This window comes from Streptomyces sp. NPDC054841, from assembly GCF_053611045.1.
Window position 1 is genome coordinate 1 of sequence record NZ_JBSGZO010000001.1, and the last position, 55,998, is coordinate 55,998.

Sequence of the window (55,998 nt, forward strand, 5' to 3'; positions counted from 1 at the left end):
ATACGGACCGGCCCGAGGGGGGGGCTTCCACCATAACCCTTCGTAAGTGCCAACGCGCGCCACGCCATGCCACAACTACTCTCCGAATTCACCGGACTGCGGTGCGGAGGCGGAAACGCAGGCGAAACACGGGCTCTCAGCGGATTCGGTGCCGTACCCCACACGGGGGACCCGGGGCGCCGGGCGCGCGATTGACGCCCCGGCCGGCGGCATCCGGGCCTGGCCGGGGCGGCGTCCGCGTCAGGCCGCGGTGCCCTTCGGGTGCTCCGTGGCAGTGCCCTTCGGGTGCTCCGTGGCAGTGCCCTTCGGGTGCTCCGTGGCAGTGCCCTTCGGGTGCTCCTTGTTCGCCAGGATCTGGCTCATGAAGTCGTCACCCCACTGGCCCAGCGGCACCAGCGCCGCGTTCAGCGCCTCACCGAGCTCCGTCAGTGAGTACTCGACGCGGGGCGGCACCTCCCGGTACACCTCGCGGTGCACGATCCCGTCCGCCTCCAGCTCGCGCAGCTGCTGGATCAGCACCTTCTCGCTCACCCCGTGCATGTCCCGCTTCAGCTCCCCGAAACGCCGCGCCCTCGCGTCATGCAGGACCCAGAGGATCATCGGCTTCCACTTGCCGCCGACGACGTCCACGGCCGCGTCGAGCCCGCAGGTGTAGGAGAGCTTTCCCTTGGCCACCGTCAACTCCTGGATCTGGCCGGACACTTGTGTTCGCTTACCGATTCGACGGTACTGCATGGAAAATGCGGACAAGATCTGACCTGAATGACTCCTACGGTCGTTCCATGACGACGACGCGCAGCGTGACCTGGACCGAAGCCAACGCCCGCCGGATCGCACGACAGGGCCTCGCCGCCCCCGCGTCCGCGAAGGACGCCTCCCCCGCCACGGTCACCGGCGCCATGCTCGGCGCGCACGCACAGGTGCTCTCCGCCGCCGAGCTGTCCGTGGCGCTGCGGCTCGAGGGCGCCACCCGGGTGGACGTGCGCGAGGCACTGTGGACGGACGGCACGCTGGTGAAGACGTACGGGCCGCGCGGCACCGTGCATCTGCTGCCCACCGCGGACCTGCCGCTGTGGACGGGTGCGCTGTCGGCGATCCCTGCCGGGACGAATCCGATGCCGCCCGGCATCCGGATGACGCACGAGCAGACCGAGGAGGTGCTCGCGGCGATCGGGGCGGCGCTCGCGCACTCCGCGCTGACCGTCGACGAGCTGACCGACGCGATCGTGGAGCGCACGGGCACCTGGGCCGGCGACCGGGTCATGGAGGCCTTCCAGGACAAGTGGCCGCGCTGGCGCCAGGTGACGCACACCGCCGCGCACCGCGGGCTGCTGTGCTTCGGCCCCAACCGCGGCCGCAAGGTCACGTACACCAACCCGCACCGTGCCCTGCCCGGGTTCACCCCGCAGGCCGGCCCGGCCGCGCTCGCCGAGCTGGTACGCCGCTATCTGCACGCCTACGGTCCGGCCGTCCCGCAGCACTTCGCGAAGTGGCTCGCGGCACCCCGGGGCTGGGCGGACGGCCTCTTCGACTCGCTGGCGGCGGAGGGGGCGATCGAGGAGGTGCTGTTCGAGGGCGGGCCGGCCTGGGTGGCGGCCGGCGACACCGGCTTCCCGGACGGTCCTGTGCACGGGGTGCGGCTCCTCTCCTACTTCGACGCGTTCACGATCGCCTCGCAGCCGCGCGAGCTGCTCTTCCCGGGCCGCGCGTACGACCGCGCCCTCGCCGGCGGCCAGGCGGGCAACCGCCCGGTCCTGCTGGTCGACGGCACGGTCGCCGGCGTCTGGCACCAGCGCCGGTCGGGCCGCCGCATCGCGGTCACGGTCGAGCCGATCGGCTCCCAGGCCCTGACCCCCGCCCGCCGGCGCGCCGTGGAGGAGCAGGCCGAGCGGGTGGGAGAGGCGCTGGAGGGAAGCGCGGAGCTGACGGTGGGAGAGGTGACAGTGGGGTTCCACGCCTGAGCGGCGGCGAGGGTGCGGGCCCGCCGGGGCGGCGCGTCAGGCGGCGCGCCGCAACAGCGTGATGCCGTCCCGCTCCGCGACGACCTCGTAGCCGTACGAGCGCTTCGCGGCCTCCAGCTCGGACTGCTGCTGTTCCGCCGGGTAGGGCCAGTGGCCGGTCTTGTACGGCCAGGCCTCCGGCGGGTGGCTGTCGTGGATGATCCACTGGGTGGTGGGGCGGGGCAGCTTCGCCCAGTCGTACTTGTAGAGCCGGCCGCCCACCGGATAGGTCGGGAAGAGGACCACATGGCAGCGTGAAGTGAGCTGCGGGGCCAGCCGGTTGGACGCGGCGACCGTCGCGCCGTCCGGGATTCTCCGCAGCAGTGAGCGTGCGGCTTCGATGTGCGCCGTCGTACGCCAGGTCGCGCGCTGGGCGAGCTGCGCGAGCGGGAACGACGGCAGCAGGACGGCGGTCACGGCGAGGACGGTGACGAGCGAGGCCCGGACGTGCCGGGGGTCCGTCTGCCGGTAGCGGGTGAGCGCGTCGACGAGCCCGGCGAAGACGACCGGCATCAGCACGGCGCTGTAGTGGAAGGCCGTGCCCCAGTGGAAGACGTTCTCCGAGAGCATCCGCCAGGCGAGCGTCGGTACGGCGATGAGCGACAGCGGGGAGCGCAACGCCAGCAGCGCGCTCGGCGCGAAGACGAGGACGAGCGTCATGGCCTTGATGTCGGGCCTGAGCGCGTCGAGCGGGGCGAAGGCGAGCGTGGCGAGCAGCGAGCCATGCCCCTCGACGAGGGCGCCGTGCGCGTATCCGCCGCCCGGGTTGAAGGCGGGCAGCAGCAGTTTGATCTCGATCGCGCTGCCGGCCAGCCCGGCCGCGACGGTCATGAGTCCGAGCCGCCGCGGCCCCTTCCACGCCACGTACGCGCCTAGCGCGGCCAGCGTCAGGCCCAGGTCCTCCTTGATCAGCAGCAGTGGCGCGGCCCAGGCGACGGCGTGTCCCCAGCGCCGTCGCGAGAGAGCTTCGAGGGCGCAGGCGAGCAGCGGCACGGCGAGGGCGACCTCGTGGAAGTCGAAGGCCGCGGCCGAGGTGACGCCCCAGCTCAGTCCGTATCCGCAGGCGATGACGTGCGCGGCTCGGCGGCCGAGCGCCCGGGCGGCCCAGCCGGCCAGCGGTACGACGGCGACGGCGAGGAGCGCGGACTGGGCGAGGAGCAGGGCGAGCGGGGACGGCCAGAGCCGGTAGAGGGGGGCGAGGACGGCGATGAGGGGGTGGAAGTGGTCCCCGAGGAGGATGAAGCCCTCCCCGCGCAACGGGACGACGGGCGGCCTGAGTTGCGCGTAGGCGCGTACGGCCTGCTCGAAGATGCCCAGGTCGTAGCCGGCGGTGCGGAGGAGCTGGTGGCGGCGTACGGCGACGGTGGCGTAGAGGAGGAACAGCCCCGCCGCCCATCCCCAGGAGAGGAGGGCGGCGGAGCGGTCAGCAGGGGCCGGAATCGTCTTCGTCTCCGTACGCGGTACCGCCACACTGCCAATAAATGTCCGCATACGTCCGCATGTTAGAGGGCGTGACCGGTGGTGCTGTCCACATGACCGGGGATCTCCCCCTCGTGGCGGTCACCTGTCGACTTCGTCCCGGTCGGCTCGAACATCAGGATCGAGCCGCCCGGCGACGACGGCTTGTGCTCGGTGCCCTTCGGTACGACGAAGGTGTCACCCTTGTGGAGCTCGACCGTCGTCTCCGTACCGTCGGCGTCGCGCAGCGCGATGTCGAAACGGCCGTCGAGGACGAGGAAGAACTCGTCGGTGTCCTCGTGGACGTGCCATACGTGCTCCCCCGCGGTGTGGGCGACGCGTACGTCGTAATCGTTCATCCGGGCCACGATCCGCGGACTGTAGACGTCGTCGAAGGAGGCCAGCGCTTCGGTGAGATTGACGGGCTCGGTGTCCATGGCCCGAGTGTGCGCGCGGCGCGGGTGAGGTGTCTTGTACGCGCGTGCGGGCGGGTGGGTACGCGCGTGCATCCGTACGCCGGACGGGCTACGTCGCGAGCGCTCCCAGCAGCAGCCCGAGCAGCGCCCCCGAGATCATGAACGGGCCGAACGGAATCGCCGACTTGCGCCCGGCCCTGCGCAGGACGACCAGCCCGAGCCCGTAGACCGACCCCAGCACGAACCCGGCGAAGGCTCCGACGAACAGCACCAGCCAGCCGTACCAGCCGAGCACCACACCGAGTGAGAGAGCGAGTTTCACATCGCCGAAGCCCATGCCGTTCGGGTTGATCAGGAAGAGTACGAAGTACGCGGCCCCGAGGGCGAGCCCGCCGAGCAGCGCCGTCGGCCAGGACCCGGCGGCGCCGGGTACCACCGCGGCACCCCCGAGCAGGACCGCGGCCGCACCGGCGAGCGGCAGCGTCAACTGGTCGGGCAGGCGGTGGACATTGCGGTCGACGAGCGCGAGCAGCACGGCGACGGGTGCGAGCAGCACCCATACGGCGAGCTCGGGCCGCGGTCCGGCCGCCGCCGCGAGCGCGGCGCAGACGAGCGCGGTGACGGCGGGGACGAGGAACGAGGGCCGGTACGGGACGGGCTCGCCGGGGCCGTCCCCCTCCGGGGCACCGGCCACCGGATCCCCGGCGGGCACGGGCGCGGGCGCGGCGACCGGGACCGACAGCGCACAGCTCGCGCACCGTGCGACACCCAGCCAGCCGTGCGCCGGCCCGTTGATCGGATGCCCGGCCGGACACGCGTCCCGCCACCCCTCCTCCGGCTCCACGGACAACCGGTAGGCGGCGCGCGGCACGAGCATTCCGGCGGCGGCCCCCCATACGGCGGCGACAGCGATCAGCGCGACGTACCCATAGTCCACGGCCCGACCCTAGGGCCGTCCGGCCTTCCGGTCATGGGTCCGGGGGCCTACTCTCCTTGCTCCAGGGCCCATAGAGTCGCGACTCCGGCGCGTGGCCGTTCCCCTGCCGGTACGGTCTTGGCCCATGGGCAGATGGCACGACGGCAAGGGCGCGTTGACGATCCCGGGCCGCGACAATCCGGTGGACCTGCTGATAGCCGCCTCGTACCGGGCACGGACCCGCGGCCTGCTGGGCCGTGACGGCATCGACGGCGCGATCATGCTGACCCCCTGCAACAGCGTCCACACCTTCAGGATGCGCTTCACCATCGATGTGGCCTACCTGGACAAGGAGTTGCGCGTCCTCGACGTGCGGACGATGAAGCCGGGGCGGCTGGGCATGCTGCGCCTGCGCTCCCGCCACGTGCTGGAGTCGGAGGCGGGGGCGATGGCGGAGTGGGGCCTGCGGCCGGGCGTGCGGCTGTCGATCGAGACCGGGACCGGGACCGCCGGCTGAGCGGGCCTGATCCCCGAGATGCCCCCTACGGCAGCTTCGCGACCTGCTTGCCGATCAGGACGGCGGGGACCTCGGGTGTCTTCGCGTCGATGAAGTTGGGGGCGTAGAAGGTGGCGACCGTGGCGCCCCTGCGTACGACGTGGAAGACGAGCGGCACCTTGGCCCCGTCCACGGAGCCCGTCACCTGATACGCGAGGGCGTCGTCGCCCGCCTGCGGCGTCGGCAGCTTCTTCACCTCGGTGTAGGTCGAAGCGCCCTCGCCGCCTCGGGTGGTGAAGCCGCCCGCGCAGGCCGCCACGGCGGTGCGTACGGACTTGAGCAGACCGTCCGCGTCGCTCTTCGTGTGGGAGGTGAGGATCTCGGTGAGGACGGTCTGGGTCTCCTTGCCCTCCTCCGTGCTGTCCACGATCGTGCGGTACACGGTGGCGGTGGCGGCCGGCTCGGGTGCCCCGTTGATGATCGCGGCCAGCGGCCGGCACTCCGGCTTCTCCGCCTGCTCGGTGCCGGGAGCCTCACCGCCCTGCATCGGGGTGACCACGTAGTTCGGTACGTCACCGGTCGCCAGCACGGCCTTCGTCAGCTCGGCCTTGGTGAGCGTCTTGCCGCTGCTGGGCGTCGTGGGGGCCGGCGGGGCGGCGGGTTCCGTGGGTTCTGTGGGCGCGGCTTTGGTGGGCGCTTCCGAGCGGGCGGGCTTCTTCGCGTCGCCGTCGTCGTCGCCTTCGCATGCCGTGGCGAGCCCCATCGTCAGGGCGGCGGCTGTCACGGCCATCGCGATGCGCCGTGCCGTACCCGCGGTGCGCGTGGTCATCCCGCCCCCACCTCGATCGTGTCGTTCCCGGCACGCTAACAACGGCGTTCCACAGGGCGCATGGGCCCACGGGCCCATTCCGCGCGGGCCAGGGGTGTCCGGCTACGGCGGACCCGAGCCGAGCAGCGTGAACGCCCCGTAGAGCCCCGAGGCGACGGCGAGCAGCCCGACGGCGAGCACCGCCCACCGCTCCCGCCACCGCGCCAGCGCCACCGCCGCGGGCAGCAGCAGCGGAAAGGCCGGCATGATCAGGCGCGGGCGGGAACCGAAGTACGCGGCACCGATCAGCGAGATGACGACGATCGCGATCGTGTAGACCAGCACGGGCAACGGCTGGCGCTGCTCGACGCACAGCCACACCACCCAGAAGAGCAGCCCGAGCGCGGCGATCAGTCCGATTCCGGCGAGCGGGTTCGGCCCGGTCAGCTGCGCGCCGACGAAGCGGGCGAGCGCGATCCCGCCGTCGATGTTGTTGCCCCAGGCCGCCTGGACCTCGAAGTACGCGGTGGGGCTTCCTTCCCGTACGGCGACGAAGCACACGTACCCGAACCAGCCGAGCGGCGCGAGCAGCACGCCCACGACCATCCGCCACCGCAGCGCTTCCCGGCCGTTCCTGAAGACGCTCACCACCGCGGTGATCCCCAGGGCCGCGACCAGCGCCGCCGCCGAGGGCCTGGTGAGCCCGGCGGCCGCGCACAGCGCTCCGGCGACGATCCAGCGGTCGGTCAGCACGGCGTACAGCGACCACGCGGCGAGCGCGGTGAACAGGGTCTCCGTGTACGCCATCGACTGTACGAACGCGGTCGGGTACACGCCCCACAACACCGCCAGCAGCACCCCGGCCCGCCGCCCGGCGATCCGTGTCCCGACGGCGTAGATCCCCCACGCGGCGGCGAACGCCGCCACCCATCCGATCACCAGCCCCGCCGTCGCCGCAGCGACGGGCAGGACCTCCGAGACGCCCCGTTCCAGCGCGGGCAGCAGCGGGAAGAACGCGAGATCGGAGTGGACGCTCCCGTCGGGGAGGGTCACCTCGTACCCGTATCCGTTCTCCGCGATCCGGACGTACCAGACCGAGTCCCAGCGCCGGTCGAGCCGGTGCAGCGCGTCCTTCCCCTGTACGGCCGCGAGGACCGCGAGGACGGCCATCCCTACCAGCCGTACGGCCGCGTACCCGAGCAGGGCGGGGGTGGCGGCCGGAAGTGGGTGCCGGTGGGGGGTGGGGGGCTGGGACATGCGGTCGATTATGGCCGCTCGCCGCCGAGGCGCCCGGATTGATGGCCCCCCGGGCCTGACGGAAGCGGCAGCGGCCGGGCGACCGCGCGCCGGGGAGCGCGACGCACGCGCCCACCGGCAGATGCCGTGCTCAGTCCCAGGGCACCCGGACCGGCCGGCGATGCCACCACCAGCCGCGGTCCTTCACCGCCGCCCCCGACTTGGTCAGGCGGCCCAGCAACTCCCCGCCGTCCTCCACCGTGTGGGCGCGGAACACGTCGTCGAGTTCGCCGGCGGCGCGGGCGAACGGTTCCCGCAGGGCCGGCGGCGCCGCCGCCAGCCGCTCGGCCAGGTCGTCGCGGGTCCGCAGATCCTCCAGGTACAGCCCCTCGGGGTAGCGGCCCGACGGCCCCCAGTCGGCCTCCACCCGCCGCACCAGTTTCTCCCAGAGCATCAGCACCTCGCGGGCCCGATTGGCCTGGCTCTGCGCGGGCGCGATGCCGTCCGGATCCGTGGCCGCCACAAAGGCCTCGGTGGCGGGGACGGCGATCTTCTCGGTGTAGAAGACCTCGGGGAACAGCTCCACCCGGGCGCCCGGGAGCTGCGGGACGGGTGCCTGGACGGCGTCGACGGTGCAGCCCGGTTCGTCGTCGTCCGACTCGTACACGCGCGCGCGGGTCACCACCCCCTCGGGGGTGGCGGCCCAGTACGCCGAGGGGTTCTGCAGGTCCAGCGCCGGGTACAGCACGGTCGTCCCGGTGGCAGCCGCGAGCCGCAGCGCCGTCGTCGCCTCGTCCGGCGGCTCCGGCACGGCGTCCGAGACCCAGACGTCCCAGGCCAGCGCCAGATCACCGGGCATCACTTCGTACCCGCAGAGCACCGGTGCCTCCCAGTCACGGCCGTCCTGGTCGCCGTCCTGGTCGGCGACGTCGACCGCCGGCACCGGCACCCCCATGACCCGGGCCAGCGCCGCCGCCATCGTGTCCGGTGCGGGCCGGTGCACGGTCAGGAAGTTGTACATCACTTGTAGGTCCCGTCGAACACCTGCTTTGCCTTCTCGATGGCCCCGGGATTGTCCTTGAACTTGGGATCGAACTGGAAGGCCTTGACCTTGGACACATCGCCTCCCGCCTTGGCGATCTCCTTGAGCGCCGCGTACTCGACCCGGTTCATCTCCACCAGCCCGTTGCCGTTGACCGGGAAGGTCCGGCCATTCTCCTCCACCCGGTAGCGACGGCCGTTGATCTCGTAGGTGTTGTTGTCGTCGAGGAGCTTCGCCCTGCCCTCGGCGATCCCCTTGATGTCGTCCTCGACGGCCTTCTCGTTGCCCTTGAGGATGATCGTGTTCTTGTCGTCCACCCTGCCGTGCTTCGCTCCGGCGACCGTGTGACGGTCGTGCGGCGGCTTGAGCTTCTTGCCGGCCGCGGGTCCCTTGACGCCGGGCTGGGTCTCCCACTCCTTGCAGGGGTTGTTGTTGTGCACCAGGGCGTGCGCGGTGCCGATCCCCACGTAGTACGAGTGGAGGCCGTCGACCGCCAGGTCGTACGTGGTCTGCCGCTCGGTGTACCGGGCGACGGACGTGACCCGGAGCGGGGTGCCGCCGGGCAGCCGCAGGGTGTCACCGGCCGCGATGTCGCCCGCCTCCGCCCAGCGTTGCCCGCCGGTGAGCCAGAACGGGTGCGTGTCGGTGGCGGTGACCGGCCCCGCGGGCGTGGTCAGCCGGGTGAAGTCCTTGTCGTCGTGGGTGACGAACGTACGGACCACCGGCCGGACCGTGGTGAGCCCGCTCGCCGGGTCGGTGGCGACGACCTGGTCCCCGATGCGCACCGACTCGATCGGGATGCTCAGCCCACCGGCGAGCAGCACGCGCGTCCCGGGCGGGAAGCTGTGGCTGACCGGACATGTCGTCGGTTTGTCGTCGGGTTTCTTCTCGTCGGGTTTCTTCTGTTTGTCCGGGTCGTACTTCTTCTTGGCGTCTTCGAGCGCCTTCTCCGCGTCCTTGACCCGTTTGCGGTTCTTCAACAGCCCCTTCAGGCCGTCGTACAGATCCCCGCCGTGCTTCTTGAGCTTCTTGATGAGCTCATAGGCCTTCTTCCACTTCCACGGCGCCCCGTACTTCGCGGCGAGCTTGCCCACCGCACCACCGATGAGGCTGAGCAGCACATTGATGAGCGTCTCGGTACAGGCGCCCATGTCGCCCTCGGTGATGCACTTCAGCGCATCGGTGATACCGAGTTCCTCGGCGAGGATCTTCCCGAGCTCCTTGGCGGCTTCCTTCGCCTTGTCCGAGTCGGACTTCTCCGCCGCCTGGGCGTCCTGAAGCTCCTTCAGCGCCTTCTCGTAGTCGAGCTGCTCCTGGGACTTGGGAGCGTCGCCGTTGTCGTCGGAGGCGGGCTGGTTCGTGTCGGCACCGCCGCCGTCCGCCTGGGTGTCACCGCCGTCCCCGCCGCACTCGCCGCCACCGATGCAGGCCACCTGGGCGCTGATCTTCTGCGTCAGCTCCGCACCGATGCCGGTCGCCACGAGCGCACCGACGATCGCCACGACGACCAGGGCCAGGCCCAGGTACTCCACCGCACCCTGGCCCCGATCGCGGTGCCGCCGAAGGCCGAGGAGTCTGGCCTCCGTGCGTGGCACCGCCACTCGTACCCGCCGGCGAACGCGCCGCACAACCCCCGTTGGTGACATACAGGCGAAGCTAACGGGCCGCAGCAGCAACCGTCATGGGCCCGAGGACCCACCTCAGGTCCCAGATTCCCGGGTGTGCCGGGGCCGTTGGCGGGGTGTGCGGGCTTGGGCCTGAGATTGGGGCCGAGGGCCCACGTCACCGGCGGCCTGCGCTCGTACGCTCACGCCGCGCCCGGAGTTCCGACGACAGCGGCAACGGGCGGCGAGCAGCACGGGCTTCGGAGACGAGAGAGGTACGGCCGTGAGCGGTGGCGGGGCATGGCGCGGTGTGAGCGGCGGCGGAAGGCAGACACCACCGGGGCGGCACGGCCCCGACGACTCCGGGCCCTTCTTCGCGCTGATACGCAGCTGGGCGGCCGGTGTTCTCGTCTACTTCGCCTGCGGTCTGCTCTTCGCCAAGCTCCTCCTGGAGCCCCTCGCCAGCTCCGAACGGTTCGAGGTCTTCGGCTGGCGCCTCGCCCTGCTGCATGTGCCCAGTGTCCTCACCACCCTGCTCACGGTGCTCGCCGCCGCCCGTGTGCTGCCCGAACCACAGCGCGAGTCCCGGCCCGTGCAACTGCTCGCCACCCTCACCGTGCCGCTGGCCGGCCTCGCCTACGGCTATGCCGTGTCCTGGGACGTCCTGGCGGCCGAAGGCGTCTTCATGCCCGTCGTCGCTCTTGTCACCGGCGCCGCCATGGGCCTGGCGGTGGACCGTCTGATCGAGGGGCGCGGCACGGGCGACGGTGCGACGGCCTATCCGTACACCTGGCGGGACACCGGGGCCACCGCGCTCGAATACCTCGGTGTGATGGTCGTGGTGGTCGCCGTCGTCCTCGCGGTCTCGGCGGCGGGCGTCGGCGGCAGGATCGGAGACCGTATCCGGTGCGCCGTCACCTCGCTCACGGGTGGTGGCGGCAACTGCGCCGCCGGCCCGGAGAACACCGCGAAGCCCAAGACCGACGCGGACTACGAACCCAAGCTGTGCCAGGTCTCCAGCGTCTCGGACACCGCGGGCGGCAAGGTGAAGATCGGCTGGTTCGAGTGGGGCGAGGAGTACGGATTCCAGCAGAAGGTCGCCCAGGCCAACACGGACGTGAACGGCGACGGAAAGGTCGACGGCAACGACAAGCTCGTCTACATGACGTTCACCGACGCCGCGTCCGCCGGTGTCAACGCCAGCACCCCCGGCGTGAAGCTCGGCAAGCTCGGCAAGGCCGATGTGGACCTCGGTGCCGGCATCAAGGTCACCAACGGCGACACCTGGGTCTTCAAGAGCGAGGAGGACGCCAAGAAGATGCGTGACGACATCGAGGAAATGAAGATGTGGGAGACCTCGATGACGCACAGCGGCGCCTACGGCGGCGGCAACTGGTACGCGGCCAAGAAGTGGGGCGACAAGAAGGAAGCCATCGAGAAGCAGATCGGCGACAAGAAGATCTCGTACTCGACGATCGGTCTCTACGCCCAGGCGGACGGCGGGCTCGGCATCAAGGCGGGCGACGACACCAAGCTCGGCGCCAAGCTGGGCGGCAAGGCCAAGTTCTCCCCCGACGTCACGATCACGAAGGACGACGTCAACGGCAACGAGTCGTACACGTACACCGCCAAGCTGGAGATCGAGGGCAAGGTCAGCGGTGAGGCGGGCCCGCTCGGCGGCACGGCCGGTGCGAAGGACTCGTACACCGGCGCGATCACGGTCACGCGCGACCAGAAGACCGGCAAGCTGGTCCGTATCGACATGACGAAGACGTTCGAGGGCACGTCGACGTCGGACAAGGGCGAGGCCGGTCACGACAACGGCAAGAAGAAGGACGAGAAGCGCGGCGGCAAGGGCGGTGTCACCGACTCCTCGGGTCCCACGGGCATCGAGGTGCAGACGAACTCGATCGTCTTCGGCAAGGAGACCGACTCGGCGACCGAGGGCCAGCGGGCCATCGCGGAGACGTGGCTCGACGGCTCCGGGAACAACACGGCCCCGTTCGAGTACATGTTCGGCGACAACTCGCTTCAGCAGAAGCCCGCGGGGAACGACCCCTTCGAGCAGATGATGTTCCAGGACGGCCTGTCGAGCACCATGAACTACCACGGGGAGACGGACGCCCAGGAGTTCGGCTTCGAGGTGTCGCTGGGTATGAGTCTCGGGTTCTCGATCTCGGACGAGCACAAGAAGGAGACACTGACGGACGCGAAGTTCCTCGGCGCCCCGCAGGGCGACAAGCGCTCCTCCCTGCCCTACAGCTACTGCGCGAAGTAAGGACGAAGGACGATGAAGCACTTCCGCACCGGTGCCCGCTCCCGTGCCCGCTCCGGTTCCCGCTCCGGGTCTCGCTTCCGTGCGCTCGGCGGGGCAACGGCCGCCGCGCTGTCCCTGAGTCTGCTGGCCGGCTGCGGCGGAGGCGACGCCGACGCCGCGGCCCTGCCGGACGGCTGGGGCACCCTCGACACGAAGAGCCTGTCCGTCGGCTACCCGCAGGACAAGGGCTACAAGGAGCAGCCCGCCTCCGAGCGCAGCAAGCACAACGCCGCCGTCGCCCTGAAGGAGGAGGGCGGCCTGCGCACCGGCATGGTGTCCGTCCAGCTGAACTTCGCGACCGGCGTGGACGACGCCGCGGAGGCCGCCACGGCGGCGGGCGCGGTCATCGGCATCGGGGCGACCCGGCAGGACACGTCCGATGTGCGGCTTCAGGGCGAGGAGCCCGCGCGGGAGGCACGGCGCATCAACTACGAGTTCACCTCGAACGGCGAGGAGCGGACCCCGGCGCAGGGCACCCGCATGACGGGTGTGATGGTGGCCGGAGTCGACTCGAAGGGCGTCCCCTTCCTCGTCCGTATCAACGCGGTGAAGGACTCACTGAGCGAGGACGAGCTCGATTCGTTCGTGGAGTCGATCACCGTCAAGTAGCGAAGCCGTCCACGTCGCACCGAACGTCGAACCGACCCGACCCGAACCGACCCGAACCGAACCGAAGCCGACGACATCGAGAGGCACGTGCCATGCAGATCCTCCCCGGCGGCGGGGCCACGTTCCTGCTGCTGCTCGGCCTCTTCTTCGGCGCGTTCGCCGTGCGGTCCGCGCTGCGGCTGCGCCGGGTGATGTGGCTGGTGCGGCACGGCGAGCGCGTCGAGGGCCGGTGCGCGGAGCGCCGTACCGTCGACCGGGGACCGGGGATGGAGCACCGCTACGCCACGGAGTACGTCTTCGCCTTCCGCACCCGAGACGGCCGCGACATCGAGTTCACCGACCACGCCCCGGGCCCGTTCGGCTTCGAGGTCGGTGCCCCGATCCGCGTCTCCTACGACCCGGCCGCCCCGGAGAAGCGGGCGACGGTGGCGGGGCCGGGCTCCTGGGGGCCGGTGCTGATGCCGGTCGCGTTCGCCGGGGGCCTCGGGGTGTTCGCGGCGGGGCTGCTGTACGGATTCGCGGCGCTGCGGGGGTGGGTCTGAGCAGGCGTACTCAACCCCGCGGCGCCGCGCTCGCCGGTTCAGCAGCCGTCCGGTCAGTCGTTGTCCGGTCGGCTGTTGTCCGGTCAGTCGCTGTCCGGATCGGGTACGGGGTCGGTACTGACGGCGCCGAGCATGATGTGCGGGGCGTCCTCGTCGCACTGGCTGACGCTGATCGCCACCCAGCGCTGCCCCCGGGGCGTGTCCACAGGCCCCCACACGTACAGATCGCCGTAGAGGTCGAACGCACAGATCTCGGCGATCAGCGGAGGAACCTCCTCCTCGGGCACCTCGTCCATGAGGTACGCCCGCATGCTCACCTCGCGGTGCGGACCCCATCGCTTCCCCAGCTCGACCGCCAGGGACACGAGATACTCCTCGGACTCCTCCTGCGCGGCGTCCCACTCGGGTCCGGGCACCCCGAAGTAGCCACGGCTCTCCCACAGCGGAACGAGCCGGAAGCCGGCACCGGAGCTGCCGGTCCACCCCTCGTCGTCGCCGCCCGGCTCCCACTCCGTCGGTCCGTCCTCGGGAATGGGCCCGGCGAGCAGCGCGTCGATGGCGGCGACGGCCGCCGCCAAGCTGAACGGACTGCCCGTCGGCCTCGCCGCATCGCCCGCCATCACCGCTCCGCGGGTCCCATCCCTGGCAGAGCACCGTCGTCGAGCAGTTCCTGAAGGTGCTCGCTCATCCAGGACTGCCGGTATGTGCCGTCCGTCAGCCCGACCTCCCGGGCCTCGTCCTTCCCGATCAGCCGCAGCTCCCCGGCCTCCGCCGACTCCGCGGCGCCGAACTCGCCGAGGTCGCCGGGCCAGTCGAACTCCGTGCCGTGATAGATCTCGGGATCGCCGGGAAACAGACCGAGCAGCGACTCCTCGCGACCGACGGTCTTCCAGACGCCCGCCACGACCTGCTCGTCGTCCGTGTGGAAGACAGGGCGCGACACGACGTCCGGGCGCTCCTCCACCACCTTCGGCACGGCCCGGGTGCCGCGCAGCAGACCCAGCGCCGTACCGAAGCGGTTGCGGTCGATGACCAGGGCGAGGTGCCAGCCGCCCTCCTTCGCCGGAATGGCCAGCAGATCGCCGCGCTTCGGCTTCTGGGGCTTCCGCTTGGGCACATCGGCCGTCAGGCTCAGCACCGCCCCTGCCTCCACGTCGTCGAGTTCGACCGCCGACTCCCTGAGAACGGCTGTGATCTCCGCCGCGAGCCCGGCCGGCGTCACCGGCGCGCCGTCCCGAGCCGCCGCGCCCTCCGCCAGCTCGGTCAGGAGGTCCGACGCCGCGACGAACACCGCGTCGTTCAGCTCGCCGGTGCGGGAGGGCCGCCCGCTCTGGTAGCGCCGGTTGCCCTTCAGCTTCGCCTTGAGCGTCAGTGGCACCGGGAGAGGTTGTGCCAGTGCCTCGCTCTCGGCGGGGGCGCCCCAGCCGAGGATCTCCAGCAGTTCACCGAGGGTCGGGGGCCCGCCCACCTCCTCGGCGAAGTCGGCCACGATCCCGGTCAGCTGTGAGGCCGTCGACACGTCGCTCACGGGCAACCCCCAAGTTTCTTCTGCTTCTCGTAGTCCGCGTACTCGGCACGCTTCTTGGGGTCCATCGGCTCCTGGCGGTTGCCCCGGTAGTCGGTGCCCTTCTTGCCGATGACGGTCTTGTACTTGTCGGCGTTGGCCTGCTCGAGGATGCGCGCCTCTCCGTAGGTGCGCTTGCCGGGAGTGACGATCATCTTGTCGCCGTTCTTGGGGTTGAACCGGTTGTTGTTATTGCCGTGCCGCCGTTCGACGTCGGCCTTCGTCTGCTTGCCGCCGAACATACCGGAGTAGTAGACCTTGCCGTTCTTGTCGACCAGGACGTAATTGCTGTAGCCCGGCCGGTCCATGTACTTGTACCGGCTCTGGTCGATGTTGTGGACCAGGACCGGGGAGTCGCCGGCGAACACGTAGTAGGTGTGGATCCCGGCGACCGTGAGGTCATGGGTGGTCCGGCGCTGGGTGAACTTCCGGGCCGCGAGCACCGTGACTGCCGCGCCGTCGGCGTCCCGCAGTTCGTCACCCGCCCTGATCTCCCCCGCGTCGACCCAGCGTTCCTGGCCCTGCACCCAGAAGGGGTGCGTGTCGGTCGCGGTGAGCAACGCGGTACCGGATCCGGTCCGCACGGTCAGCCGGGTGAAGTGCTTGTCGTCGTACGTGGTGATGGTGTCGGTGACCCGCCGGGTCGCGGTGACCCCGCTGTACGGATCCGTGGCCCTGACCCGGTCCCCGGTCCGTACGGTCTCGATGGGGATGCTCCGCCCGTCGGCGAGCAGCACCGGTGTGCCGGGCAGGAAGCTGTGCTTGACGGCGCATGCCGTGGGTTTGTCGTCGGGCTTCTTCTGCTTCTTCGCGTCGAGTTTCTTCTTCGTGTCGGCGAGTTTGTCCTCGGCCTGCTTGACCTTCTTGCGGTTCTTGATGAGGCTCTTCAGGCCGTCGTACAGATCCCCGCCGTGCTTCTTGAGCTTCTTGATGAGCTCGTAGGCCTTCTTCCACTTCCACGGCGCCCCGTACTTCGCGGCGAGCTTCCCGACCGCACCACCGATGAGGCTGAGCAGCACATTGATGAGCGTCTCGGTACAGGCGCCCATGTCGCCCTCGGTGATGCACTTCAGCGCATCGGTGATACCGAGTTCCTCGGCGAGGATCTTCCCGAGCTCCTTGGCGGCTTCCTTCGCCTTGTCCGAGTCGGACTTCTCCGCCGCCTGGGCGTCCTGAAGCTCCTTCAGCGCCTTCTCGTAGTCGATCTGCTCCTGGGACTTGGGAGCGTTCGGGTCGTCCGGCAGGGGCTGCTCGTCCTCGACGTGGACGTCCTCGTCGTTCGCGCCGCCCTCGTCATTGATGGGGTTGGTGTCGCCACCGGTGTTCCCGCCGGTGTTCCCGCCATCCGTGCCGCCGCCGGTGTCCTCACCGGGAGAGTCGTCACCGTCCTGCGCCTGGGTGTCACCGCCACCGCCGTCACCACAGTCGCCGCCCCCGCCGATCCGGCAGACCTGGGCGCTGATCTTCTCGGTCAGCTCCTGCCCGATGCCGGTCGCCACCAGGGCGCCCACGATGGCCACCACGACCATGACCAGGCCGAGATACTCCAGCGCCGTCTGCCCCGACTGTGCCTTGCGCAGCCCGAACAACCGGGCCTCGGTGCGCGGCAGTCGCGAGGTCGTACGTAAGAGGCGTCGACGGATTCGTGACATGAGCGTGACGATAACCGGCCACCGCTACGGGCGTCTTGGGCCCACGAGCCCAATTCTGGAACTACATGAGGATTTTGGGCCCGTCGGCCAGGCACACGATGGCCGGGCCACAGGGGTCGTGACCCCCACCGAATGGAGACCGCTTCCCGTTCGACAAGTGATCGTTTCCCGAAAACCGAGTCGCTGTACGCACGGGGCACACACGAGACTGGCCTGATGGACCGCCCGACGAACGTCGCAAGCGTTCAGGCTGCTGATTTCCCGTCCGATCTGACCCATCGGACGGGTCTTCTTGAGCTCATGAACGGTCGGTTGGCGGACTGTTCACGTGAGCCGTTGACCGGCCGGGACGAACCGCGCCATTGGTTGCTTCTCTGCCGTCGGCAACCTCGACCGCCAAGCCCCTGCACCCAACTCATTCCGAAATGATCAGTTAGCCAAATGAGTTGGCTTCTCACTCACAGGATGAGTCTCCGTAGCGGGTGGCAATCACGGCGGCGCGGTTGCGCAGGGAGGTGCGCAACGACTGCGGGGCCAGGGCTTCCGCGTCCGTGCTGAGCTGCCACAGCGCCCATTCGGCGTGCCGGGAATCCTGGAAGGTCACCTCCAGCCGCAGCCAGCCGTCTGCGTCGGGTTCTTCTGCGCGGACAGCCAGCGCGGTGTCCAGCAGGTCCTCCCGCCGCGCCGGGTTCACCCGTACCAGCACGGCGATGTGGTCGCCACCGGAGAGGAACTGCGCGGAGCGTTCCCGCCAGATCCGGTCCAGATCGACCCGGTTCGGTCGCTGTGCCGTTTCGGAGAGTTCCTCGGCGGCCAGCACCCGCGACAGCCGGTAGGTGCGGTCCGCGCCGGATCTCGTGGCCAGCAAGTAGCCCCGGTCGCGTACGGTGACCAGGCCGATCGGGTCCACCGTGCGCCACTGTGGTGTCCGGCCTGTGGCCGCGTAGTGGATGCGCAGCTTGTGTCCGGCGAGCACCGCGCGCCTGACCTCGATCATTGTGGTGTCGGGTACCTCCTCAGTGACCAGCCGGCGTGAGAGCAGGTCGGTCTCCGGGTCGACGAGAAACCGCTGGGCCGCGTCGCTCGCGGAGGCCCGGTGGCTTTCGGGCAGCGCGTCGACCACCTTCCGCATGGCCGAAGCGAGCGCCGAGCCGAGGCCGAGCACCTGCTCGCCGCGCCCCGATCCGGCGGTCAGCAAGGCGAGGGCCTCGTCGTGGTTCAGTCCGGTGAGCTCGGTCTGGAAACCGGGCAACAGCGCGAAACCGCCGTGCCTGCCGCGTTCGGCGTAGACCGGGACGCCGGCTGCGGACAGCGCCTCTATGTCGCGCAGCACGGTACGGGTGGATACCTCCAGCTCGCGGGCCAGCGTGTCCGCTGTCAGCCGACCGCGCCGGCGCAGCAGCAGCACCAGTGAGACCAACCGGTCGGCACGCATACGGGAACGTTAACGGAATACATGACTGAGGGTGTCGTGATTTGTTGGGAGGCTCATTGATGCGACGTCAAAGCCGGCTGCTACCGAGCCGATGGACGTACGTACTCCCGATGAATCGAATGGAGCTGATGTGGCAGTGGAACGAACGGCGGTCAACCCGGTGACATGGTCGGTGGAGAAGGGATTCAACCAGGGTGAGGTCGTCTCCGGGCACACACGGACCCTGTACATCTCGGGGCAGACCGCGATGAACGGCGACGGCAAGCCCCAGCATGACGGTGACATCGCGGCGCAGTTGACGCTGAGCATCGACAACCTGGAGGCCGTGCTCGGCGAAGCCGGCATGTCTCTCGCGAACCTCGTCCGGCTCAACGTCTACACGACCGACGTCGATCTGCTCTTCCAGCACTACGGCGTGCTGGCGGCGCGGTTGGGTGCCGCCGAGGTGGCGCCGACCTCCACGATGCTCGAGGTGACGCGACTGGCGATCCCCGGCCAGATGGTCGAGCTTGAGGGGACCGCCGTCGCGTGATGCGACCTCGCCGCCCCTGCTGCTCGTGCCGGTTGAACCGGCACGAGTAGCAGGCAGACCCCACACCCGGCCATGTCCGCTCGTGGCGGTCGTCAGTCCGCACCGCGCGGAAAGGAGACCTCCACACGCCGGTTCTTCTTGCGGCCCTCTTCATTGGAGTTGTCGGCGATCGGGAACTGCTCCCCGTAGCCCCGGACTTCGTAGGTGATGCCGGCGCTGCTGAGCGCCTTGGACAGGACGGAGTGCACGGCATCCGCGCGCTGCTTGGACAGCACATCGCCGTGCTCCGACGATCCCAGGTTGTCCGTGAAGCCGAAGACCCGGACCTTGTTGGCGTCCTGCTTCTTGATCTCGTCGGCGATCGCCTGGATACGGGCGTTGGCCGCGCTGCTCAGCGTGGCGCTGTCCTTGCCGAAGAGCACTTCGGCCTGGAGGGCGAACTTCACGTCGGAGTTGGTGTCCTCGCGACGCTCCTCGCCCCCTTCGGACTCGACGACGGACTTGATGTCCAGCACCTTGGCGGGGGCGAGGGTGGCTCCGTCGACCATCCTGAGGCCGGGGGAGTTGGCGTCGACCTCGACGGGGGGCTTTGCGGAGGCCTCGGTGCCGGGCGGAACGCTCGGCTTCTCGTCGGCATGGGCGTGGCCGGCCACGATGACGTTGGCGCCCGTGAGCGCGACAGCGGCTGCGACGGCGCTCAGCGCGACACGGGAAGGCATGCGCATTCGGTTGTGATTCATGGCCGCGTTCACCCGGAGATCTTGACCGCGACGGTGGGGAATGTCGGCAGCTGGAAGTCCACCTCAGAAGTCCCCTCGGGCGGTGCCGGGAACTGGAAGAAGACCGGAATCGACTTGCCGGGTTCGATCTTGTCGAGTCCGGAGGTGCAGAGGCAGCGGCCCTCGGTGTCGCGGAGGATGTAGTACCGCTTCTTGCCCGCCTTGTCGATCAGCGTCGCACCGGCAACGGAGATTCCGCCGCCCAGGACCTCCTGCTCCGTGCCACGCCACGGTGACATGTCGTAGAAGGCCGCGGAACCGTTGTTCTTCATCTGGCCATTGACCGTGACGAAGCCGCCGGACTCTCTCTTCACGGTGTTGATGATGAGGTCGATGTCCTTCGGTCCCTTGACCGTGGCCTGAGTGGTGCTGGTGTCCGGTACGACCTGCCCCGAATCGCTGGCCCCGGCACCTGGCTTCGCCGACGAGCTCTTCTCGGGCTTCTTCTCTGTGTCCCCGCCGCAGCCGGCCACAGTGAGGGCCAAGGTGGCAGTCACCACTACTGCAGCCGCCCCCCTACGGGCCTTCAGGATGTGCCGAATGCTCATGAGTGAAGTTCCTTTGCTCGTCGTTCGCTATTCAGTCGACCAAGTAGACGTCGAAGAGATCCTTGGCGGTGGGCAGATCAGCCGGGTTGTGATACGGATCGAAGATCCTGGCGTGCTTGCACTTGAGGATGGGCAACGACGCCGTCGGGTCGGGGTTGGGCAGGATGATGCACAAGGGCTTGACTGCGGCTGTCGCCGTGGCCGTCGCGAACTTGGTCTCCGTGCCCGGAACGACCGACTTCCCGATGGGCTGCTGCGCCGTGGCGTTCACCTTGTACGCCAAGTACGGAGTCCACTCCGGCCGGCAATTTCCGTGGAGACTGGCCTTGTTCCTGCCCGCGAACGACTCCGCCGCCGCGCACTCCCGGAAAACGTTCTGTCCGAGCAGACCGTTGAAGATGATCTGCCAGTTGGTCGGAACGAGAACGTTTTCCGTCCAGGCCAGCGCGAGATCCTCCCGCGCCTCCTGCGCCGCCGCGAGCGCCGCGGCGTCCGCCGCGCCCTGTACCCCGTTGCGTGAGGCCGATGCCTGTCCCACCGCAAAGAATGCGAACGCGAGGAAGAGCAGGCCCGCCACCATCACTACGTAGATGGGGAAGGCCTGCCCTTGATCCTTCGCTGCGCGGTTCGACAAGCGGCTCAGCCGGCCTTGATCTTGTCGATCTGCTCGTTGATCTTGGTGGTGATCTTGCCACCGATGCCGGTACCGACGATCGCACCGATGATCACGACGACCACCATGATGATGCCCAGGTACTCCAGCGCGGTCTGCCCCTTGGAGCGCTCGCGGTCGGTCATCCGGCTGATGACGGTGTTCTTCCAGCCGTTGACACGGATCTGGGTGTCGACGGCGGCCTTGAGCAGAGTGTCGTTCGACATGGTGTTCCCCTCCGGGTTCGGCCGACCGTTTGCCGGCCGACTCGTAAGTCTCTTTGGCGTCTTCCGCGTTACCGGCTTCCTCCTGGCCGGTGCCGCTTTCGACACGAGAAACGTACGCCGGAAGGGCGGACCCACAGCAGGGTCCCAGGGCCCATTCCCAGGCCCAAAGCGGGACTTGGGCCTCCCCCGTGCCGGGGTGGGTCCAGCGACCCGTCCCGGTCCTCCCCCGTTCAGCCACGGCCGGCCACCCCCCTGTCGGGGCCGGTGCCCGAGTGCGCCGTGCCCAGCCACACCGCGATGGCCTCGCTCCTGCTCACACTGTGAAGTTTCGCGAAGATGCGATTGATGTGGTTCTTGACGGTCTTCTCGCTGATGAAGCAGGTGGCGGCGATTTGCTGATTGCTCATACCGGACGCGATCAGGTCCATCACCTCCACCTCCCTTGAACTCAGTCCGAACTCTTCCTTGCTTCGCGACGGTTGGGGCTGAGGTGCCTGCGACCCCGGATCGAAGCCATACCGTCCAGAAGACTGTGCCACATTCGATTGCAGATGCGAAGTACCTTCGCTTGGATTCGATGAACTCGAGACAATCGGCGCGGACTGAGGCGGCATCTGAGGCGGCATCACGGCCGGGTGGGCGCCGGTGGGCGCAGCCGGCGGGCCCCCGGTGTGGCCGGGCGCCTGACCACCGGTCTCGTACGCCCTTCCGAGTCCGTCGGGCAGTTGCCGGGCGTCTCCGGGGCCGGGCGCGGGGCCGCCGCCCCTGAACTGCGCCAGCAGCGCGTTCGCCGCGGTCGCGGTGAAGTGGGCGCGGCCCTCCTTCACGTCTCTCACGGCGGCGACCAGCTGGTCCGCGCTGAACTCGCCGTGCACGAGATAGCCGCCGGCGCCCAGCCTCAGCGCTTCCTGCACGATGGCGTTCTCACGGCTGTACGTCAGCATCATCACCGGCGCCGCCTGGACCAGGTACGGCAGCGCCGAGAGGCCGTCGACACCCGGCATCCGGACGTCGAGCAGGATCACGTCCGGGCGGTGCTCGTGTGCCGCGTACAGGGCCTGCTGGCCGTCGGCGGCCTCGGCGACGACCTGGATGTCGTCCCGGCCGCCGAGCAGAACCGTCAGTCCGGCCCGGACCACGGGGTTGTCGTCCGCGACGACGACCCGCAGCGGGGCCTGCGGAGGGGGACTCTGGGGCTGTGCGGGGAAGGGTGGGGCCGACTGAGGGACGGGAACATGAGCGGGTGTGTGCTCCGAGTGGAGCGGAGCCGTATGGGACGACGTGTGCTGTGAGACATGCGGGGTGACGAACTGCTGCCCCGATGTACGGGAGATCTCGTCCGGCATCTTGCGGCCTCCTCTCAGGGGTTGGGGACGTTGTGGGGGGCGTGCGGGCTCATGGGCCGGCCGGGACCGTCGCGGTCGGATCGGCGGGCAGGATGGCGGCGACGGGCAGGTCCAGGCGCACCTCGGTGCCGGAGGTCGTACGCCCGCGGCCGATGCGGATGCGCGCGCCGATCCCGGCCGCGCGCTCGACCATGCCCACCAGGCCGAAGTGACCGGCTCTGCGCAGCTCGTCGAGCGTGGTGCCGGGCGGCAGACCGCTGCCGTTGTCGAGGACGCTGACGCGCAGCACTCCGTCGGCGATCCCGGTCTCGACGGTCACCTGGGTCGCGTTCGCGTGGCGGTGGCTGTTCTCCAGCGCCTCCGAGGCGACGGTGAGCATCTGGCGGGCGACGGCGTACGGGACGGGCGGCACGGGAGCGCTGCCGGTGCGCCGGAACTCCGTGGTGATCCCGGAGCGGCGTCCGAAGTCGGTGACACGGGCGGAGAGTTCCCCGGCGAGGTCAACGCCGGAGGCCTGCAGGTCGCCCTCGCGACGGAGGTCGCTGAGCAGCTCGCGGGACTCGGCGGCGGCGCGGCGTGCGGAGCGGGCGACCAGTTCGGCCTGGTGCTTGACGGTGAGAGGGTCCATCCGGTCGGCCGTCGAGGCGAGGCCGTCGGCGGCGAGGGCGAGGCCGTGCAGGGTCTTGGCCACCGAGTCGTGCATCTCGCGGGCCAGGCGCGCCCTTTCGCCGCCCACGGCTTCGGTCACGGCGAGCCGCGCGCGGGCCTCGGTGAGAGCCTGGCCGGCCGACCCGAAGCGCAGCAGGAGGTTGCGCAGGGTCACACCGATGGCACCGGTCACGACGCAGAGCCCCGGCAGCAGCAGGGAGGTGCGGATGGTGGCCTCGGCGTTGGAGTCGGCGCCGTAGACCGCGAACAGGACCAGCGCCTGGAGGCAGGCGAAGAAGGCCGCTCCACGCCAGCCGTAGGCGAGCCCGGCCAGCAGCGGCGTGCAGATCGTGACGTAGCCCAGGGTGCTCTCCGGGCCGGCGGTGATGAGCAGCAGGGCGCCGAAGAGGGCGTCCACGGCGAGCAGCCAGGGGTGGCGCAGCAGTAACGGCCCGAACCGCTCCCAGTCGCGGAAGAGTCCGTACGACACCATGAAGGTGACCAGCACGCCGGACGCGACGAGATAGGTGGGCACTCCCTCTCTCGCCGATCCGAGCGCGAGCGGGGTGGACAGCGCGATCATCGCCAGCCGGAAGCCGAAGACCTGACGGCACAGCGCCTGAAGGGCGTTGATCTGGATCGCGAGCGTCGGCGTGCGGTCCGGATTGTCCGCGGCACGGGCCAGGGAGGCCGTCCCGAGGCCTCCGACTATCCTCCCGATCTGCAGTTCCACTGCGGTTCCCCCTCCGCGTCCACGGTCAGCCTCCGACCGAGCTGAAGTCGGCGTTCGCGCCGTACACGAAGGCCGCGACGAGCAGGATCATGGTGGCCGGGACCATGATCGAAGTGATGGTGAGCGTGGCCTTCGGGACGGCCTTGGCGGCTCGCCGGCGTGCGTTCTGCGCGTCCGTGCGGCGCATGTCGTTCGCGATCTGGATGAGCGTGTCGACGATCGGCGCACCGAGCTCCTCACCCTGCTGGAGCGCGGTGACGAACTGCGCCACCTGCTCGGAGTCATTGCGCTTGCGCAGTTCGTCGAAGGCCTGGCGGCGGCTGACGCCCATGTCCATCTGCCGTAGCGTGATGCGGAGTTCGTCGGCCCAGGGTCCCTCGTACTTGTCGGCGACGCGCTCCAGCGCCTCACGGAAGCCGAGGCCGGCGCTGACGACGACGGCGAGGACGTCGAGGAAGTCCGGGAGGGTCCGTTCGATCTGGTCCTTGCGCTGCCGGATGGCGGCGAAGATGCCGATCTCCACCCAGAAGAGCCCGAACGCGATCATGAAAAGGGCGAGGAACGCCTGGCCGCGCAGGATCATGGCGAAGGCGCCGAAGAGGCCGAGGAAGCCGTAGACGGCCCTGCGTGCGGCATACCGGTCGATGGTGAGACCGCCGGGATTGCCCGCGAGGTCGATCTTGCGGCGGACCTTGTTGACCCGGGCGGGCCCCATCATCCGCAGGACGGAGGGTGCGTACCGCATTCCCAGGCGGTCGACGGCCGAGCCGACCGCGGTGGTCCGGCTCGCGCCGACCTCCAGCGCGACGGCGAGGTCGCCGGGGAGTTTGGCGTCTGCGCGGTACATGCGGATGCCGTGGAAGGCGCCCGCGACACAGAGCGCGATCACCAGGGCGAGGACGAGACCGGTCATTGTTGTGCCCTCTCCTCAGATGTCGATCTTGGACAGGCGGCGGATGACGAAGACCCCGACGCCGTACATCACCAGCGCGGCGACGACTGCGACCTGGCCGAGGAAGGACGTGGTCATCCGGTCGATCGCGCCCGGCATCACCTTGTCCAGGAGCAGCAGCGCGCCCAGTCCCATCACGGGCACCGCGTAGGCGGTCATGTTGACCTGCGACAGCTGGGTACGGACCTCACGCCTGGTCTCCTTGCGCTCCTCCAGGGTCTCGGTGAGGTTGCGCAGCGAGCCGACGACGGTGCCGCCGGCCCGGTTCGACAGGACCAGCGTGGTGACGAGTACGACGAGCTCCCGGGAGGGCAGCCGGTCGGCGAGCTCGCCGAGGGCGTCGTCGATGGAGTGGCCGACGGCAAGCTTGTCCGCGACCCGTCCGAGCTCCTCGCCCGCGGGTGCCTCCAACTCCTCCGCGGCCATCGACAGAGCCGTACGCAGGGCGAGTCCGGCCTGGGTGGCGTTGGCGAGGATCCGGGAGAGCTCGGGCAGCTGGTTGATGAACTTTTCTATGCGCTTGTTCCGCTGCCAGCTGAGGAACCCGAACGCGGCCCAGATGCCCAGCAGTCCGGCGATGGGCCCGAAGAACGAGGCGAACACCGCCTGTGCGAGGAACCACAGAGCGAGGATTGCGGCGACCATGTAGACGAGGAACTCGCCGGGGGTGATGTCGAGACCCGTGGCCGCGAGCCGCAGCTCGATCCTCCTGCCGAGGCTGGTGCTGCGGAGCCTGCGGTCGACGCCGCGGAAGCGTCGGCGGCGTCCGGTGAAGCCCTCGAGCTGGCCCGTCTGGGAGAGCCGGTCGACGAGCGCCTGACGCTGGGCCTTGCCCGAGGAGTAGGCGTGCATGCCCATGACTCCCAGCACGCCGAAAAGGAGCGTGCCGCCGATCGTGAGCAGAGCGAGATTGTCCATGTCGGTCTACCTACTTGGCCTCTCGGGTGGCGAGCTGGTCCTCGTGTGTTGCGACGCCGAACGCCTGTGGGACGGGCTGACTGGCCATGAAGAGGCGGTCGGCGAGGCGGCGCGGGAGCGGGAAGTACTGGAACTCGCCGTGCACACGGCCGTCGGCAGCCATCGGCCGGGCGTTGAACCGGGCGACGGTCGCGAGCCTGAAGGGCTCCCGGCCACGTGAGTCGAGCATCGCGATCTCGGTGATCTTTCGCGCGCCGTCGGCGTTACGGGTCAGCTGGACGATGCAGTCGACCGCGCTGTTGATCTGGTCGCGCAGCGCCTCGAAGGGGATCTTCACCTCGGACATGGAGGCCAGCGTCTGCAGCCGCATGATCGCGTCCTCGGCGCTGTTGGAGTGAACGGTCGCGAGGGAGCCGTCATGACCCGTCGACATTGCCTGGAGCATGTCAAGCGTTTCACCGCCACGGACCTCACCGACGACGATGCGGTCGGGGCGCATACGCAGCGAGTTGCGGACCAGGTCGCGGATGGTGATCTGGCCCTTGCCCTCGACGTTGGGCGGGCGGGACTCGAGACGGATCACGTGCTGCTGCTGGAGCTGGAGCTCGGCGGAGTCCTCGATGGTGATGACCCGCTCGCCCTCCGGGATGAGTCCGGACAACGCGTTCAGCAGCGTCGTCTTTCCGGTACCCGTGGCTCCGGACACGATGATGTTGAGCCTGGACTGGACGAGCGCGGAGAGCAGATACAGCATCGGCTCGTCCAGCGAGCCGAACCCGATCATCTCGCTGAGGGTGAACGCCCTGGGGAAGCGGCGGATCGTGAGCGTGGCGCCGGAGAGGGCCAGCGGCGGAATGATGACGTTCACACGCTCGCCGGAGGGCAGCCGGGCGTCGACCATCGGGTTCGACTCGTCGACACGGCGGTTGACCGTGGAGACGATCCGCTCGATCGTCTGCATCAGCTGCTCGTTGGAGGCGAAGCGCATCGGCAGGAGCTCGACCCGGCCGCCGCGCTCGACGAAGATCTGATCGGGTCCGTTCACCATGATCTCGGTGATGGACGCGTCCTCCAGCAGGGGCTCCAGGACGCCCAGTCCGAGGGCCTCGTCGACGACGCGGCGGATGAGCTGGGACCGCTCGGTCGCGGAGAGGACCGGACCCTCGCGGCTGATGATGTGCCCGAGTACGCGCTCCAGCCGCGCCCGGCGCTCGGCCGCGGCGAGCGCCGACATCTCCGCGAGGTCGATCTCCTCCAGGAGCTTGGCACGGTACGTGGCCACCAGGTGGCCGTCGTCCCGGCCGCCTCCTCGCTCCTCGGGGGCGGTGATGCGTGCCCTCAGGCTCATGTGCGTAACTCCTCGGTCGTACGGGGTGGTGGTGCTCTTTGGCGCTCTTCGGTGCTCTCCGGTGGTCTCCGGGTCAGTCGCTCGGCATGGTGGAGCTGCGCTCGGCGTCGCCCCAGTCGGTGATACCGGGGACGAGCGAGGGGATCTTGATCTTGACGGTGACGGTCACCTCTCTGCCGCCGTTCTGCGGGTTGTAGTCGAACTCGTCGAAGCCGTCCTGCAGCCAGCTGCTGACGGCCTGACGGGCCGTGTACTCCCCCTGGGTCCGGAAGTCGTCGTCGGTCTCGGCACGCGCGCCTGCGCGCGCCGCGGTGCCCGCCTGCGATGCGGCGTAGACGGCGACGCCCAGCTGGATCGCGCCGAGGCCGAGGATCAGCAGCAGCGGCAGGAAACCGGCGAATTCGAGGGACACGATGCCGCGGTCCCGCCGGTCACGTCGGTCCCGGCGGTCACGTCGGTCCCGCCGGTCACGTCGGTCCCGCCGGTCACGTCGGTTGCGGATATGCGTACGCATGCCGTCAGCCCTCCTCGACGAAGGCGGCTTCGCCCTTGACCGTGAAGGGGAAGCTCACGGTGCCGGGGAAGAGAATCGGAACCTTCAGCTCGACATCGGCCTTGTAGAGGCCGTCGAACCCGTTGCCGTGGCAGTTGATGTCCGAGCCGTCCAGCCACGAGCCCAGCTGGCTCTCGACGGTTTCGCGGCACTTCTGGTCACGCTGCCAGGCAGCCACCGCTCCTGTCCTCGCGCCCTCGTCCGCCGCGTTGCCCGCGAGGATGTACGTGTAGCCCAGCAGGGCGCACTGCCACAGCAGGACACAGACGATGATGATCAGCGGGAACAGGCCGACGAACTCGACGGCGACCTGGCCGCGGTCACGCTCTCGGCGGCCGCTACGGCCGTGTGCCGTGGCGTAAGCGGCGGGTGGTGCGCTCAGCACGCGCATCGCTCAACTCTCCCCCTCGAATCGACTGGCTCGTCGGCGCCGCAGGCCGATGGAGCCCCGGTCGTTGCGGAACTTTCCGGCTTTCTCGTTGCCCTCGGGCATCTTGACGATTCCCAGCTCGCCGGCCAGTCCCCATAGCGCCTGTTTCACGGTGGACCTGGTCTCCAGGTCCTGCATCCGGCCGGCGTCGACGGCCGACTGCAGTTCCTTGAAGTTGGCGGGGACGACCGACCGGGCGACCCGGGTGCCGGTGATCCTCTCCACGAGCGGGGGCTGGATCTCCGTGTTCCGTATGAACCGGTTGACCAGCGTGATGGTTTCCTCGGCCTTGCGGATCTGCAGCCGGTCCCAGAGCCGGACCATGCGCTTGGCCGCACGGACGGCGACGACGTCCGGGGTGGTCACCAGCAGGGTGATGTCGGCCATTTCGATGGCTGCCGCGTTGGCACCGTTCATCTGCGTACCGCAGTCGATGATCACGACCTCGTAGCGGTTGCGCAGCGCGCTCACGATCTGCCGTACGGACCTGTCGGTGACTTCCTCGCCCCGCTCGCCCTCTCCGGGTGCCAGCAACAGTCCGATGCCGGTCTGGTGGCTGAAAACGGCGTCCTGCAGCACTCGCGGAGAGATGTCCTGGATGCTCGCGAGGTCCACGATCGAGCGGCGGAACTGCACGTCCAGGTAGGACGCCACATCGCCGCCCTGCAGATCCATGTCGGCCAGCGCGGTGTTCATCCCGGACGCCCGGGCGGCCAGGGCGAGCTGGACGGCGGTGACCGTGGTGCCCACGCCGCCCTTGGCCCCGGAGACGGTGAGGACGGTGCCGCCGGGTCCGGTGAACACGTCGCCGCCCTGCCCCAGGTGGCGGCGTACGCCGGCCGACCACGAGGCCGCGGACTGCACCCGCTGGACCAGCTCCTCGTACGACAGAGGCAGTCCGACCAGACCGCGCGCGCCGGAGTCCATGGCAGCGGAGTAGAGCCCCGGGCTGGCGTCCGACGTGACCAGAATGACCCCGACCGCGGGAAAGCGGAGGGCTACCTCCCGGATCAGCTCGAGCGCCGGAACCGGACCGATCCGCTCATGGACCAGCACGACCTCGGGGAGCTCGTCGATCGACTCGGCGGCCAGCCGCGCGAGCGTGTCGATGAGCGAGGTCGAATCACCGACCGGCCCCGCCGGCTCCGCCTCCGGAAGCTGGCTGAGGAGGGTGGTGATGGATCGGGCGGCGTCGGCGTCACCGACGGCCGGGATGATTCTGGTGCTCATTCGGCCCTCACTTGTCCCCTTCGAGGGTGTACTTGCCCTCACCCGGGCGCAGCGTGGTCGGGCTTCCCTTGGCCAGGAGGGCGAGACGCACGTGCTCCGCGAAGGACTCGGCGTACGCGACGCGCTGGGCGTCCTTGGTGTTCAGGGCGAAGGTGATGGGCACGGCCTCGGTGGCCGCACGGTCCCTGTCGTCGCCCTTGGGCTCCAGGGCGGTCAGCCGCCCGACGTCGATGACCTTGGCGTTGGCGACGATGATGCGGGACTCGTTCTTGGCACCGTCCTTGTCGCCGCCGAAAGTGGCGAAGATGTTGACGGTGTCCCCCGGGGTGATCTTGCCCGCGACACCCGTGGCGGCATCGATCATGATGGCGATCTCCTGCTCGCCGTTCTCCAGCGCCGGCCGCTTGACGATCATGTCGTCCTGGAGCAGCGAGCCCTTGCGCAGCTGAGTGACGGCGATCTTGCCGTCGACGACCGATATGTCGGTCACCGCATTCCGCGAGAGCCAGCGCTTCGGCATCTTGATCTTCTCGAACTGGCCCGGCTGCAGTGCGGTGTACGGAGCCACGTCCGATTTGATGCGGTACGCATCCACCTCCGGCCCGACCTTGGAATTCACATCACTGATCACCGAGAGCACGCCGACGAACGCGCCGAAGGCGCAGAGGACCGAGAGGAGCAGAAGAATGACGCCGCGGCGTTGCCGTGAATTCATGAGGAGGACAACCTCGCTGGGAGACGTGGACTGACGGAGCGGGCGACCCGAGGGCGGCGATCGGACCGAGGCCTGCGCCGGGGCATCCCGCCACCGGCCCGATCGGCCGCCCGAGGGCGGCTATGACCCGTGGTGCATAGGTGTTCCGTGGTTCAGGACACCAGGAGTGGGTGTTTGGTTCTCGGCCGGCGCCAGCGGCGCGGAGCAGAACCCGCAGCGGTCACCGATGAGTTCGATTCCGCACCAGGAACATGTCTCCCGTCTCACGGACGCGACCAGTTGGTAGACGACGGAGATATCAGGGAGATAGGCAGCGAATTCGATCATCTTCGAGGTGCCCCACCAGCGTGCCGAATCGGCTGGTAGCGCGGCTTCCTGCACGCCCTGGACGTGCCAGGAGGGAGCGAGGGTCGTGGTGACCCAGTCGCTCTGCAGTTGTCCGCTCGCCGTGAGCAGTCGGGTGCCGAACTCGGGCCCCGCGAGCTGACCGCCGCCGATCTTGATCAGCTGCGGGGTGGGGTTCGCCAGCACGCCGAACTGTGAACCGGGCACCCATGACTTGGCATGGGACTTGAGGCTCACCGGCACCCGGTCGAGCTTCGCGACCGAGTTGAGCAGAGCGCCCGCGTAGATGTAGTGGGAGAGCAACCGCGCGGCGGAGGCCACGATTCCGGCGCTGAAGTCGCAGATGGAGAGCTGCCGTAACTGCCGCACGAGGACGGCGATCCCCAGCGGCGGCAGGTCCAGCTTCATCAGGGCGATGCGGTCGCTCTCCAGCACGGAGCGGACCGTGTGCAGTCTGCGTTGGTGCGCGAGCGGGATCGAGGCGGGGTAGAGCGCCACGACGTAGCCGTGCTGCTCCAGCAGCACCTGCATGTCGGCGAGTGCGGCGTCCAGCGGCTGCACATCGGGCGACTGCAGCAGCGCGGCTGTCGGCGTCTGCTGGTCCGTTGGTGGTAGCACCAGGTCAGCACTGGTGACGGCTATTGCGGTCGGCACGCTCATTCCCCGTTCAGCTCCAGCCGCCGGGGGTTCCCGGCGACCGCAGTTCTCCCTGCTCGTGCTCCTGCCTCAGCACTTTATCCACGTCCTACGAGGCAGAGAACACCTTTCTGATCGCTGCCGGGCAACGCTCACGACATGCACACAGGCAAAGCCGGACGAACTCGTCAGTTGTTAACTCGCGCATTACCCGAACGAATTACAGTCCGAAGCCTCCGATTCCAGAACCCGAATGAGCGACCCTGCCGAATAAAACGCGCCAAGATCGAAAAGGCGCGCGAACGGCGGTAACCGCCCGCGGCAGCAGCTCCGTAAGCCGAACCGTTCGCTGCGCCTATGCACCGCGCCCTCCTCAGAGCAACCTCAGTGGGCCAATTGCGACCCAGATTGCTCACACATCACACGCTGACGGTCACAACCTACACACGGTCGGTCACGAACGGGCCGAAACAGCCCTGTTGACTTCAGGAGACACCCCCCGCGGCCCGCGAGGGCCCGTATACGGCCTCCCTCCAGAGGTCTTGACAACCCGATTGGTCTGGACCAGCTTGTACGCCCAGCGGTGGCCACCGTTCCAGCACTCCGAAGCTTTCCCCCCCCCACACACCGTCAACTCCCCCACCGGAGGCAGTAAGTGGACCGCACCACAGGCGTACGAAGATGGCTCGGCGGGGCCCTGGCGCTGGCCGTCGGCGTCGGGCTCGCGATCACCGGCGGGGCCGGCACCGCGCAGGCCGCGGACGTGAACGTGGCGAAGAACGCCGGGTTCGAGTCGGGGCTCGCCAACTGGACGTGCACCGGCGGGTCCGGGGCCACCGTGTCGTCGCCCGTCCACGGCGGGGCCGGCGCACTCAAGGGCACGCCCGCCGGGCAGGACAACGCGAAGTGTTCGCAGACCGTGGCCGTCAAGCCCAACTCGACGTATCAGCTGAGCGCCTGGGTGCAGGGCTCGTACGTGTACCTCGGGGCGAGCGGGACCGGGACCACCGATGTGTCCACCTGGACGCCCGGGGGTTCCACGTGGTCGCAGCTGAGCACCAGCTTCACGACGGGCGCCGGTACGACCTCGGTGACCGTCTACGCGCACGGCTGGTACGGGCAGGCCGCCTACTACGCCGACGACGTCTCGGTGTTCGGGCCGGACGGGGGCGGCGGCGGTGACCCCGACCCGGTGGTTCCGCCGGCTCCGGCAGGGCTCGCCGTCGGGGCGGTGACCTCGTCGTCCGTGGCGCTGAGCTGGAACGGGGCCTCCGGGGCGACCGGGTACAACGTGTACCGGAACGGCACCAAGGTCCAGTCGGTGTCCGGGACCTCGGCCACCGTGACGGGCCTGGCCGCGTCGACCTCGTACCAGTTCCAGGTGACCGCGACCAACGCGGCGGGCGAGTCGCCGAAGTCCGCGGCGGTGACCGGGACGACGTCCAACAGCGGCAACCCGGGCAACCCGTCCGTGCCGAAGCACGCGCTGACCGGCTACTGGCAGAACTTCAACAACGGCGCCACCGTGCAGAAGCTGCGCGATGTGCAGTCGCAGTACGACATCATCGCGGTGTCGTTCGCCGACTCGACCGCGACACCCGGTGAGATCACCTTCAACCTGGACCCGGCCGTCGGCTACGGCTCGGTGGACGAGTTCAAGAGCGACATCAGCGCCAAGAAGAGCGCCGGGAAGTCCGTGATCATCTCGATCGGCGGCGAGAAGGGCAACGTCACGATCAACAGTGACGCCTCCGCGACCGCCTTCGCCAACAGCGCGTACTCCCTGATGCAGCAGTACGGCTTCAGCGGCGTCGACATCGACCTGGAGCACGGCATCAACTCGACGTATCTGTCGAAGGCGCTGCGCCAGCTCTCGCAGAAGGCGGGCTCCTCACTGGTGCTGACGATGGCTCCGCAGACCATCGACATGCAGAGCACCGGCACCGAGTACTTCAAGACCGCGCTCGCGGTGAAGGACATCCTGACGGTCGTCAACATGCAGTACTACAACAGCGGTTCGATGCTCGGCTGCGACCAGAAGGTCTACTCCCAGGGATCGGTGGACTTCCTCACCGCGCTCGCCTGCATCCAACTGGAGGGCGGCCTCGACGCGTCGCAGGTCGGCCTCGGAGTCCCGGCGTCCACCCGCGGCGCCGGCAGCGGCTACGTCGACCCGCAGATCGTGAAGAACGCGCTGGACTGTCTGGCCCGCGGCACCAACTGCGGGTCGTTCAAGCCCTCGCGTACGTATCCGGGCCTGCGCGGCGCGATGACCTGGTCGACGAACTGGGACGCGACGGCCGGCAATGCCTGGTCCAACGCGGTCGGCCCGCACGTCCACAACCTGCCGTGACCAACCGGCCGTGACGAACGGGCCGTGGCCAACGGGCCCTGACCGACCGGCCCTGACCGACCGGCCCTGACCATCCCCGGACAGGCAGCGTCGCCGCCCCCACCGGCGGCGCTGCCGCCGTTCTGCCCGTCAGGTGCTCAGTACACCGGCGGGCGGTTCGCGAGATAGAACTGAAGCACGGAGCCGAGCTCTCCGAGCCACTGGTGCAGCACGGCCTGGCGGCGGGCGGCGATCCGGCACTCGTAGAGCATTCCGTCGGCATGAGCCACGGCCACCATGAGCACCGTGCCGTGCGGTGCAGGGGCGTGGTGGACGGTCCGGATCGCCGGCCAAGGGAATTCCATGGTGTGGCCCTGGACCTCCAGAGCCACACCGTTCGCGTCGACGATGACGGAGTTGACCCGGTCGTGCACCAGGAACTCCGGCCCGTCGTAGGGGGGTTGTACCGGACCGCCGTACGGGGGCTGCACCGGGCCGCCGTACGGGGCCTGTACCGGCACGGGCATCGGAGGCCCGAAGCCAGGAGGCGGGGGGCCGAAGCCGGGAGGCGGGGGCGGTGCCGCGCCCTGGCTGTGCTGGTCGGGATAGCCGCCGTATGTCATGTCCACCAGTATGGCGGGCCCGTCACCACGGAAGATCGCGCACCTGCTGCACGCAGAGCACGACGAACAGCAGTCCGGCCGCGGCCAGCATCGCATTGCTCAGCAGGCCGTTGCGCCACTGGGCGGGCGTGCGGGACGAGTTGAGCAGCCAGATCAGGGTCAGCGCCAGGAACGGCATGAAGAACGCGCCGAGGACGCCGTACGCGATCACCAGACCGAAGGGCTGGTCCAGCCAGAGCAGGCCCATGGGCGGGAAGGTCAGCCAGAGCATGTACGCGCGGAACGGCCAGGAGCGCTCGCGGCGGCCCTCGGCCACCTCCTCGACCGCGTTCTCGCCGATGCCCTTGCGCGTGCGCACGATGCGCTCGGTGAAGTCGGCGAAGAGCAGGCTCACCCCGTGCCAGACGCCCACGAGGGCCGAGAACGATGTCGCGCAGAAGCCGACGAGGAAGAGCTTGGCGGTGAACACGCCGAAGCGGTCCTCCAGGACGTCGCTCAGGGCGAGCAGGCCCTTGTCGCCGCTCGCGAGCGCGATGCCCGAGGCGTGCAGCAGTTCGGCGCCGATGATGAGCATGGCGACGACGAAGACGCCGGTGGTGAGGTAGGCGACCCGGTTGTCCAGGCGCATCATCTTCATCCAGGACGCGTCGGTCCAGCCCTTGGAGTTGATCCAGTATCCGTACGCCGCCATGGTGATCGTGCCGCCGACGCCGCCGATGAGGCCCAGGGTGTAGAAGAACGAGCCGTCCGGCAGGACGGGCACGAGGCCGGCGAGCGCGGCCGGCAGGTCGGGGGCGACGCGGGCGGCGACGTACACGACGATCAGGAACTTGATGCCGATGAGGACCGTCATCAGCTTCTCGAACCGGGCGTAGCGGTTGAACCAGACCAGGGCGAGACCGATGAGGCCGGCGGCGATCGCGAAGGTCTTGATGCCGCCGGGGACGTCGGGGAAGAGGGCGGCCAGCGGCAGCGCGGTGGACGACATCGCCGTGGCGCCGTAGATGAAGCCCCAGACGACGACGTAGATGCCGAAGTAGACAGAGGTCCACCGTCCGAGGCTGCGCCAGCCGTCGAACATGGTGCGTCCGGTGGCCAGGTGCCAGCGACCGGTGGCCTCGGCCAGCGAGATCTTGACGAGGCAGCCGACGATCGCCGCCCACAGCAGGGTGTAGCCGAACTTGCTGCCCGCGATCAGCGTCGCGACGAGGTCACCGGCGCCGACGCCGGTCGCGGCGACGACGATGCCCGGGCCGATGTGCCGCCAGCTCGCCTTGCGGAGCGGGGGCATTACTGTCCCTTTTTCTGATCCTGTGTCTTCTTCCGTCGTGTCTGTCACAGTTGCGGCCGCCTTTCCCCTCATCATCGAACTCGTGGCCGAAGTGCGCCCTTGACCCGTGCATGCCACACCCCCACCATGTGCCCGTCACACCCGCACCACAAGCACGCCGTACACGTCGCACTGAGCCACCCCCCACACTCCCTACCCAGGAGACAGAATGCGACTTCGCAAACGCGGCAGCGGCCGAAGGTCCGTCACTCGGTCCGCCGCCCTCGCCACCCTGCTCGCCCTCGCCGTGGCGGTCCCCTTCACCGCGACCGCCTCCCCCGCACCGGAGCCCACGACGCCCACGGCCTCCGCCGGGACCGAGGAGCAGACCAGGCAGTACGAGATCCACGGCCCGTCCACCGTCGCCGAACGCAACGCCATCGCCGCGACCGGCGTCGCGATCGACGAGGCCCACGACCACACCGTCGTCGTCAGCGCCAACGCCGCCCAGGCGAAGCGGCTCCGCGCACTCGGCCACGTACTCGAAGCCCTGCCCGCGCCGCCGTCGCGCAAGGCGGCGGGCGCGGCCGCCAAGGCGTTCGACTTCCCGTCCGCCGATGCGCGTTACCACAACTACGCCGAGATGAACGCGGAGATCGACCAGCGCATCGCGGCCCACCCGAACATCATGAGCAAGCGGGTGATCGGCAAGTCGTACCAGGGCCGGGACATCGTCGCCATCAAGGTGAGCGACAACGTCGCCACGGACGAGAACGAGCCCGAGGTCCTCTTCACCCACCACCAGCACGCCCGCGAGCACCTCACCGTCGAGATGGCTCTCTATCTGCTGCGTGAGCTCGGCGACGACTACGGCACCGACTCCCGGGTCACCAACGCCGTCAACGGCCGCGAGATCTGGATCGTCCCGGACCTCAACCCGGACGGCGGCGAGTACGACATCGCCACCGGCTCCTACCGCAGCTGGCGCAAGAACCGGCAGCCCAACTCCGGGTCGTCGTCCGTCGGCACGGACATGAACCGCAACTGGAACTTCAAGTGGGGCTGCTGCGGCGGCTCCTCCGGCTCCACCAGCTCGGAGACGTACCGCGGCCGGGCCGCCGAGTCCGCCCCCGAGGTGAAGGTGGTCGCCGACTTCGTACGCTCCCGCGTCGTCGGCGGGAAGCAGCAGATCAAGGCCGGCATCGACTTCCACACCTACAGCGAGCTGGTCCTGTGGCCGTACGGCTACACCACGTCCAACACCGCCCCGGGCCTGACCCAGGACGACCGCGACGCCTTCGCCACCGTCGGCCAGAAGATGGCCGCGAGCAACGGCTACACGGCCGAGCAGTCCAGCGACCTCTACATCACGGACGGGTCGATCGACGACTGGCTGTGGGGCAACCAGAAGATCTTCGCTTACACCTTCGAGATGTATCCGACGGGCTTCGGCGGCGGCGGTTTCTACCCGCCCGACGAGGTGATCGAGCGCGAGACGAGCCGTAACCGGGACGCGGTGCTGCAGCTGCTGGAAAACTCCGATTGCATGTATCGCTCCATCGGCAAGGAGCAGCAGTACTGCAGCGGAAACTGAGTCGCTGGTGCGACTGCAGGGCGTCCGATCCGGGCGCCCTGCAGTTCTTGTGCCGCCGATCGCAAGATCAGCCGAGAACGGCCAGGGCGTCGATCTCGATCAGCAGGCCCTGGGGGAGGCCTACGTAGACCGTCGTACGGGCGGCGGGGGCTTCCTTGAGGTCCTGCTCCTCGAAGTAGGCGTTGTAGATCTCGTTCATCTCCGCGAAGTGGCCCGTGTCCGTGAGGTAAACGCGCATCATCATCACGTCGTCCCAGCTCGCGCCGCCCTCCGCCAGGACCGCGGCGACGTTGGCGAGGGTCTGGAGGGTCTGCTCGCGCAGGGTCGGCCCGGCGACGGTGGGGGCCTGGCCGGTTCCCTCGCGGTCGGCCGGGAGGAAGCCGACCTGGCCTGCGACCTGGAGGATGTTGCCCTTGCGGACGCCGTGGGAGAACTTGGCCGGCGGGGCGGTGTGGGTGGGAGGCGTGATCGCGGTCTTCTCGGTCATGCGGTGTCCTTCGGTGGGCCGGTCTCTTACGAACGGGGAGCAGTGCCTGAGTACTCCCGGGTGATGGCGTCGGCGGTGCGGCGCACCAGCGGGAGGAGAGTGAGAAGTTCCTCGGCGGTCACGACGACATTCGGCGCGGAGACCGACATGGCGGCGACGACGCGGCCGTCCGCACCGCGGATGGGAGCCCCGATGCAGTTGATGGACTCCTCGTGGCCACCGAGGTCGGTGGCCCAGCCCTGTTCGCGTACGGTCGCCAGCTCGTTGAGGAAGGCGCCGGCGTTCGGGATCGAACGGGACGTGTACATGGGGTAGTCGAGGCGCTCGGCGAGGGCGCGGCGCTCGGCTTCCGGCAGGTCGGCGAGGAGCAGCTTCGCCACGGCCGCGACGGTGAGGGCGACGGGCTTGCCGATGCGGGAGTACATCCGGACCGGGTAGCGGCTCTCGACCTTGTCGATGTAGAGGACCTCGTTCTCCTCGTGGACGGCGAGGTGGACCGTGTGGCCGCACTGCTCGTTGAGGGCGACGAGGTGCGGGTGGGCGATCTCGCGGATGTCGAGGTTCTCGACGGCTTCCTGGGCGAGGACGAAGAGGCGGGCGCCGAGGCGGTAGCGCTGGTCCTGCTGGCGGTAGACGAGTCCGTGCTCGTGGAGCGTACGCAGCAGCCGCAGCGCGGTGGACTTGTGGACGCCGAGCCGCTCGGCGACCTGTCCGAGGTCTGCGGGTCCCTGCGCGAGCAGCGGCAGGATGCTGAGCGCGCGGTCGACGGTCTGGCTCATGACGTACGTACCTCCTCCGTGGCCTGCGCGGCTGCGGTCCAGCCGGGGCCGAGGTGAAGTCTCCCCCAGCCCTCGTCGTCGAGGGCGACGAGGCGGTCGGCGTACGGGAGTGTCAGGGGCGCCGCGTAGCGGCTCGTTGAGGGGTGGTGGTCGGGCCGGCGGGTGGGAGGGGGCCCGAGGTCGCCGGGGACGGTGAGGGCGGCGGCGGCCATGAGATGTCCGTGGCGGAGCCGGTCCCGCGTGGGCCGTCCGCGGAGGGTTGCGGAGAGGAACCCGGCGGCGAAGGCGTCTCCGGCGCCGACGGGGGCGACGACGTCGACGCGCGGGGCGGGTACGTGGGTGACGGTGTCGGGGGGCACTTGCCCCCCGGGCCCCCGTACGCCCTGCGGGCGGGCTCCGAAGCCGACCGGTGCCGTCGGGTCGACCGGTGTGTCCGTCCTCAAACGCCGGACGGGCTCCGAAGTGCGGGCGAAGGCCACCGCGCCCCCCGCGCCCTGCTTCACCACCAGCACCGCAGGCTCAGGCAGCGCCTCGCGGATCGCCCCGGGGCCGCGCAGGCCCCACGCCTCTTCCGCCTCGTCCTCGCCGACGAAGACGACGTCGGCGCCGCGGGCGAGGTCGAGGAGGACGGCGGGGTCGTCGTGCCGGAGTCCGGGGCGATGGTTGACGTCGAACGAGACGAGCGGGCGGCCGGCGCGCGGGGCGGTGAGGGTGCGCATCAGGGCGAGGCAGTCGGGTGAGAGGGCCGCGGTGATGCCGGAGAGGTGGAGGACGCGCGCGCCGGCGAGGTCCTCGTGGGGGACGTTGGCCGGGGACATCGCGGACGCCGCCGAACCCGCCCGGTAGTAGAGGACCTCGTGGGCGTCCGTCGCGCGGTCGGTGGCCGTCCGGAAGTAGATGCCGGTGGGGCGCGTGGCGTCCCGGCGGACCGCGGTGGTGTCGACGCCGTACGCCGCGACCGCCGCGATCAGGTGGTCGCCGAAGCCGTCCGCCCCGACCCGGCTGACCCACTTCACCGCGTGCCCCGCCGCCGACAGCGCGCATGCCACGTTCGACTCCGCGCCGCCGATGGTGCGGGCGAAGGACGGCACGTCGGCGAGGCGGCCCGGCCGCGACGGCAGGAACGTGACCATGGACTCGCCGAGGCAGACGACGTCCACGACGTCACCGTCCACGACGTCACCGTCGACGGCTGCGGCTCCGGTCACCCTGGCGCTCCTCGCTGGTCCTGTGGGTCCATTGACCCGGCGTCCGCTCGGATGTTAGACAGCGCCAAGCGATATACGCAACGACTGTTGCGCATATTGCAACACACTCCTGAAGGAGGCTCATATGCCCGCCGACAGCGCCGCCCAGCGGCTCGCCCAGCTGGACCACGAGCCCGTCGACCACCGCTTCAAGGCGCTGCCGCCCGACGCGCAGGGCCTCACCGTCGGCGAGCTGGCCGCCCAGCGCCGCAACCTCTTCACCGGCGGCTTCACCACCCCCGTCCTCGCGCTGTCCGCGGAGTCCCTGGAGCACAACCTCGCCCTTCTGGAGACCTACGCCGAGCGCCACGGCCTCGCGTTCGCCCCGCACGGCAAGACCTCCATGTCCCCACAGCTCTTCGCCCGCCAGCTGGAGCGCGGCGCGTGGGGCATCACCGCCGCCGTCCCGCACCAGGTCCGCGTCTACCGCGCCTTCGGCATCCGGCGCATCTTCCTCGCGAACGAGCTGGTCGACCCCGTGGCGCTCCGCCGGCTCGCCGCCGAGCTGGACGGTGATCCCGACTTCCGCTTCGTCTGCTACGCCGACTCCGTCCGCGGTGTCGAGCTGATGGACGAAGCCCTGCGCGACAGCGGCGCCGGCCGCCCGCTGGACGTCGTCGTCGAGCTCGGCGCGGGCGAGACCGCCCGTACCGGCGCCCGCTCCGACGCCGACTGCGCCGCCGTCGCCGACGCGGTCGCCGCCACCACCACCCTGCGCCTGGTGGGCGTCGCCGGATACGAGGGAGAGGTCCCGGACGCGACGTCCGGGCGGGTACGGGACTGGCTCCGCCGCCTCACCGCTCTCGCCGCCGCCTTCGACAAGGACGGACGCTTCGCCGATGCCCCCGAGATCGTCGTCAGCGCGGGCGGCAGCGCCTGGTTCGACGCGGTCGCCGAGGTGTTCGCGGAGCTCCCCGAGCTGTCCCGCCCCGTGCTGAAGCTGCTGCGCTCCGGCGCGTACGTCTCCCACGACGACGGTCACTACAAGCACCTCACCCCCTTCAACCGGGTCCCGCAGGAGGGCGCGCTGGAGCCGGCGTTCCGGCTCTGGGCCCAGGTCGTCTCCCGGCCCACCCCCCAGCAGGCCTTCACCAACGCGGGCAAGCGCGACGCCGCGTACGACCTCGGCCTTCCCGAGGCCCAGGTCGTCCGGGACGCCCGCGACGGCGAGATCCGCCCGGCCACCGGCATCACGGTCACCGGCCTCTCCGACCAGCACGGCTGGGTCCGTACGGAGGAGGGCGCGGACCTGGAGGTCGGCGACTGGCTCGGCATGGGCCTGTCCCACCCGTGCACGTCGTTCGACAAGTGGCAGCTGATCCCCCTGGTGGAGGCGGACGGCACGGTCGTCGACTACATCCGCACGTTCTTCTGAGCGCCTCCGGGCACAGGAGCAGGAGCCCGCACATGGACCTCGTCATCCGCGACGTACGCGTCGTCGACGGCACCGGCGGTGCCTCCTACCGCGCCGACGTCGCCCTCCAGGACGGCCGGATCGGCGAGATACGCCGCGAGGGCGAAGGGCCGCGCCCCACGGCCCGCCGCACCCTCGAAGCGCGCGGCCTCGCCCTCTCCCCCGGCTTCATCGACATGCACGCGCACAGCGATCTCGCGCTGCTCCGCGACCCCGACCACAGCGCCAAGGCCGCCCAGGGCGTGACCCTCGAAGTCCTCGGCCAGGACGGTCTGTCGTACGCGCCGGTCGACGACCGCACCCTCACCGAGGTCCGCAGGTCCATCACCGGCTGGAACGGCGGTGCGCCCGAGGACACCTCGATCGACTTCGACTGGCGCACGGTCGGCGAGTACCTCGACCGCCTGGACCGGAACTTCGACGGCCAGGGCATCGCCGTCAACGCCGCGTACCTCGTCCCCCAGGGCACGGTCCGTATGTACGCCGTCGGCTGGGACGACCGCCCGGCCACCGACGCCGAACTCCGGCGCATGAAGCAGCTCGTCGCCGAGGGCCTGGAGCAGGGCGCCGTCGGAATGTCCTCCGGACTCACCTACACGCCCGGCATGTACGCGCAGGACGCCGAACTCACCGAGCTGTGCCGGGTCGTGGCGGCCTACGACGGCTACTACTGCCCGCACCACCGCTCGTACGGCGCCGGCGCCCTGGAGGCGTACGAGGAGATGGTCGCCCTCACCCGCGACGCCGGCTGCGCGCTCCATCTCGCCCACGCCACCATGAACTTCGGCGTGAACAAGGGCCGCGCCCCGGAGCTGCTGGCCCTGCTCGACGAGGCGCTCGACGCGGGCTCCGACATCTCCCTCGACACGTACCCGTACACCCCGGGCTGCACCACGCTCGTCGCGACGCTGCCGAGCTGGGCGAGCGAGGGCGGCCCCGAGGCGACGCTGGCGCGCCTGCGGGACGACGGGACCGCCGAGCGGATCCGCCACCATCTGGAGGTCATCGGCTCGGACGGCTGCCACGGCGTGCCCGTCGAGTGGGACACGATCGAGATCTCGGGTGTGAGCGACCCCGGGCTGGCGTCGTTCGTGGGCAGGACGATCCAGCAGTCGGCCGGGATGCGCGGCGAGGAGCCGTGGGTCACCGCCCGCCGCCTGCTCGTCGCCGACCGGCTCGGCTCGACGATCCTCCAGCACGTCGGCCACGAGGAGAACGTCCGGGCGATCATGCGCCACCGTGTGCACACCGGAGGCTCGGACGGGATCCTCCAGGGCCTCAAGCCGCATCCGCGGGCGTACGGCACCTTCCCGCAGTACCTCGGCCGCTACGCCCGTGAGCTGGGCGTCCTCTCCCTGGAGGAGACGGTCGCCCACCTCACCTCGCGCCCGGCGGCCCGGCTGCGCCTCCCCGACCGGGGCCTGGTCCGCGAGGGCTACCGCGCGGACTTGGTCCTCTTCGACCCGGACACGGTCGCGGCCGGCGCCACGTTCGACGCCCCGCGCACCCTCCCGGCCGGCATTCCGCATGTCCTGATCGACGGCCGTTTCGTCGTCGAGGACGGGAAGCGTACGGACGTACTGGCCGGGAAGGCGATCCGCAGGGCGCCGTGAGCGGTCAGGGCTTGGGCAGCGTGCAGCCCGGACGGCCCAGGTCGATCTTGTTGCCGACGCCGATGCACGGGACGACGATGTACGTCTGCTGGCCGTAGTTGATGCCCTCGCGGACGGTCACGTTGCCGTTCTCGTCGACCTCGCACGGATTGTTGTCCGTGCAGCGGCCGCCGTCCTCGTTCCCGGTGTTGTTGACGGCGACGACCTTGCCGGTGGCGTTGTCGATGACGGGCGAGCCGGAGGTACCGCCGATGGTGTTGCAGGACGAGGTGTAGCGGACCGAGTCCTTCCAGGTCCACGAGCCTTCCTTCAGGCGGTAGGCGAACCCGTCGATGTCGCAGCTGTAGATCCGCTTCCAGTAGCCGGAGACCACCTTGATGGCCTTGCCCGCGACCGGGTGCGCCGCGTCCAGCTCCAGCGCCTTGATGCGGTACCGGCTCTCGATCTGTGCGTACGTGGTGGTGAGTTCGTAGAGCGAGACGTCGGTGTCGGTCATCGTCCCGTACGCGATCTTGCTCGCCCGGAGCGTGCCGACTCTGGTCCCGGCGGAGTTGAGGAGTCCGAAGGAACGGGACGAGGGACGGTCGACGATGACCTGGCCGGGTGCGGGGAAGCCGGTCTCCAGGCAGTGGCCGTTGGAGAGTACGAGGGCGGGGTCGTCCGGCTTCGAGTCGGGCGTACGGACGACGGAGCCGGAACAGTTGCTGAGCGCGACGGTCCCGGCGAAGTCGACGGCCTTGGCCTTGGCCTTGGCCTGGGTCCCGGTGGCGGCGGGGGGCGTCGAGGCGATGGCGGGTGCGGCGCCCGCTCCTAAGAGCCCGAGGGCGAGGAGCGCGGCGGCGAGAGGCTTGTTCATGTGGGGGTCCCCTCTTGCGACGTGAGTGGCCGAAGTGACACTTCGGTTTGTCATGCGCATTGTTGGGGCGCCGGCTCAGCCAAGCAAGGCACTGTTTTCGGTCAACTCCCGCTCCCGCCCCCGCTCTTGCCCTGACTGCGCCTGATCCACGACTACGCGCGCCACAACGGCCACGCCGACTTCCTCAGGAAAGGGATCGACGGGACGGTCGGCGCCTGGGCTCTCCCGGCGCGGGGTGCGTACGGGTGTTGGCGGAAGGACTTCCCGTACGCCTTCACCCTTCTACATTGGTTCCCGGATCATTGTCCGCGAGGGGGGCATGGGATGGACCCGATCGTGCTGGCGGCAGGGACCGCCTTGGTGAGTGCGATGGCAACGGACGGCTGGATGCAGGCGAGAACAGCCACCGTGGCGATGTGGCGTCGCATCCGCCCCGACCGTGCCGACCGCATCGGAGCCGAACTGGACGTCCTTCGCACCCAGGTGCTCGCCGCGCGCGAGGCGGACGACGAGGACACCGAGCAGGCGCTGGCCGGGGCCTGGCGGCTGCACCTCCAACAGATCATCGACGCCGATGCCGGCCTCGCCGCCGAGCTGCGGCGGCTGCTGGACGAGCACCTCGGGCCGGTGCTGCCGGAGGACGAGCAGGCCCACGCCAGGTCGATCGTCATGAAGGCCGAGGCTCACGACAACGCCCGGGTGTTCATGTCGGCGCGGGACCAGCACATCACCGGGGAATGACCGCGGGCATGAACACGCCTGCCGGCGACCGGGATCCGAGCCAGGTCCACATCGACGTAGAGGCCCACGACGCGTCCACGGTGAACGTGGCGGCCAGGGACATATACATCACGCATCCGGTCGCGAGAGACGATGAGCAGGACGTTCCCGTCCGCGCGTCCGTCGGCGCCCTCGTGCGGGTGGTGGCGCCTGCCCTTCTGCTCGTCACCGGTGTCGCCCTGATCGGTGCGGCGTACTTCCGCGGCGGCTGGAGCATTCGCGGCGCGCTCCTGCTCGCGGGCCTGGCCTGCGTAGCGACCGTGGTCCCGCTGGTGCGGTCCGGCGTTCGACGTCGGCGGCAGGCCCGGCTGCGCCACAGTCCCGATCTCGCACGCCGTCTCGAACGGCAGTTGAACGGGGCCGCGAAGCAGCTGTCCGGGGAGCTCCTCGCGGAGTGGGAGCGTGAGGAGAAACTGCGCAGAATCCCTCATCCTGGCCCGCTGCCGGTGCGCTGGGAGAACGAGGACGAGTTCACGGACCACTGGTCCAGCATCCGCGGGGACAACGAGCGCGATGAGAGGGTGGATCTCTCCGGCAGGATCACCGACATCGCGGAGGTGTACTCCAGGGTGCCCTCCGGCCGACTGCTCGTGCTCGGCGATGCCGGGGCGGGCAAGTCCGTGCTGGCCCTGCGCTTCGCCCTCGACCGCCTGCGGCGAGCCGCGCCCGGTGACCGCGTCCCCGTACTCCTTCCCCTGGCGTCCTGGGACCCGGAGCAGCGGGGGCTGGAGTCCTGGGCCGCCGATCGGCTGATCGTCGATCACCCAGCACTGGCGGCCCGGACCGTCTACGGGGAGACGGTCGCCATGGAACTCCTGCGCACACGTCGGCTGTTACCGGTGCTTGACGGCTTCGACGAAATGCGCCCTGATGTGCAGGCCGAGGCCGTGCGCAGAATCCGCGCCGCACTGCGCCAGGACGATCGGTTCGTGCTCACCAGCCGGGTGAGCGAATACAGGGCCGCAACGGAGGAGGCCGACGTCGCGCTGCCGGCCGCGGCAGCCGTACGAATCCAGCCCCTGAGCCTGGACGAGTTGGCGGACTATCTGCGCCGGACCGCGCGGAGACGGGTCGGCCGCGGCACGGTGTCGACCAAGTGGGACCCGGTGTTCGCCCGGCTGCGGGCGTCTCCGGGCAACCCGCAGAAACGGGTCCTGCGGAGTGTGCTGTCGACCCCGCTGATGACGAGCCTCGCCCGTATCGCCTACAGCGAGACGGACCGCGACCCCGTGGAGCTCCTGGACGGCCGCCGCTTCCCCACCCGCGAGGCGATCGAGGCGCACCTGTTGGACCAGCTCGTCCCCGCGGTCACCGACCGCGCGGAGCAGACCACCCGGTGGCTGAGTTTCCTCGCTCAGCGGATGGATTCCCTGAGCACCCAGGACCTGGCGTGGTGGCAGCTGAGCCCGGGGACAGCCCGGTTCATGCGGACGTTGGGGGTGACGCTGGCGCTGAGTGCGTCCACGGCCCTCATGTGGTGGCTGTACCACGACCGGCCGACGTCCTTGTTTTTCCTTTTCGAGATGCCGGCCTGGGTTCCGTTCGGACTGCTGTGTCTGGTCTCGGTCACCGAGGTGGCAGTCGGCAGCGGGGCGAGTGATCCGTCCCCACGGCACCTCCCACGCCCCGGGAGATCAGCAACGGCTCGCTTCGTGGTCGTTGCGGTGGTGCTGCTCGGTACCTGCTTCCTGTACCTCTGGCTCAGCGACAACCGGGCGTTTCAGTTGGTCTTTACCGCCAGCTGCGTACTCTTCGCCATATGCACCGGAGTGCTTCGGCGCAAGGGCCGGCTCACGCCCTCGCCGCAGGCTACGCCCGCACCAACGCTGCGAACCCTTCAGGACACCTTCGACCGTCGCCTCAGTGCCGCGACCGCCGACAGTCCCAAGAAGGCTCTGCGCGGGGACCGGCTCGCGACGATGGCGTCGTTGGGGCTGGTCAACACAGTGACGGGCGGCCCTCCGATCTGGCGCGCAGCCGTACTCATGGTCTTGCCGGTCCTGACCTGGTCGACCTCGGACAAGACCCCGGGTGCCGCAGCCGTCGGACCCGGCACCTGGGCGGTCACGGTCGGCGTCACGGTCCTCGCCCTCGCCGTATCGGGAGTGTTGATGTCCTCCTGGGTCGCCTTCGTCGCCGCCAGGGTGTGGCCGTGGGTCACGGGACAAATCCCCTGGAGACTTCTCGACTTCCTGGACGGCGCACACCAGCTCGGCATCCTCCGCCAGTCCGGCAGCACCTACCGGTTCCGGCATGCCAGGCTCCAGGAGCGACTCACCGCCCCGGACGGACATGCGGCCGCGCACCCCCGACCGGCGACCGGCGCCTCGCGGAGCGGCGCGGTCGCCAAGGTCCGCTCCGCAGTGAGCTCCCTGGCATCGCTCGTCATCATCTTTGGCGCGGGTGCGATGTGGGTGGGGTTCGACACCGTCCTGCAGAAGCATGAGGCGGGCCCGCGGAAGACCGTCCCCTCGGCTTGTGAGCTACTGGATCGGCGTGTCCTGGAGAAGGTCTTTCCGGACCTGAGCAGTTGGCGGAGCAACGAAGACCCCGACTTCTGCAAGTGGAGCTCGGGCGATGCGAACGGGAACCATCCGCTTGTAGGGCTCCGGACAGAACTATACGAACCCGGTTACGGGTACACCGCCGTCCAGTCGGCCAACCAATTCTTCGACTCTCGGGACGAAGCGCCACTCGTCGTCCCTTGGCACACAAGGTATCCCGCAGGGCTGGGCGACGAGGCCATCAGCGTGATCAAGTACGGCGACGCTCGTCCGGTGGCCGAGACCACGGTCCGCGTCGACAACCTGCTTGTCTGGGTGAGCTACGAGGTGACCGTGGACTGGGACTCACAAGCCTTGCTGTACGACGAGGGGCACGGGCGCCCCCGGCTGGTGACGGAGCTCCAGCAGGTCCCGGAGCGCCTGGCACGCACCGTCGTGACAGACCTCGGCCCCTGACGTCCGGGCGCGGGCGCGGTCGACGAACGTCACCCCTCCACCCGTCAGTCAGACACGCGTCGCCCTGCGATCCTCGAGGACGTCCGTCGCCGAACCCGTGCGCTGCATCCGCTGCCACCGCAGGCGGTTGCCCATCAGGGCCGTGACCACCGACTGGACGACGACCAGGTACATCAGCTGCCGGTAGACGAAGATCTGGAGCGGCAGCGTCCACAGGGGCTCGAACTTCTCCCGGTCCAGGCGCAGCGCGTACACCGCGCTGAAGACCTGGACCGCGGTGAAGGCCAGCCAGACCGCCGCCGCCTGACCCGCGCCCTGGAACAGCAGTCCGTACAGGGCGAAGACATCGACGAGCGGGGCGAGCAGCGGCAGGACCGTCTGGAACAGCAGCAGATAGGTCAGACCACGGCGGCCGAGCTTGCCCCCGGCACCCCGCTCCAGCAGCGCGCCGCGGTGCTTCCACATGGCCTGCAGCGTGCCGTAGCACCAGCGGTAGCGCTGCTTCCACAACTGCCGCACCGTCGAGGGGGCCTCGGTCCAGGCGATGGCCGACTCCTCGTAGACCACGCGCCAGCCGGCCCGGCCCAGGGCCATGGTGAGGTCGGTGTCCTCGGCCAGGGTGTCCTCGCTGACGCCGCCCACCCCCACGACCGCGTCACGGCGGAACGCCCCGATCGCGCCCGGAACGGTCGGCATGCACTCCATGACGTCGAACATGCGGCGGTCGAGGTTGAAACCGATGACGTACTCGAGGTGCTGCCAGCGGCCGAGGACGCCCTGCCGGTTGCCGACCTTGGTGTTGCCGCTGACCGCGCCGACGCGCGGGTCGGAAAGCGGCTGGATCAGGTTGAAGACCGCGTCGGGCTCGAAGACCGTGTCACCGTCGATCATGACGACTATGTCGAAGTGGGCCCAGGCGAGCCCGGTGTTGAGGGCGGCGGCCTTCCCGGAGTTGATCTGGCGGATCACCATGACCCGGCGGTCGTCGATCGCCTCGGCGATCTCGAAGGTCCGGTCGGTGGACCCGTCGTCGACGACGATGATCTGGACGGCCTGGTGGCTGGAGGCGAGCAGCGAACGCACGGTCGCCTCGATACCCGCTTCCTCGTTGTACGCGGGGACGATCACCGAGACCGGGTCGGTGAGCGGCGGGAAGCGCGGGCCGCCGCGGCGCCGGGAGCGCTTGGCCCGTACGCGCTTCACATGCACACGAGCGACGGTGAACAGCATCACCAGCCGGGCCGCGGTGATCACACCGGCCGCGAGCAGGAACCAGGTCATGCCGTCGGCGAAGGCCCGGGACGCCTGCTGGGCGCGGACGACCGCGGCACCCCTCCACTCGGCGGCCGTGGAGACGCCGTAGGTGGTGCCCTGAAGCCCGAGACCGGCCCCGACGGTCGTGTACCTGACCCGCTCGCCGCGGCCGGCGACCAGCAGCTTCTCGGTCTCGGCGACGGCGGCCGCCGAGTTGGTGAACTGGCGGACGGCACCCTGCTCGGAGGTCCGGGCGGGCTCGTCGGCGACGACGAGGACATAGCCGTCGACGATGGCGCGCCGTGCGGCTTCGCCCATGTCGCCGCAGAGGGTGGCGGCGCCCTCGGTGTGCGGGAGGCGCAGCAGGTGGGTACCAATGCCCGCCGTGCCGGCCAGGACGTTCTGGGTCAGGGCGAGTTCCAGACGGTTCCGGGGCACGGAGAGGCCGGCGAGATTGGCGTCCGTGTAGGTGTGCGAGCCGATCTCGTGACCCTCGTCCTTGATCCGGCGGACGAGGTCGGGGTGGGCTGCGGCCTGGGTACCGGTGAGGAAGAAGGTGGCCTTGGCCTGGTGCTGCTTCAGCAGATCGAGCAGACGTGGTGTCCAGGCCGGGTCGGGGCCACCGTCGTAGGTGAGGCCGACGGTACCGGGGGGCATCCGGGTCGCGAGGACTCCGCCGGTCTTCGGGTCCTGGCGCATGACGGGCCCGTACGTGAACGGCGGCTCCGGCTTGGCCGGGCACCGGGCGGCGGGCGCGGCGGTCGGGGCTATCTCGTGCCGCCCGTAGCCGCTGAAGATCAGGGCGGTGGCGGCGACAGCCAAGGTGAGGATCAGCAGCACCCAGTGAGCGCGGGGGTCCCTGCGCAGGGCGTGCCGGGTCACTTCGGCCCCTTGCCGTCCGCGGCTGGGCTGCGCCGGGGCGCGTTGCCGGAGTTCCCGGGAGGGGCACTCGCCGCCGGACTGGCCGCCGGGGGCGCCTTGGTGGTGGCGGTGGTGGTGGCCGTGCCGGCCCCGCCGGTACCGGGGCTCCCCGACGCGTCGGAGCCGCTGGTGGCGGAGGCCGAAGGAGAGGTCGCGTCCGAGACCGCCTCCGCGTCGGCCTTGCCGTCGGCGGCTTCCCGGGACTCGCCGGTGGACGGGGTCGACTCGTCGGCCGCAGGGGGCGGATCCTGTCGGCTCTGGCTCCAGGGCAGCGGCCCGCCGGCCGGCCCGGCGCCGAAGAACCCGGCCAGAACAATGACGACGAAGCAGACACACGCGGCACCGACGACGACGGATGCGTACCTCATGAGGCGACGCCTGCGCCCCGAGGCATCGACGAATACCGCGTTCTCCTGTCGAGTCATAGCCGCGGATTGTACGGACTGAAGGACTCCACTTCGAAGCCAGGTACCAAACCCGACATTCTGTCCGCTATGCGCGGGGCTGCCCGGACCCCCCGCGGGCCGCGGATGCGCCCTATGGCGCCAGCCGCGCCGTGGTCGATGCCCCGGTAGCGTCGGCGGGTGCGGTCGATTGCGCCTGGCTCCCGGGGTACAGGCCCGGCGCATGCACAGGACGCGGAAGCGGAGGCAGCCGGCGCAGGGCCGCGACCGCGACGACGGCCGCGACGGCGGCGAGCACGAAGCCGTACGGCGGGGTGTGGCCCGAGGGCGCGGTCTCGTACACCAGGCTCACGGAGAGAACCATCAGCACTCGGACGATCCGGCCGCCCCATGCAGCGGCGGTCGCGGCGACCACCGCCATCCCCCACAGCAGGTACCACGGCTGCACCATCGGCGAGAGCGCGACCAGTGCCAGCAGCGACAGGCCCAGACCGTGGACGGCGTGGAGGGCCGGACGGCCGCGCCACGGGAACAGCGTCCGGAAGGCGAGGAAGGCGATCACCGCGAGCGCTGCGGCGAGACCGAGGCTCTGCACGGCCCCTTTCACGGTGACCAGGTCCGCGCCCGCCACCGCGTGCGCCAGCGCCCCGGCGGCCTGACCGAGATCGCTGGAGAGCGACAGCGGCGTGTGTATGGTCCCGGCGACACTCTGCGTCCGCAGCCAGCCGAAGCCGGTGCCGCTGAGGAGAGTGGCGCCGGCGGCGACCGCGGCGGCCACCAGGCCGGGACCGAGGAATCCCTTCAGTACGCGCCGGACGAGCGAGCCACCTCCCTGACGTACGACGATCACGCCGATGAAGAGCAGGGCGACGGCCGCCGGGGACTTGATCATCATGGCGAGGGCGACGACCCCGCTGCCCAGCAGCGGGCGCCCGCGCAGCGCGCAGACGACGCCGGTCAGCATGAGGCCGATCATCAGCCCGTCGTTGTGCGTCCCGCCGACGACGTGCAACAGCAGGAGGGGGTTGAGCGCGGCCAGCCACACCGCGCGGCTCTGACTCGCGTCGCAGGCGACGGCGAGCTGCCGTACCGCCCAGACGATCAGCACGAGCGCGGCCACGGCGACCAGCCGCATCCCGAGCACGGCGGGCACGAGTGTCCCGCCCGTGACCCACACCACCGCCTTCGCCAGGACGAGGAAGACCGGCCCGTACGGCGCCGGGGTGTCGGTCCAGTGACCGCCCACACTGGCCGCGGCGTCGGCGCCTCGTGAGTCCGGAGAGAGGACCGACGGCCCGTGCGTGTAGACGTCATGGCCATCGAGGACCATCGCGCCCTGGGCGATGTAGCTGTAGACGTCCGCGCTGTGGAGCGGCGGCGCGAGCACGAGGGGCGCGGCCCACCAGCCGAGCGTGACGAGAGTGTCCCGTACCCCGGGGCCCTCGCCCTCGGCGAGCAGCCGCCCGTACGCCCACCAGGCCAGGACCAGCAGCGTCAGCCCGGCGTACGCGAGCACCGCCGCCGCGATGGTCACCCCGGACCCGTGCGGAACCCACATCCCCCACGGGTCACGAACCGGCAGGGCCCCGGCGACCGTGCCTCCGGCCGCGATCGCAAGTGTTCCGATAGCCCCCAGCCGGCGCACCCCGGTCGCACTCCGCATCCACATGAGCAGCAGGTCCATTCCCACCCGGTTTGCCGGATCGCACGGTTCACGCGGATCGTACGGATCGCGCGGATCGCAAGGATTGCCGAGCTTACAGCGCCCGCCCCCGCCCGCTCAGTGGGCGAGGAGCATGTACGTGTTCTCCAGCTCGTCCTGCACCACGTGGGCCTTTCCCGCGACCGTCCGCACGATCACGTCGACCTCCGGGATGTGGACCCGGTACTGCCACCCCTGCGGGAGCCGCAGCCGTCCGCCGAGTGTGGCCAGGGAGTCCATCGTCTGGCTGTCGTCCACCGTGTGGGAATACGCCTGCAGCACGTACGCCCGGTCGCCCGGGGCGATCAGCGCGTACATCGGTTTGCCGGCGGACAGGACGTACTCGGTGTCCCGCTCCACCGTGGAATCGACGTAGTACTTCTTCGCCGTCGCCCCGGTGACGTCGATCTCCGGAGGAATGCGGAGCTCGGCCGCCCAGCGGGCCTCCAGGCCGTCGAACATCGCGGTGTCCCCCCACGCGTACGTCGTGACCTCGTCGATCGTCCAGAAGCGGGGGCCGTTCAGGAACACGATCGGCACCTGGAACTGCCCCGCCAGCGCACGGGGGTCGAGCGCGTTCCACTTCTCGGGTGGACAGTCGTTGAGACCGAAGGTGTTGTAGACGGCCGCCTTGAGTCCACCGTCCTCGTCCGGCGAGATGAGAATGACCTCGCCGTAGCGGGCGTTCCGCAGACCGCTCAGGTGCCGGGACGGTTTCGTCGTGTGGGACATGGTTCCTCCGGGTGGTGAGGCGCGGCGTCCACACCATCAAGCGCAGCACACCCCTGGCGAAGTCGCACTCCGTCGCCGATCTCGAACCACACCGTCTTGCCGATGCCGCACTCCCGCGGATACGCACCCCACGCGTCGGCGAGCGCGGCCACGAGCGTGAGCCCGCGCCCCGACTCGTCGTCGGGCGCGGCCACACGCGCGCACGGGAGCGCGTCGCTCGCGTCGGACACCTCGACCCGCAGCGTCGCCCCGTCCCCGCCCAGCACACACCGCGTCCACACCTCACGGCCCGGCGAGACCCGGGCGTGCCGGCACGCGTTCGTCACCAGCTCACTGAGCAGCAGTACGGCCGTCTCGGTCATGTCGTCCGGGATCTTCCAGTCCCTCGCCTGCTCGGCCAGAAGCGCACGGGCGCGGCCCGCACTGCGTGGGCTGCGGGGCAGCCGCCACTCGATGTGCTGATTCATGGCTCATACGGTGCTGGCGCAGGCATAGCCTCGTGGAGTAACTGCGTGGGTACGAACCGTGGTTGTACCCAGTACGTCCCGGGGAGGCGGGCCCTTGAGCGAGGCATGGCGCTACTGCGGCAACCAGATCAAGCTGTGGCGGACGGAGGCCGGGATCACCCGGGAGCAGCTCGGCAAGGAAGCGAACTACGAGTACGAGTCGGTCAAGTCCATGGAGCAGGGCCGCCGCAGACCGACGGTACGGCTGCTTCAGATCGCGGACCAGATGTGCGGGGCGCAGGGGAAGCTGCTGGCGGCGCAGGAGTTCCTGAAGCCGGAGCCGTTTCCGGCGCGGTCGCAGGAGTTCATGGCCCTCGACGCCGAGGCCATCGCGCGGCACTCGTACGACACGGTGCTCATCCCCGGCTTGCTGCAGACCGAGGAGTACGCCCGCGAGCTGATCAGTGAGAGCCATCCTCCGTTGGACGACGAGACGGTGGAGTCGCGTGTCCGGGGACGGATGAAGCGACAGGAGGCACTGACATGCAGGCCGGGCAAGGTCTTCAGCTTCGTACTGAACGAGGCGGCGCTGAAGTCCGAAGTCAGCGGAAGGAAAGGGATGCGCCGTCAGCTGGAACACCTCCTGAACATCGGCACGTTGCGGAACGTGTCGATCCAGGTGCTGAGGACCGGACGGTGCAACGGTCTGGCGCTCAACGGCTCGTTCGTCCTCCTGGAGACCGAGGACCACCAGCGCTTTGCGTACGTCGAGGCACCCGAGACGAGTGCGCTCTACTCGGAACCCGGCACGGTCAGCGCACTGACTGAGGCACATGGCATGATCCGCATGCAGGCCCTCGGTGTCGAGGAATCGGCCGACTTCATCAGGCGAGTGGCGGAGGAGCTATGAGCGGCGAACTGACGTGGTTCAAGTCCAGCTACAGCGACAGCGAGGGCGGCGACTGCGTCGAAGTCGCCCTCGAATGGCGCAAGTCCACGTACAGCGACAGCCAGGGCGGCGACTGCGTCGAGGTCGCCACCTGCCCCCACACCGTCCACGTCCGCGACTCCAAACTCGGCGCCGCCGACACCAGCCCCCGCTTCGCCGTCGCCGCCCTCGCCTGGACCGCCTTCGTGGCCGAGATCCGGGATTCGGGATCCGGGCGCCTTATATAAGGAATGGGCAGTCGACGGCGGCTGGTACACCTGCGCCGCCACTGGCGGTCGAGGCGCTGGTGTGCGTGACCGGCCGGCCGCGCGAGGAATGCGCGCGCCGTGGGGCCGAGCTGGAGCGGGATCCGGGCGTGGACAGCCTGTCGCTACTCGAACTGGTGGTGACCCTCCAAACCCGACTCGCGATCTCTGTGCCGGATGAAGTCACCGCGCGTATCCGAAGGGTCGCAGACTTGCAGGATGCGGTGGCCCCACTCGTGGCGGCCGCGTCCTCGTCCGAGCCGACCTCAAGGACTCTCTCGTGAGCGAACGCGTCATCAACCCCCGCAGCCGCGGATTCCTCTTCCTCGACTCCCACCCGGCCGGCTGCGAACGGCTCGTCAAAGACATGTGGCAGGCCGTACCGGCCCCGTCGTCCGTACCGGACGGGGCCGGGCCGGTGGCGCTCGTCATCGGCTCCTCCGCCGGGTACGGACTCGCCGCGACGATCGCCGGGCTCGCCCGCGCAGGAATCCGCGGCATCGGGGTGTGCTTCGAGAAGGCGCCCACTGAGCGGCGCACCGCCACGGCCGGCTGGTACCGGACCGCCGCCACCGCCGAACTCGCCCGCGCCCACGGCCGGGACATGGTCTTCCTCAACGGCGACGCCTTCAGCAATGCCATGAAGGACCAGGTCGCCGACCTCCTCACCGAGCGGTTCGGCGGGCGACTGGACTACCTCGTCTATTCCGTCGCCGCCCCGCGCCGTACCGACCCGGACACCGGCACCACGTACGCCTCTGTGCTCAAGCCGATCGGCCGGCCCTACCGCACCAAGACCCTCGTCTTCGACGACCAGGGCGCCCCGGAGGTCAAGGAAGTCGAGACCGCGCCGGCCGAGGGCGACGACATCGACCAGACCGTCGCGGTGATGGGCGGGACGGACTGGGAACGCTGGATCGACCACCTCGCCGGCCGCGACCTGCTCGCCGAAGGCTTCACCACCGCCGCCCTGTCCTACATCGGATCGCCGCTCACCGCCGCGATCTACCGGCAGGGCACCATCGGCGCCGCCAAGTCCCACCTGGAAGCCACCGCCCGCACCCTCGACGAACGACTCGGCAAGCTGGTCAGTGGCCGGGCGGTGACCTCGGTCAACGGCGCCGCCGTCACCCAGTCCTCCACCGCCGTCCCCGGCATCGCCCTCTACATCGGCCTGCTGCGCGGCGTCCTCGGCCAGGCACTGGTCCCGCCCATCGGGCAGTTGGTCAAGCTCTGGGACCAGCTCACCGGCGCCCACCCGCTCACCCGCGACGACGAGGGCCGAGTACGCCTCGACACCTGGGAACTCGCCGACTCCGTGCAGGCCACGGTGGCCGAGCGCTGGAAGAAGGCCACCACCGACACCATCGGTGACCTCGCCGGCCTGGACTGGTTCCACGACGAAGTACGGCGCCTGTACGGCTTCGCCGTGCCCGGCGTCGACTACACCACGCCGGTTGAGACCGACGTGCTCTGGCCCGACCCGACCATCTGAACACCCTGGAGGAACGCCATGCCCGTGGCGTCCGACGAGCAACTCATCCGCTGGTGGACCGCCTTCGTGACCGAGATCCGGGATCCGGGATCCGAGCGCCTTATGTAAGGAATGGGTGGTGGGTTCAACCCACCCACCCTCCCAAGTGCCCACCGCACCACGGGAGATGACATTTCGTGACCGGCTTGCCACGGGCTGTCGCGACCCTCTAGCGTTCGCAACAACAAACGACCCCGACCGGGTGCTACCAACACCCGCCGGGGTCTGACCTTCAAGATCGCAGGAGTCGATCTCGTGGCTGCTCAAGACAATAGCCCTGCCCTGCCCGCGCCCGCACACCCCATGGCCAAGCCGGGCTACGGCAAACGCACCGCCCCCGGCCAAGTGCCCCGCCGCAAGGGCGACTTCGACCATCTCCCCGCCCGCGAGGCGGAGATCGCCGCCTTCATCGACCGGCTCCCCGAGGGCGCCGCGATCGACATCAAGACGCTCGCCCGCGAACTGCCGCGCTACGGCCAGCAGGCCGTGACCAAGGCGCTGGGCGGCCTTGCCGCGGCCGGGCATCTGCGGCGCGTGCGCGAGTCCGTCGGGGAGGGGCTGTCGCAGTGGGTGTTCCGTACGTACTTCACCCGCACCGCCCGCGACAGCGCCTGGTGGGCGCGGTTCGTCCGCGGTGACGTACCACCCGAAGAGGCGACCCCCGAAACCCCCGAAACCACCGAGCCGCCCTCGCAGGCATACGACACGCTCGCCCGCGCCGGGCAGACCGACCCCCGCATGACCCTGTCCGCCGCCGAGTGCGACGCGCTCGAAGCGCTCGCCGCGCAGTGGTTGGCGCACGGGGCCACCCCGGACCAGCTGCTGCACGCCCTCACGTCCGGCCTGCCGGAACAGGTCCACTCCGCCGGCGCCTTCGCCCGCCGCCGCCTGATCGCCAAGATGCCGCCGCCCGCTCCCGTACGACCGCGGCGCCGCACGCTCGTCGAATGCACGGAATGCGGGGTGCCGGGCACGCCGGAGGCGCTGCCCGACGGGGTGTGCGACGGCTGCCGCGTACCGCTGGAGCCGGGCGAGGTACGGCGCAGGGTGGCGGCGCTCAGGGGTGAGCTCTCACCGTCCAGGTTCCGGACCGGTACCGGCACTCCTCCCGTGGAGGCATGCCGGCTTTGAGCATCGGCTCCTGGCGGATCCGATCGAGAAGGCGCGCG

Annotated in this window: 53 protein-coding genes and 1 pseudogene; 17 read left to right on the top strand and 37 right to left on the bottom strand. The window is 69.8% G+C overall.

Annotated features, from left to right (window positions below):
• Positions 1–240: 240 nt before the first annotated feature.
• Positions 241–675, bottom strand: coding sequence for a winged helix-turn-helix transcriptional regulator (locus ACWGI8_RS00005; RefSeq protein ID WP_453657145.1), 435 nt, complete (start codon positions 673–675; stop codon positions 241–243).
• Positions 676–782: 107 nt separating this feature from the next.
• Here ACWGI8_RS00005 and ACWGI8_RS00010 point away from each other — a divergent pair, with 107 nt between their 5' ends.
• A complete protein-coding gene (locus ACWGI8_RS00010; RefSeq protein WP_453657009.1) occupies positions 783–1,961 on the top strand; it encodes a winged helix DNA-binding domain-containing protein in 1,179 nt (392 codons plus the stop codon).
• Positions 1,962–1,997: 36 nt separating this feature from the next.
• On the opposite strand, the gene ACWGI8_RS00015 is transcribed toward ACWGI8_RS00010, so the two are convergent.
• The 3 genes from ACWGI8_RS00015 to ACWGI8_RS00025 form a co-directional block, all read right to left on the bottom strand.
• Entirely contained in the window at positions 1,998–3,491 is a 1,494-nt protein-coding gene (locus ACWGI8_RS00015; RefSeq protein ID WP_453657011.1) for a DUF2079 domain-containing protein, read from the bottom strand.
• 11 nt (positions 3,492–3,502) lie between these two features.
• A complete protein-coding gene (locus ACWGI8_RS00020) occupies positions 3,503–3,895 on the bottom strand; it encodes a cupin domain-containing protein (RefSeq protein WP_453657013.1) in 393 nt (130 codons plus the stop codon).
• 88 nt (positions 3,896–3,983) lie between these two features.
• On the bottom strand, positions 3,984–4,751 hold the full coding sequence (locus ACWGI8_RS00025) for a prepilin peptidase (RefSeq protein ID WP_453657147.1): 768 nt from the start codon (positions 4,749–4,751) through the stop codon (positions 3,984–3,986).
• Between the two features lie 184 nt (positions 4,752–4,935).
• Between ACWGI8_RS00025 and ACWGI8_RS00030 the strand changes: the two genes are divergently transcribed.
• Positions 4,936–5,307 (top strand): DUF192 domain-containing protein, encoded by a 372-nt coding sequence (locus tag ACWGI8_RS00030; protein ID WP_453657015.1) that lies wholly within the window; start codon positions 4,936–4,938, stop codon positions 5,305–5,307.
• A 25-nt stretch (positions 5,308–5,332) separates the two neighbouring features.
• Here the strand turns inward: ACWGI8_RS00030 and ACWGI8_RS00035 are convergent, their stop codons facing one another.
• From ACWGI8_RS00035 to ACWGI8_RS00050, 4 genes are all read right to left on the bottom strand, one after another.
• Positions 5,333–6,115, bottom strand: a complete 783-nt coding sequence (locus ACWGI8_RS00035) for a hypothetical protein (protein WP_453657017.1) — start codon at positions 6,113–6,115, stop codon at positions 5,333–5,335.
• 102 nt (positions 6,116–6,217) lie between these two features.
• Positions 6,218–7,351 carry a mannosyltransferase family protein gene (locus tag ACWGI8_RS00040; protein ID WP_453657019.1) on the bottom strand — a complete coding sequence of 378 codons (1,134 nt, stop codon included), beginning with the start codon at positions 7,349–7,351 and terminating at the stop codon, positions 6,218–6,220.
• Positions 7,352–7,481: 130 nt separating this feature from the next.
• Positions 7,482–8,351 carry a hypothetical protein gene (locus tag ACWGI8_RS00045; RefSeq protein WP_453657021.1) on the bottom strand — a complete coding sequence of 290 codons (870 nt, stop codon included), beginning with the start codon at positions 8,349–8,351 and terminating at the stop codon, positions 7,482–7,484.
• The gene (locus tag ACWGI8_RS00050) at positions 8,351–9,904 is read right to left on the bottom strand and encodes a polymorphic toxin-type HINT domain-containing protein (protein ID WP_453657023.1); all 1,554 of its coding nucleotides are present in this window, start codon (positions 9,902–9,904) and stop codon (positions 8,351–8,353) included. The genes ACWGI8_RS00045 and ACWGI8_RS00050 overlap by 1 nt, the downstream gene beginning before the upstream one ends.
• Before the next feature lie 355 nt (positions 9,905–10,259).
• On the opposite strand from ACWGI8_RS00050, the gene ACWGI8_RS00055 reads away from it, so the two are divergent.
• The 3 genes from ACWGI8_RS00055 (at position 10,260) to ACWGI8_RS00065 (ending at position 13,444) form a co-directional block, all read left to right on the top strand.
• Positions 10,260–12,254, top strand: coding sequence for a hypothetical protein (locus ACWGI8_RS00055; protein WP_453657025.1), 1,995 nt, complete (start codon positions 10,260–10,262; stop codon positions 12,252–12,254).
• A gap of 12 nt (positions 12,255–12,266) precedes the next feature.
• Positions 12,267–12,902: a hypothetical protein gene (locus ACWGI8_RS00060; protein ID WP_453657027.1), complete on the top strand. Its 636-nt coding sequence runs from the start codon at positions 12,267–12,269 to the stop codon at positions 12,900–12,902.
• A gap of 92 nt (positions 12,903–12,994) precedes the next feature.
• Positions 12,995–13,444, top strand: coding sequence for a DUF3592 domain-containing protein (locus ACWGI8_RS00065; RefSeq protein ID WP_453657029.1), 450 nt, complete (start codon positions 12,995–12,997; stop codon positions 13,442–13,444).
• Positions 13,445–13,527: 83 nt separating this feature from the next.
• Here ACWGI8_RS00065 and ACWGI8_RS00070 read toward each other — a convergent pair whose 3' ends face one another.
• From ACWGI8_RS00070 to ACWGI8_RS00085, 4 genes are all read right to left on the bottom strand, one after another.
• A complete protein-coding gene (locus ACWGI8_RS00070) occupies positions 13,528–14,064 on the bottom strand; it encodes a hypothetical protein (protein WP_453657031.1) in 537 nt (178 codons plus the stop codon).
• The gene (locus ACWGI8_RS00075) at positions 14,064–14,972 is read right to left on the bottom strand and encodes a hypothetical protein (protein ID WP_453657033.1); all 909 of its coding nucleotides are present in this window, start codon (positions 14,970–14,972) and stop codon (positions 14,064–14,066) included. Before ACWGI8_RS00075 ends, ACWGI8_RS00070 begins: the two co-directional genes overlap by 1 nt.
• Positions 14,969–16,660 (bottom strand): polymorphic toxin-type HINT domain-containing protein, encoded by a 1,692-nt coding sequence (locus ACWGI8_RS00080; protein WP_453657035.1) that lies wholly within the window; start codon positions 16,658–16,660, stop codon positions 14,969–14,971. Before ACWGI8_RS00080 ends, ACWGI8_RS00075 begins: the two co-directional genes overlap by 4 nt.
• A 454-nt stretch (positions 16,661–17,114) precedes the next feature.
• Positions 17,115–18,095 (bottom strand): helix-turn-helix transcriptional regulator, encoded by a 981-nt coding sequence (locus ACWGI8_RS00085; protein WP_453657037.1) that lies wholly within the window; start codon positions 18,093–18,095, stop codon positions 17,115–17,117.
• Positions 18,096–18,231: 136 nt separating this feature from the next.
• On the opposite strand from ACWGI8_RS00085, the gene ACWGI8_RS00090 reads away from it, so the two are divergent.
• On the top strand, positions 18,232–18,627 hold the full coding sequence (locus ACWGI8_RS00090; protein WP_453657149.1) for a RidA family protein: 396 nt from the start codon (positions 18,232–18,234) through the stop codon (positions 18,625–18,627).
• Positions 18,628–18,719: 92 nt separating this feature from the next.
• On the opposite strand, the gene ACWGI8_RS00095 is transcribed toward ACWGI8_RS00090, so the two are convergent.
• The 14 genes from ACWGI8_RS00095 to ACWGI8_RS00160 all read right to left on the bottom strand — a co-directional run bounded on the left by ACWGI8_RS00095 (position 18,720) and on the right by ACWGI8_RS00160 (position 30,711).
• Positions 18,720–19,352: an OmpA family protein gene (locus tag ACWGI8_RS00095; RefSeq protein WP_453657151.1), complete on the bottom strand. Its 633-nt coding sequence runs from the start codon at positions 19,350–19,352 to the stop codon at positions 18,720–18,722.
• A gap of 23 nt (positions 19,353–19,375) precedes the next feature.
• On the bottom strand, positions 19,376–19,954 hold the full coding sequence (locus tag ACWGI8_RS00100) for a hypothetical protein (protein WP_453657039.1): 579 nt from the start codon (positions 19,952–19,954) through the stop codon (positions 19,376–19,378).
• Between the two features lie 31 nt (positions 19,955–19,985).
• On the bottom strand, positions 19,986–20,588 hold the full coding sequence (locus ACWGI8_RS00105) for a pilus assembly protein TadG-related protein (RefSeq protein WP_453657041.1): 603 nt from the start codon (positions 20,586–20,588) through the stop codon (positions 19,986–19,988).
• A 5-nt stretch (positions 20,589–20,593) separates the two neighbouring features.
• Complete coding sequence (locus ACWGI8_RS00110) at positions 20,594–20,833, bottom strand: hypothetical protein (protein ID WP_453657043.1); 240 nt, start codon at positions 20,831–20,833, stop codon at positions 20,594–20,596.
• Between the two features lie 230 nt (positions 20,834–21,063).
• Complete coding sequence (locus ACWGI8_RS00115; protein WP_453657045.1) at positions 21,064–22,179, bottom strand: response regulator; 1,116 nt, start codon at positions 22,177–22,179, stop codon at positions 21,064–21,066.
• Between the two features lie 49 nt (positions 22,180–22,228).
• Positions 22,229–23,560 carry a sensor histidine kinase gene (locus ACWGI8_RS00120; protein ID WP_453657047.1) on the bottom strand — a complete coding sequence of 444 codons (1,332 nt, stop codon included), beginning with the start codon at positions 23,558–23,560 and terminating at the stop codon, positions 22,229–22,231.
• A gap of 25 nt (positions 23,561–23,585) precedes the next feature.
• The gene (locus ACWGI8_RS00125) at positions 23,586–24,473 is read right to left on the bottom strand and encodes a DUF5936 domain-containing protein (protein ID WP_453657049.1); all 888 of its coding nucleotides are present in this window, start codon (positions 24,471–24,473) and stop codon (positions 23,586–23,588) included.
• Positions 24,474–24,488: 15 nt separating this feature from the next.
• Positions 24,489–25,430: a type II secretion system F family protein gene (locus tag ACWGI8_RS00130; protein WP_453657051.1), complete on the bottom strand. Its 942-nt coding sequence runs from the start codon at positions 25,428–25,430 to the stop codon at positions 24,489–24,491.
• 10 nt (positions 25,431–25,440) lie between these two features.
• On the bottom strand, positions 25,441–26,778 hold the full coding sequence (locus ACWGI8_RS00135) for a CpaF family protein (RefSeq protein WP_453657053.1): 1,338 nt from the start codon (positions 26,776–26,778) through the stop codon (positions 25,441–25,443).
• Positions 26,779–26,851: 73 nt separating this feature from the next.
• A complete protein-coding gene (locus ACWGI8_RS00140) occupies positions 26,852–27,190 on the bottom strand; it encodes a TadE/TadG family type IV pilus assembly protein (protein WP_453657055.1) in 339 nt (112 codons plus the stop codon).
• 106 nt (positions 27,191–27,296) lie between these two features.
• Positions 27,297–27,722, bottom strand: coding sequence for a TadE family protein (locus tag ACWGI8_RS00145; protein ID WP_453657057.1), 426 nt, complete (start codon positions 27,720–27,722; stop codon positions 27,297–27,299).
• A gap of 3 nt (positions 27,723–27,725) precedes the next feature.
• The gene (locus ACWGI8_RS00150; RefSeq protein ID WP_453657059.1) at positions 27,726–28,991 is read right to left on the bottom strand and encodes an AAA family ATPase; all 1,266 of its coding nucleotides are present in this window, start codon (positions 28,989–28,991) and stop codon (positions 27,726–27,728) included.
• A gap of 7 nt (positions 28,992–28,998) precedes the next feature.
• Entirely contained in the window at positions 28,999–29,706 is a 708-nt protein-coding gene (gene cpaB / locus ACWGI8_RS00155) for a Flp pilus assembly protein CpaB (protein ID WP_453657061.1), read from the bottom strand.
• Positions 29,707–29,826: 120 nt separating this feature from the next.
• On the bottom strand, positions 29,827–30,711 hold the full coding sequence (locus ACWGI8_RS00160; protein ID WP_453657063.1) for a hypothetical protein: 885 nt from the start codon (positions 30,709–30,711) through the stop codon (positions 29,827–29,829).
• A 631-nt stretch (positions 30,712–31,342) separates the two neighbouring features.
• Between ACWGI8_RS00160 and ACWGI8_RS00165 the strand changes: the two genes are divergently transcribed.
• Positions 31,343–33,040, top strand: a complete 1,698-nt coding sequence (locus ACWGI8_RS00165) for a chitinase (protein ID WP_453657065.1) — start codon at positions 31,343–31,345, stop codon at positions 33,038–33,040.
• A 137-nt stretch (positions 33,041–33,177) separates the two neighbouring features.
• On the opposite strand, the gene ACWGI8_RS00170 is transcribed toward ACWGI8_RS00165, so the two are convergent.
• Positions 33,178–33,642, bottom strand: coding sequence for a hypothetical protein (locus ACWGI8_RS00170; protein ID WP_453657067.1), 465 nt, complete (start codon positions 33,640–33,642; stop codon positions 33,178–33,180).
• A 22-nt stretch (positions 33,643–33,664) separates the two neighbouring features.
• Entirely contained in the window at positions 33,665–34,933 is a 1,269-nt protein-coding gene (locus ACWGI8_RS00175; protein ID WP_453657069.1) for an Nramp family divalent metal transporter, read from the bottom strand.
• A gap of 208 nt (positions 34,934–35,141) precedes the next feature.
• Here ACWGI8_RS00175 and ACWGI8_RS00180 point away from each other — a divergent pair, with 208 nt between their 5' ends.
• Positions 35,142–36,506 (top strand): M14 family metallopeptidase, encoded by a 1,365-nt coding sequence (locus ACWGI8_RS00180; RefSeq protein WP_453657071.1) that lies wholly within the window; start codon positions 35,142–35,144, stop codon positions 36,504–36,506.
• 67 nt (positions 36,507–36,573) lie between these two features.
• On the opposite strand, the gene ACWGI8_RS00185 is transcribed toward ACWGI8_RS00180, so the two are convergent.
• From ACWGI8_RS00185 to ACWGI8_RS00195, 3 genes are read right to left on the bottom strand one after another with little or no spacing between them, the layout of a single operon-like run.
• Positions 36,574–36,993 (bottom strand): RidA family protein, encoded by a 420-nt coding sequence (locus ACWGI8_RS00185; RefSeq protein ID WP_453657073.1) that lies wholly within the window; start codon positions 36,991–36,993, stop codon positions 36,574–36,576.
• Positions 36,994–37,019: 26 nt separating this feature from the next.
• Positions 37,020–37,772 (bottom strand): IclR family transcriptional regulator, encoded by a 753-nt coding sequence (locus ACWGI8_RS00190; RefSeq protein ID WP_453657075.1) that lies wholly within the window; start codon positions 37,770–37,772, stop codon positions 37,020–37,022.
• Positions 37,769–38,980: a sugar kinase gene (locus ACWGI8_RS00195; protein WP_453657077.1), complete on the bottom strand. Its 1,212-nt coding sequence runs from the start codon at positions 38,978–38,980 to the stop codon at positions 37,769–37,771. Before ACWGI8_RS00195 ends, ACWGI8_RS00190 begins: the two co-directional genes overlap by 4 nt.
• A 124-nt stretch (positions 38,981–39,104) precedes the next feature.
• On the opposite strand from ACWGI8_RS00195, the gene ACWGI8_RS00200 reads away from it, so the two are divergent.
• Both ACWGI8_RS00200 and ACWGI8_RS00205 read left to right on the top strand, forming a co-directional pair.
• The gene (locus ACWGI8_RS00200) at positions 39,105–40,394 is read left to right on the top strand and encodes an alanine racemase (protein ID WP_453657079.1); all 1,290 of its coding nucleotides are present in this window, start codon (positions 39,105–39,107) and stop codon (positions 40,392–40,394) included.
• 32 nt (positions 40,395–40,426) lie between these two features.
• On the top strand, positions 40,427–42,046 hold the full coding sequence (locus ACWGI8_RS00205; protein WP_453657081.1) for an N-acyl-D-amino-acid deacylase family protein: 1,620 nt from the start codon (positions 40,427–40,429) through the stop codon (positions 42,044–42,046).
• A 4-nt stretch (positions 42,047–42,050) separates the two neighbouring features.
• Here the strand turns inward: ACWGI8_RS00205 and ACWGI8_RS00210 are convergent, their stop codons facing one another.
• On the bottom strand, positions 42,051–42,902 hold the full coding sequence (locus ACWGI8_RS00210) for a trypsin-like peptidase domain-containing protein (RefSeq protein WP_453657083.1): 852 nt from the start codon (positions 42,900–42,902) through the stop codon (positions 42,051–42,053).
• 135 nt (positions 42,903–43,037) lie between these two features.
• Between ACWGI8_RS00210 and ACWGI8_RS00215 the strand changes: the two are divergent.
• The 3 genes and pseudogenes from ACWGI8_RS00215 to ACWGI8_RS00225 form a co-directional block, all read left to right on the top strand.
• Positions 43,038–43,118: pseudogene (locus tag ACWGI8_RS00215) on the top strand (mycothiol transferase); the annotation flags it as partial.
• A gap of 144 nt (positions 43,119–43,262) precedes the next feature.
• Positions 43,263–43,643, top strand: coding sequence for a hypothetical protein (locus tag ACWGI8_RS00220; protein WP_453657085.1), 381 nt, complete (start codon positions 43,263–43,265; stop codon positions 43,641–43,643).
• Between the two features lie 8 nt (positions 43,644–43,651).
• Positions 43,652–46,642 carry an NACHT domain-containing protein gene (locus tag ACWGI8_RS00225; protein WP_453657087.1) on the top strand — a complete coding sequence of 997 codons (2,991 nt, stop codon included), beginning with the start codon at positions 43,652–43,654 and terminating at the stop codon, positions 46,640–46,642.
• Between the two features lie 48 nt (positions 46,643–46,690).
• Here the strand turns inward: ACWGI8_RS00225 and ACWGI8_RS00230 are convergent, their stop codons facing one another.
• The 5 genes from ACWGI8_RS00230 to ACWGI8_RS00250 form a co-directional block, all read right to left on the bottom strand.
• Positions 46,691–48,778 carry a bifunctional polysaccharide deacetylase/glycosyltransferase family 2 protein gene (locus tag ACWGI8_RS00230; protein ID WP_453657089.1) on the bottom strand — a complete coding sequence of 696 codons (2,088 nt, stop codon included), beginning with the start codon at positions 48,776–48,778 and terminating at the stop codon, positions 46,691–46,693.
• Complete coding sequence (locus ACWGI8_RS00235; protein WP_453657091.1) at positions 48,775–49,242, bottom strand: hypothetical protein; 468 nt, start codon at positions 49,240–49,242, stop codon at positions 48,775–48,777. Before ACWGI8_RS00235 ends, ACWGI8_RS00230 begins: the two co-directional genes overlap by 4 nt.
• Positions 49,243–49,354: 112 nt before the next feature.
• Complete coding sequence (gene mptB, locus ACWGI8_RS00240) at positions 49,355–50,890, bottom strand: polyprenol phosphomannose-dependent alpha 1,6 mannosyltransferase MptB (RefSeq protein ID WP_453657153.1); 1,536 nt, start codon at positions 50,888–50,890, stop codon at positions 49,355–49,357.
• Between the two features lie 111 nt (positions 50,891–51,001).
• The gene (locus tag ACWGI8_RS00245) at positions 51,002–51,655 is read right to left on the bottom strand and encodes a hypothetical protein (RefSeq protein ID WP_453657093.1); all 654 of its coding nucleotides are present in this window, start codon (positions 51,653–51,655) and stop codon (positions 51,002–51,004) included.
• Positions 51,622–52,122 carry an ATP-binding protein gene (locus tag ACWGI8_RS00250; protein ID WP_453657095.1) on the bottom strand — a complete coding sequence of 167 codons (501 nt, stop codon included), beginning with the start codon at positions 52,120–52,122 and terminating at the stop codon, positions 51,622–51,624. The genes ACWGI8_RS00245 and ACWGI8_RS00250 overlap by 34 nt, the downstream gene beginning before the upstream one ends.
• 94 nt (positions 52,123–52,216) lie before the next feature.
• Between ACWGI8_RS00250 and ACWGI8_RS00255 the strand changes: the two genes are divergently transcribed.
• The 4 genes from ACWGI8_RS00255 to ACWGI8_RS00270 all read left to right on the top strand — a co-directional run bounded on the left by ACWGI8_RS00255 (position 52,217) and on the right by ACWGI8_RS00270 (position 55,960).
• A complete protein-coding gene (locus ACWGI8_RS00255; protein WP_453657097.1) occupies positions 52,217–53,011 on the top strand; it encodes a helix-turn-helix domain-containing protein in 795 nt (264 codons plus the stop codon).
• Positions 53,008–53,277, top strand: a complete 270-nt coding sequence (locus tag ACWGI8_RS00260; RefSeq protein ID WP_453657099.1) for a DUF397 domain-containing protein — start codon at positions 53,008–53,010, stop codon at positions 53,275–53,277. The genes ACWGI8_RS00255 and ACWGI8_RS00260 overlap by 4 nt, the downstream gene beginning before the upstream one ends.
• A 298-nt stretch (positions 53,278–53,575) precedes the next feature.
• Complete coding sequence (gene fabV, locus ACWGI8_RS00265) at positions 53,576–54,790, top strand: enoyl-[acyl-carrier-protein] reductase FabV (RefSeq protein ID WP_453657101.1); 1,215 nt, start codon at positions 53,576–53,578, stop codon at positions 54,788–54,790.
• A gap of 294 nt (positions 54,791–55,084) precedes the next feature.
• On the top strand, positions 55,085–55,960 hold the full coding sequence (locus tag ACWGI8_RS00270) for a hypothetical protein (RefSeq protein ID WP_453657103.1): 876 nt from the start codon (positions 55,085–55,087) through the stop codon (positions 55,958–55,960).
• Positions 55,961–55,998 lie beyond the last annotated feature (38 nt).

Bases quoted from the DNA above. Each gene is read 5' to 3' on its own strand.
- ACWGI8_RS00010 (WP_453657009.1), top strand. From the start codon at position 783: ATGACGACGACGCGCAGCGTGACCTGGACCGAAGCCAACGCCCGCCGG.
- ACWGI8_RS00015 (WP_453657011.1), bottom strand. From the start codon at position 3,491: ATGCGGACATTTATTGGCAGTGTGGCGGTACCGCGTACGGAGACGAAG.
- ACWGI8_RS00020 (WP_453657013.1), bottom strand. From the start codon at position 3,895: ATGGACACCGAGCCCGTCAATCTCACCGAAGCGCTGGCCTCCTTCGAC.
- ACWGI8_RS00025 (WP_453657147.1), bottom strand. From the start codon at position 4,751: ATGCTCGTGCCGCGCGCCGCCTACCGGTTGTCCGTGGAGCCGGAGGAG.
- ACWGI8_RS00030 (WP_453657015.1), top strand. From the start codon at position 4,936: ATGGGCAGATGGCACGACGGCAAGGGCGCGTTGACGATCCCGGGCCGC.
- ACWGI8_RS00035 (WP_453657017.1), bottom strand. From the start codon at position 6,115: ATGACCACGCGCACCGCGGGTACGGCACGGCGCATCGCGATGGCCGTG.
- ACWGI8_RS00040 (WP_453657019.1), bottom strand. From the start codon at position 7,351: ATGTCCCAGCCCCCCACCCCCCACCGGCACCCACTTCCGGCCGCCACC.
- ACWGI8_RS00045 (WP_453657021.1), bottom strand. From the start codon at position 8,351: ATGTACAACTTCCTGACCGTGCACCGGCCCGCACCGGACACGATGGCG.
- ACWGI8_RS00060 (WP_453657027.1), top strand. From the start codon at position 12,267: ATGAAGCACTTCCGCACCGGTGCCCGCTCCCGTGCCCGCTCCGGTTCC.
- ACWGI8_RS00065 (WP_453657029.1), top strand. From the start codon at position 12,995: ATGCAGATCCTCCCCGGCGGCGGGGCCACGTTCCTGCTGCTGCTCGGC.
- ACWGI8_RS00070 (WP_453657031.1), bottom strand. From the start codon at position 14,064: ATGGCGGGCGATGCGGCGAGGCCGACGGGCAGTCCGTTCAGCTTGGCG.
- ACWGI8_RS00080 (WP_453657035.1), bottom strand. From the start codon at position 16,660: ATGTCACGAATCCGTCGACGCCTCTTACGTACGACCTCGCGACTGCCG.
- ACWGI8_RS00085 (WP_453657037.1), bottom strand. From the start codon at position 18,095: ATGCGTGCCGACCGGTTGGTCTCACTGGTGCTGCTGCTGCGCCGGCGC.
- ACWGI8_RS00095 (WP_453657151.1), bottom strand. From the start codon at position 19,352: ATGCGCATGCCTTCCCGTGTCGCGCTGAGCGCCGTCGCAGCCGCTGTC.
- ACWGI8_RS00100 (WP_453657039.1), bottom strand. From the start codon at position 19,954: ATGAGCATTCGGCACATCCTGAAGGCCCGTAGGGGGGCGGCTGCAGTA.
- ACWGI8_RS00110 (WP_453657043.1), bottom strand. From the start codon at position 20,833: ATGTCGAACGACACTCTGCTCAAGGCCGCCGTCGACACCCAGATCCGT.
- ACWGI8_RS00115 (WP_453657045.1), bottom strand. From the start codon at position 22,179: ATGCCGGACGAGATCTCCCGTACATCGGGGCAGCAGTTCGTCACCCCG.
- ACWGI8_RS00125 (WP_453657049.1), bottom strand. From the start codon at position 24,473: ATGACCGGTCTCGTCCTCGCCCTGGTGATCGCGCTCTGTGTCGCGGGC.
- ACWGI8_RS00130 (WP_453657051.1), bottom strand. From the start codon at position 25,430: ATGGACAATCTCGCTCTGCTCACGATCGGCGGCACGCTCCTTTTCGGC.
- ACWGI8_RS00135 (WP_453657053.1), bottom strand. From the start codon at position 26,778: ATGAGCCTGAGGGCACGCATCACCGCCCCCGAGGAGCGAGGAGGCGGC.
- ACWGI8_RS00145 (WP_453657057.1), bottom strand. From the start codon at position 27,722: ATGCGCGTGCTGAGCGCACCACCCGCCGCTTACGCCACGGCACACGGC.
- ACWGI8_RS00150 (WP_453657059.1), bottom strand. From the start codon at position 28,991: ATGAGCACCAGAATCATCCCGGCCGTCGGTGACGCCGACGCCGCCCGA.
- cpaB (WP_453657061.1), bottom strand. From the start codon at position 29,706: ATGAATTCACGGCAACGCCGCGGCGTCATTCTTCTGCTCCTCTCGGTC.
- ACWGI8_RS00160 (WP_453657063.1), bottom strand. From the start codon at position 30,711: ATGAGCGTGCCGACCGCAATAGCCGTCACCAGTGCTGACCTGGTGCTA.
- ACWGI8_RS00170 (WP_453657067.1), bottom strand. From the start codon at position 33,642: ATGACATACGGCGGCTATCCCGACCAGCACAGCCAGGGCGCGGCACCG.
- ACWGI8_RS00175 (WP_453657069.1), bottom strand. From the start codon at position 34,933: ATGCCCCCGCTCCGCAAGGCGAGCTGGCGGCACATCGGCCCGGGCATC.
- ACWGI8_RS00180 (WP_453657071.1), top strand. From the start codon at position 35,142: ATGCGACTTCGCAAACGCGGCAGCGGCCGAAGGTCCGTCACTCGGTCC.
- ACWGI8_RS00185 (WP_453657073.1), bottom strand. From the start codon at position 36,993: ATGACCGAGAAGACCGCGATCACGCCTCCCACCCACACCGCCCCGCCG.
- ACWGI8_RS00190 (WP_453657075.1), bottom strand. From the start codon at position 37,772: ATGAGCCAGACCGTCGACCGCGCGCTCAGCATCCTGCCGCTGCTCGCG.
- ACWGI8_RS00200 (WP_453657079.1), top strand. From the start codon at position 39,105: ATGCCCGCCGACAGCGCCGCCCAGCGGCTCGCCCAGCTGGACCACGAG.
- ACWGI8_RS00205 (WP_453657081.1), top strand. From the start codon at position 40,427: ATGGACCTCGTCATCCGCGACGTACGCGTCGTCGACGGCACCGGCGGT.
- ACWGI8_RS00210 (WP_453657083.1), bottom strand. From the start codon at position 42,902: ATGAACAAGCCTCTCGCCGCCGCGCTCCTCGCCCTCGGGCTCTTAGGA.
- ACWGI8_RS00225 (WP_453657087.1), top strand. From the start codon at position 43,652: ATGAACACGCCTGCCGGCGACCGGGATCCGAGCCAGGTCCACATCGAC.
- ACWGI8_RS00235 (WP_453657091.1), bottom strand. From the start codon at position 49,242: ATGACTCGACAGGAGAACGCGGTATTCGTCGATGCCTCGGGGCGCAGG.
- mptB (WP_453657153.1), bottom strand. From the start codon at position 50,890: ATGTGGATGCGGAGTGCGACCGGGGTGCGCCGGCTGGGGGCTATCGGA.
- ACWGI8_RS00245 (WP_453657093.1), bottom strand. From the start codon at position 51,655: ATGTCCCACACGACGAAACCGTCCCGGCACCTGAGCGGTCTGCGGAAC.
- ACWGI8_RS00250 (WP_453657095.1), bottom strand. From the start codon at position 52,122: ATGAATCAGCACATCGAGTGGCGGCTGCCCCGCAGCCCACGCAGTGCG.
- ACWGI8_RS00260 (WP_453657099.1), top strand. From the start codon at position 53,008: ATGAGCGGCGAACTGACGTGGTTCAAGTCCAGCTACAGCGACAGCGAG.